This is a genomic window from Streptomyces sp. NPDC003284, from assembly GCF_053589675.1.
The window spans coordinates 159004-216006 of the sequence record NZ_JBSFSI010000001.1 but is presented as its reverse complement, the minus strand read 5'-3'; the positions used below and the strand labels follow the sequence as shown (position 1 = coordinate 216006).

46 protein-coding genes and 1 pseudogene (1 of these 47 only partly in view) are annotated in these 57003 nt (G+C 73.2%); 19 read left to right on the top strand and 28 right to left on the bottom strand.

The genetic code is table 11. The features are described from left to right. The 4 genes in view from ACWDYF_RS00910 to ACWDYF_RS00895 are tightly spaced (at most 21 nt apart) and all read right to left on the bottom strand, a layout consistent with a single transcriptional unit that may run on beyond the window. Positions 1-620: the 5' portion of a S66 peptidase family protein gene (locus ACWDYF_RS00910; RefSeq protein ID WP_381740102.1), read on the bottom strand. Its footprint begins 304 nt before the window's first position; only the first 620 of its 924 coding nucleotides appear in the window; its start codon is at positions 618-620; its stop codon lies beyond the left edge, outside the window. After that, positions 617-2569, bottom strand: coding sequence for an LpqB family beta-propeller domain-containing protein (locus ACWDYF_RS00905; RefSeq protein ID WP_389464490.1), 1953 nt, complete (start codon positions 2567-2569; stop codon positions 617-619). Before ACWDYF_RS00905 ends, ACWDYF_RS00910 begins: the two co-directional genes overlap by 4 nt. A gap of 21 nt (positions 2570-2590) precedes the next feature. Then, positions 2591-3913 (bottom strand): M20/M25/M40 family metallo-hydrolase, encoded by a 1323-nt coding sequence (locus ACWDYF_RS00900; protein ID WP_389464492.1) that lies wholly within the window; start codon positions 3911-3913, stop codon positions 2591-2593. Continuing rightward, the gene (locus tag ACWDYF_RS00895; protein WP_018571731.1) at positions 3906-4739 is read right to left on the bottom strand and encodes a M55 family metallopeptidase; all 834 of its coding nucleotides are present in this window, start codon (positions 4737-4739) and stop codon (positions 3906-3908) included. The genes ACWDYF_RS00900 and ACWDYF_RS00895 overlap by 8 nt, the downstream gene beginning before the upstream one ends. 152 nt (positions 4740-4891) lie before the next feature. Here ACWDYF_RS00895 and ACWDYF_RS00890 point away from each other — a divergent pair, with 152 nt between their 5' ends. Then, positions 4892-5926, top strand: a complete 1035-nt coding sequence (locus ACWDYF_RS00890) for a C40 family peptidase (RefSeq protein WP_381740098.1) — start codon at positions 4892-4894, stop codon at positions 5924-5926. Positions 5927-5999: 73 nt separating this feature from the next. Here ACWDYF_RS00890 and ACWDYF_RS00885 read toward each other — a convergent pair whose 3' ends face one another. From ACWDYF_RS00885 to ACWDYF_RS00860, 6 genes are all read right to left on the bottom strand, one after another. Further along, the gene (locus tag ACWDYF_RS00885) at positions 6000-6869 is read right to left on the bottom strand and encodes a class II glutamine amidotransferase (protein WP_389464494.1); all 870 of its coding nucleotides are present in this window, start codon (positions 6867-6869) and stop codon (positions 6000-6002) included. A 15-nt stretch (positions 6870-6884) separates the two neighbouring features. Next, on the bottom strand, positions 6885-8315 hold the full coding sequence (locus tag ACWDYF_RS00880) for a glutamate decarboxylase (RefSeq protein WP_381740094.1): 1431 nt from the start codon (positions 8313-8315) through the stop codon (positions 6885-6887). 65 nt (positions 8316-8380) lie between these two features. Continuing rightward, complete coding sequence (locus ACWDYF_RS00875; RefSeq protein WP_381740093.1) at positions 8381-9514, bottom strand: glycosyltransferase; 1134 nt, start codon at positions 9512-9514, stop codon at positions 8381-8383. Next, a complete protein-coding gene (locus ACWDYF_RS00870; protein ID WP_389464496.1) occupies positions 9511-12393 on the bottom strand; it encodes a bifunctional glycosyltransferase/CDP-glycerol:glycerophosphate glycerophosphotransferase in 2883 nt (960 codons plus the stop codon). The genes ACWDYF_RS00875 and ACWDYF_RS00870 overlap by 4 nt, the downstream gene beginning before the upstream one ends. 325 nt (positions 12394-12718) lie before the next feature. After that, a complete protein-coding gene (locus tag ACWDYF_RS00865; protein WP_389464497.1) occupies positions 12719-15163 on the bottom strand; it encodes an MFS transporter in 2445 nt (814 codons plus the stop codon). Between the two features lie 176 nt (positions 15164-15339). Beyond that, complete coding sequence (locus tag ACWDYF_RS00860) at positions 15340-15783, bottom strand: SRPBCC family protein (RefSeq protein ID WP_037889577.1); 444 nt, start codon at positions 15781-15783, stop codon at positions 15340-15342. Positions 15784-15987: 204 nt separating this feature from the next. Between ACWDYF_RS00860 and ACWDYF_RS00855 the strand changes: the two genes are divergently transcribed. The 3 genes from ACWDYF_RS00855 (at position 15988) to ACWDYF_RS00845 (ending at position 19329) form a co-directional block, all read left to right on the top strand. Beyond that, positions 15988-17109, top strand: a complete 1122-nt coding sequence (locus ACWDYF_RS00855; RefSeq protein WP_381740089.1) for an Rv2578c family radical SAM protein — start codon at positions 15988-15990, stop codon at positions 17107-17109. A gap of 147 nt (positions 17110-17256) precedes the next feature. Beyond that, complete coding sequence (locus tag ACWDYF_RS00850; protein ID WP_389464498.1) at positions 17257-18864, top strand: alpha/beta hydrolase; 1608 nt, start codon at positions 17257-17259, stop codon at positions 18862-18864. A gap of 66 nt (positions 18865-18930) precedes the next feature. Then, complete coding sequence (locus ACWDYF_RS00845) at positions 18931-19329, top strand: RidA family protein (RefSeq protein ID WP_389464499.1); 399 nt, start codon at positions 18931-18933, stop codon at positions 19327-19329. 182 nt (positions 19330-19511) lie between these two features. Here the strand turns inward: ACWDYF_RS00845 and ACWDYF_RS00840 are convergent, their stop codons facing one another. Continuing rightward, positions 19512-20087 (bottom strand): adenylosuccinate lyase, encoded by a 576-nt coding sequence (locus ACWDYF_RS00840; RefSeq protein WP_026253209.1) that lies wholly within the window; start codon positions 20085-20087, stop codon positions 19512-19514. Positions 20088-20539: 452 nt separating this feature from the next. Between ACWDYF_RS00840 and ACWDYF_RS00835 the strand changes: the two genes are divergently transcribed. The 9 genes from ACWDYF_RS00835 to pssA all read left to right on the top strand — a co-directional run bounded on the left by ACWDYF_RS00835 (position 20540) and on the right by pssA (position 31574). Continuing rightward, entirely contained in the window at positions 20540-22345 is a 1806-nt protein-coding gene (locus tag ACWDYF_RS00835) for a 3-hydroxyacyl-CoA dehydrogenase family protein (RefSeq protein WP_389464502.1), read from the top strand. Positions 22346-22544: 199 nt separating this feature from the next. Next, positions 22545-23393: a TetR family transcriptional regulator gene (locus ACWDYF_RS00830; protein WP_037891377.1), complete on the top strand. Its 849-nt coding sequence runs from the start codon at positions 22545-22547 to the stop codon at positions 23391-23393. 400 nt (positions 23394-23793) lie between these two features. Next, entirely contained in the window at positions 23794-25131 is a 1338-nt protein-coding gene (ccrA, locus tag ACWDYF_RS00825) for a crotonyl-CoA carboxylase/reductase (RefSeq protein WP_199785566.1), read from the top strand. Between the two features lie 7 nt (positions 25132-25138). Next, positions 25139-27211, top strand: coding sequence for a protein meaA (locus ACWDYF_RS00820; protein ID WP_381740082.1), 2073 nt, complete (start codon positions 25139-25141; stop codon positions 27209-27211). Then, entirely contained in the window at positions 27208-28182 is a 975-nt protein-coding gene (locus ACWDYF_RS00815; RefSeq protein WP_389464504.1) for an HpcH/HpaI aldolase/citrate lyase family protein, read from the top strand. The genes ACWDYF_RS00820 and ACWDYF_RS00815 overlap by 4 nt, the downstream gene beginning before the upstream one ends. 5 nt (positions 28183-28187) lie before the next feature. Continuing rightward, positions 28188-28700: a MaoC family dehydratase gene (locus ACWDYF_RS00810; RefSeq protein ID WP_389464506.1), complete on the top strand. Its 513-nt coding sequence runs from the start codon at positions 28188-28190 to the stop codon at positions 28698-28700. Continuing rightward, positions 28701-29906: an acyl-CoA dehydrogenase family protein gene (locus tag ACWDYF_RS00805; RefSeq protein ID WP_037889565.1), complete on the top strand. Its 1206-nt coding sequence runs from the start codon at positions 28701-28703 to the stop codon at positions 29904-29906. Between the two features lie 170 nt (positions 29907-30076). Further along, positions 30077-30733: a phosphatidylserine decarboxylase gene (locus ACWDYF_RS00800; RefSeq protein ID WP_026253206.1), complete on the top strand. Its 657-nt coding sequence runs from the start codon at positions 30077-30079 to the stop codon at positions 30731-30733. Positions 30734-30755: 22 nt separating this feature from the next. Then, positions 30756-31574 (top strand): CDP-diacylglycerol--serine O-phosphatidyltransferase, encoded by an 819-nt coding sequence (pssA, locus tag ACWDYF_RS00795; protein ID WP_018571711.1) that lies wholly within the window; start codon positions 30756-30758, stop codon positions 31572-31574. A gap of 76 nt (positions 31575-31650) precedes the next feature. Here pssA and ACWDYF_RS00790 read toward each other — a convergent pair whose 3' ends face one another. After that, positions 31651-32769 carry a glycerate kinase gene (locus ACWDYF_RS00790; RefSeq protein WP_381740362.1) on the bottom strand — a complete coding sequence of 373 codons (1119 nt, stop codon included), beginning with the start codon at positions 32767-32769 and terminating at the stop codon, positions 31651-31653. A gap of 217 nt (positions 32770-32986) precedes the next feature. On the opposite strand from ACWDYF_RS00790, the gene ACWDYF_RS00785 reads away from it, so the two are divergent. Together ACWDYF_RS00785 and ACWDYF_RS00780 are read left to right on the top strand one after the other, a co-directional pair. Beyond that, positions 32987-33487: an NUDIX domain-containing protein gene (locus ACWDYF_RS00785; protein WP_018571709.1), complete on the top strand. Its 501-nt coding sequence runs from the start codon at positions 32987-32989 to the stop codon at positions 33485-33487. 84 nt (positions 33488-33571) lie between these two features. Beyond that, positions 33572-34315, top strand: a complete 744-nt coding sequence (locus ACWDYF_RS00780; RefSeq protein ID WP_018571708.1) for an SIR2 family NAD-dependent protein deacylase — start codon at positions 33572-33574, stop codon at positions 34313-34315. A 29-nt stretch (positions 34316-34344) separates the two neighbouring features. On the opposite strand, the gene ACWDYF_RS00775 is transcribed toward ACWDYF_RS00780, so the two are convergent. Further along, positions 34345-34833: a methylated-DNA--[protein]-cysteine S-methyltransferase gene (locus ACWDYF_RS00775; RefSeq protein ID WP_381740075.1), complete on the bottom strand. Its 489-nt coding sequence runs from the start codon at positions 34831-34833 to the stop codon at positions 34345-34347. A 78-nt stretch (positions 34834-34911) separates the two neighbouring features. Continuing rightward, on the bottom strand, positions 34912-36408 hold the full coding sequence (locus ACWDYF_RS00770) for an AlkA N-terminal domain-containing protein (protein ID WP_389464509.1): 1497 nt from the start codon (positions 36406-36408) through the stop codon (positions 34912-34914). Between ACWDYF_RS00770 and ACWDYF_RS00765 the strand changes: the two genes are divergently transcribed. Together ACWDYF_RS00765 and ACWDYF_RS00760 are read left to right on the top strand one after the other, a co-directional pair. Then, positions 36407-36670: a hypothetical protein gene (locus tag ACWDYF_RS00765; protein ID WP_158679217.1), complete on the top strand. Its 264-nt coding sequence runs from the start codon at positions 36407-36409 to the stop codon at positions 36668-36670. The genes ACWDYF_RS00770 and ACWDYF_RS00765 overlap by 2 nt on opposite strands. After that, positions 36661-37722, top strand: coding sequence for an alpha/beta hydrolase (locus ACWDYF_RS00760; RefSeq protein WP_381740072.1), 1062 nt, complete (start codon positions 36661-36663; stop codon positions 37720-37722). The genes ACWDYF_RS00765 and ACWDYF_RS00760 overlap by 10 nt, the downstream gene beginning before the upstream one ends. A 223-nt stretch (positions 37723-37945) precedes the next feature. Here the strand turns inward: ACWDYF_RS00760 and ACWDYF_RS00755 are convergent, their stop codons facing one another. From ACWDYF_RS00755 to ACWDYF_RS00720, 8 genes are all read right to left on the bottom strand, one after another. Continuing rightward, the gene (locus ACWDYF_RS00755; RefSeq protein ID WP_389464512.1) at positions 37946-38488 is read right to left on the bottom strand and encodes an O-acetyl-ADP-ribose deacetylase; all 543 of its coding nucleotides are present in this window, start codon (positions 38486-38488) and stop codon (positions 37946-37948) included. Continuing rightward, positions 38485-39894: a phytoene desaturase family protein gene (locus tag ACWDYF_RS00750; protein WP_381740068.1), complete on the bottom strand. Its 1410-nt coding sequence runs from the start codon at positions 39892-39894 to the stop codon at positions 38485-38487. Before ACWDYF_RS00750 ends, ACWDYF_RS00755 begins: the two co-directional genes overlap by 4 nt. Before the next feature lie 233 nt (positions 39895-40127). After that, entirely contained in the window at positions 40128-40970 is an 843-nt protein-coding gene (locus tag ACWDYF_RS00745; protein WP_381740066.1) for an inositol monophosphatase family protein, read from the bottom strand. A 149-nt stretch (positions 40971-41119) separates the two neighbouring features. Then, positions 41120-42964 (bottom strand): gamma-glutamyltransferase family protein, encoded by a 1845-nt coding sequence (locus tag ACWDYF_RS00740; protein ID WP_389464515.1) that lies wholly within the window; start codon positions 42962-42964, stop codon positions 41120-41122. Between the two features lie 69 nt (positions 42965-43033). Further along, positions 43034-43585: a helix-turn-helix transcriptional regulator gene (locus tag ACWDYF_RS00735; RefSeq protein ID WP_389464517.1), complete on the bottom strand. Its 552-nt coding sequence runs from the start codon at positions 43583-43585 to the stop codon at positions 43034-43036. 28 nt (positions 43586-43613) lie between these two features. Further along, positions 43614-44024 (bottom strand): VOC family protein, encoded by a 411-nt coding sequence (locus tag ACWDYF_RS00730; protein ID WP_389464519.1) that lies wholly within the window; start codon positions 44022-44024, stop codon positions 43614-43616. Between the two features lie 234 nt (positions 44025-44258). Continuing rightward, positions 44259-46529, bottom strand: a complete 2271-nt coding sequence (locus ACWDYF_RS00725; protein WP_389464520.1) for an ATP-binding protein — start codon at positions 46527-46529, stop codon at positions 44259-44261. A 95-nt stretch (positions 46530-46624) separates the two neighbouring features. Beyond that, positions 46625-47590: a DUF2477 domain-containing protein gene (locus tag ACWDYF_RS00720; protein WP_389464522.1), complete on the bottom strand. Its 966-nt coding sequence runs from the start codon at positions 47588-47590 to the stop codon at positions 46625-46627. A gap of 138 nt (positions 47591-47728) precedes the next feature. Between ACWDYF_RS00720 and ACWDYF_RS00715 the strand changes: the two genes are divergently transcribed. Both ACWDYF_RS00715 and ACWDYF_RS00710 read left to right on the top strand, forming a co-directional pair. Next, positions 47729-48793, top strand: coding sequence for a lipoate--protein ligase family protein (locus ACWDYF_RS00715; protein ID WP_389464523.1), 1065 nt, complete (start codon positions 47729-47731; stop codon positions 48791-48793). 205 nt (positions 48794-48998) lie between these two features. Beyond that, positions 48999-49712, top strand: coding sequence for a hypothetical protein (locus tag ACWDYF_RS00710; protein ID WP_018571686.1), 714 nt, complete (start codon positions 48999-49001; stop codon positions 49710-49712). Between the two features lie 48 nt (positions 49713-49760). Here ACWDYF_RS00710 and ACWDYF_RS00705 read toward each other — a convergent pair whose 3' ends face one another. The 6 genes and pseudogenes from ACWDYF_RS00705 to ACWDYF_RS00680 form a co-directional block, all read right to left on the bottom strand. Next, positions 49761-51344 carry an NCS1 family nucleobase:cation symporter-1 gene (locus tag ACWDYF_RS00705; RefSeq protein WP_389464525.1) on the bottom strand — a complete coding sequence of 528 codons (1584 nt, stop codon included), beginning with the start codon at positions 51342-51344 and terminating at the stop codon, positions 49761-49763. Positions 51345-51373: 29 nt separating this feature from the next. After that, positions 51374-52396, bottom strand: a complete 1023-nt coding sequence (locus ACWDYF_RS00700; protein ID WP_037889553.1) for a TIGR03842 family LLM class F420-dependent oxidoreductase — start codon at positions 52394-52396, stop codon at positions 51374-51376. Between the two features lie 11 nt (positions 52397-52407). Further along, complete coding sequence (gene hydA, locus ACWDYF_RS00695; protein ID WP_381740040.1) at positions 52408-53808, bottom strand: dihydropyrimidinase; 1401 nt, start codon at positions 53806-53808, stop codon at positions 52408-52410. A 48-nt stretch (positions 53809-53856) separates the two neighbouring features. Beyond that, entirely contained in the window at positions 53857-54699 is an 843-nt protein-coding gene (locus ACWDYF_RS00690) for a nitrilase-related carbon-nitrogen hydrolase (RefSeq protein WP_026253201.1), read from the bottom strand. Positions 54700-54868: 169 nt separating this feature from the next. After that, positions 54869-56683, bottom strand: a complete 1815-nt coding sequence (locus ACWDYF_RS00685; RefSeq protein ID WP_389464528.1) for a PucR family transcriptional regulator — start codon at positions 56681-56683, stop codon at positions 54869-54871. Positions 56684-56761: 78 nt separating this feature from the next. Then, positions 56762-57003 (bottom strand): annotated as a pseudogene (locus ACWDYF_RS00680) (hypothetical protein); the annotation flags it as partial.

The following is a 57003-nucleotide window of genomic DNA, read 5'->3' as shown; positions in this document are numbered from 1 at the left end:
CCACCGGCGGCGGACGGCCGGGCGTGCGGCGTGCCGAGGTCGGCGGCGAGCAGGGCGAGGCAGCCGCCGAGCGTGACGCCCCGGGCCCGCCCGGGGACGAGCGCCGTCCCGTCCGAGGGGATCACCCGGACCGCTTCGGGCGTGCACAGGGTGGCCCGCAGATGCTCCTGCGCGCGGGCGTTCTTGAGGAAGTCGATCCCGGCGGCCATCGGCCCGTGCAGGGTGACCAGGCCCAGCCGGACGGCGAACGCCTCGTGCAGCGCGGTGATGTCGCTGAAGCCGACGAACACCTTGGGCCCCGCCGCGCGCATCGCCTCCCAGTCGAGCAGGTCGGCCATGCGCTGCGCCCCGTAGCCGCCCCGGGCGCACAGCACCGCGTCCACCGACGGGTCGCACCAGGCCCGCTGGAGGTCGGCGGCCCGGTCGGCGTCGGCCCCGGCGAGATAGGCGAACTCCTCGTGCCGGTCCAGCACATGGGGTGCCACCACCGGGTCAAGGTCCCAGCCGCGCAGGACGTCGAGCCCGGACTGGAGACGTTCCTCGGGTACGGGTCCGCTGGGGGCGACGACGGCGACGCGGGCGCCGGGGGCGAGCCGGGCGGGACGCAGCAGTTCCTTCACGTGCCCAGCTCCAGGGTGGGGATCCCGGCCGGGTCCAGGCCGAACACCTGGGCGTACAGGGAGAGTTCCGCCTCCAGGGCGCGCACCATCGTCTCGGCCCGGCGGAAGCCGTGCCCCTCCCCCTCGAAGGTGAGGTAGGCGTGCGGTACGTCGCGTCCGCGGAGCCGGGCGAGGAAGCGTTCGCACTGCACGGGCGGGCAGATCACGTCGTCCAGGCCCTGGAGCAGCAGGAACGGCGCGGTGATCCGGTCGGCGTGCTCGGCGGGCGAACGCTCGGCGTACCGGCCGGGCACCTCGGCGAGCGGTCCCACCAGGCTCTCCAGGTACTGCGACTCGAAGTCGTGGGTCTCCCCCGTGCCCCAGCCCGTCAGATCGAGGATCGGGTAGAGGACGGTGCCGCAGGCGTAGACGTCGGTGCCGGTCAGGGAGGCCGCGGTGGTCCAGCCGCCCGCGCTGCCGCCCCGGATCGCCAGCCGTCCGCGGTCGGCGGTGCCCTCGTCGGCGAGGGCGAGCGCGACGGCCGCGCAGTCCTCGACGTCGACGACACCCCACTGCTCCCGCAGCCGCTCGCGGTACTCGCGGCCGTATCCGGTGGAGCCGCCGTAGTTCACCTCGGCGACGCCGATGCCGCGTGAGGTGAAGTAGGCGATCTCCAGGTCGAGGACGAGCGGGGACCGGCTGGTGGGTCCGCCGTGCGCCCACACCACGTACGGCGGCAGCTCCCCGGCGGGCGCGGCGCAGCCGGGGTGGTGCGGCGGGTAGACATGGGCGTGCACCTCGCGGCCGCCCGGTCCGGTGAAGGTGCGCACCCGCGGCTCGGGGTAGTGGGCGGGGTCGACCGGGTCGCGGTGGGCGGCGCCGACGACGCGGGCCCGTCCGGTGCGGGTGTCCAGTTCGACGACCTCGTGGGAGCCGTGCGGTCCGGCGCCGACGCCGACCACCCGTGCGCCGTGCACCGCGAGGGTGGCGTCGAACTCGCCCCAGGGGCCCGCCGCGTCGACGACCTCGCCGCTCTCCGGGTCGAGTATGCCGAGGGCGGTGGCGCCGCGGCCGTGCACGACGGCGACGAGACCGCTGTCCAGCGGCGCGAACCAGCGCTGCCCGAGCTTCCACAGCGGCCCGGCGAACTCCTCCTCGCGCGGGCACAGCGGACGCCCGTCGCGGTAGAGGTTCCACCAGCCGCCGCGGTCGCTCGCGTACAGCAGGGAGCCGTCGGCGGCCCAGTCCGCCTGGGCGACGGACTCCTCGGGGCCGCCCGCGACGGTGCGGGGCGCGGTGAGGCGGCCGTCGTCGCTGACGTCGGCGACCAGGAGTTCGGTGCCGTCCCAGGGCATCCTCGGGTGGTCCCAGGCCAGCCAGGCGGCCCGCCGCCCGTCCGGCGACAGGCGCGGCCCGGTCACGAACCGGTGCCGTTCGGCGGTCAGTTCGCGCACCGCGTCCCGGTCCTCGGCGGCCGATCCGTCCAGCGGTACGGCGGCCGGGACGCGCCGTACGTCGGTGGGTCCCTCGCCGGTGAACTCCTCCAGCACGCACCAGACTTCGCCGCGGTCGACGAGCAACTGCGGCTCGGCCCAGCGCAGTCCGCCGCCCACCGCCGAGACGGGGGTGAGCGGGCGCGGGGTGCCGCCGGGCTCGTGGCGGTAGAGCCGCTGGTCGGCGAAGTTCACGAAGACGATCAGCGGGGTGCCGTCCACGACCGTCCCGTCCCAGGGCCGGCCGCCGTACTCGATGACCCTGCTGCGCACGTTCCACGGCGGCGGCAGGACCGGCTCCTCGGTGCCGTCGGCGCCCCGCCGCACCAGCGTCCGCCGACCGCCCTCGGCGGGCCGCGGCGCGGTCCACCACACCTCGTCGCCGACGAAACCCACGAACTCCGGCTTTCCGTCGTGCGCGGCGGCCAGCGCCGCGTCGATCGGCGAGGGCCAGGAACCGTACGGCAGGGTCTCCACTGTTTCCTTCTCCCAACTCGCTCAGGACGTCCGCAGGAAGCGGTCGAGCACATGGACACCGAAGTGCAGCGCCTCGACGGGGACACGTTCGTCGACGCCGTGGAACAGCGCGTCGTAGTCGAAGCCCTCGGGCAGTTTCAGCGGCGAGAAGCCGTAGCCGGTGATGCCGAGCCGCGAGAACTGCTTGGCGTCGGTGCCGCCCGCCATGCAGTACGGCACGACATGACCCTCGGGCGCGAACTCCTGGACGGCGGCGCGCATCGCGGCGAACGTCGGGGAGTCGACGGGTGCCTGGATCGCCACCTCGCGGTGGTGGAACTCCCAGTCCACGTCGGGCCCGGTGAGCCGGTCCAGGGTGGCGCGGAACTCGTCCTCGCCGCCGGGCAGATACCGTCCGTCGACATGGGCGACGGCCTCGCCCGGGATGACGTTCACCTTGTAACCGGCGTCCAGCATGGTCGGGTTGGCGCTGTTGCGCAGCGTCGCCTCCACCAGGCGGGCGGCGGGGCCGAGCTTGTCGAGCAGCACGTCCACACCGTCGGCGCTGTCCAGGCTGTCCGGGTCGGCCTCCAGGCCGTACAGCGCGGCCAGTTCGCCGAGGGCGGCGCGGACCGTGGGGGTGAGCCGCAGGGGCCACTGGTGGGCGCCGATCCGGGTGATCGCGGCGGCCAGCCGGGTCACCGCGTTCTCCGTGTTCACCCGGGAGCCGTGACCGGCCCGGCCGCGCGCGGTCAGCTTCAGCCAGGCGGTGCCGCGCTCCCCGGCGGCGATCGGGTAGATCTGCCGTCCGGCGCCGTCGTGGAAGGTGTACGCGCCGGACTCGCTGATGCCCTCGGTGCAGCCCTCGAACAGCTCGGGGTGCTCCTCGGCGAGGAATCCGGAGCCGTCCTCGGCGCTGGCCTCCTCGTCGGCGGTGAAGGCGACGACCAGGTCCCGGCGGGGCCGCACCCCCTGGCGGGCCCAGGAGCGGACCACCGCGAGGATCATCGCGTCCATGTTCTTCATGTCGACGGCGCCCCGGCCCCACACGACGCCGTCGCGGACCTCGCCGGAGAACGGGTGCACGCTCCAGTCCGCCGCCTGGGCCGGCACCACGTCAAGATGGCCGTGGACGAGCAGGGCGGGCGCGGACGGGTCGGTGCCCTCGATCCGGGCGACCACATTGGTCCGGCCCGGGGTCCGCTCCAGGAGCACCGGCCGCGTACCGGCCGCCGCGAGCTGCTCGGCGGCGTACTCGGCGGCCGGGCGCTCGCGGCAGTCGCCGCCGCCCCGGTTGGTGGTGTCGATGCGGATCAGGTCGGAGGTGAAGCGGACGACCTCGTCCAGTGCCTGCGCGTCAGCCATACTGCTCCTCGATGGCGGCCGAAGCGATCGTGGTGACCGCCTTGAACGTGCGGATTCCCTCGTACATGGTCGCGCTGGTGTAGGCCACCTTGCGCTCACCGGCCCGGGTGACGCCCGGCACCACGGTGGCGGCCATAGCCAGGTGCTCGGCGTCGAACTCGACCGCGACGGTGAAGGGGCCGCCCGCGACCGGCGGACGGCGCACCGCCAGGGCGGCCGCCTCACGGGCCGCCGCGCGGATGTCGGCGGCGGTGCGGGCCGGGGTCCGGCACACCGCCGCGTACCGCGACACATGGTCCTTGACGGCGACCTTCAGCGCCTCGGGCGCGTACCCGAGCGCGTCCTCGCAGGCCACGTCGTCGCCGGTGACCAGGACCACCGGCACACCGTACTCGGCGACCACATGAGCGTTGAGCAGTCCCTCGCTGGCCCGCACGTCGTCGATCCACACCCCGGTGATGGAGTTGGCCAGATAGGTGTGGGCGAGGACACCCTCCATACCGGCGCCCGCGTGGTAGCCGACGAAGGCGATGCCGTCCACGTCGCCGTGCTGCACGCCCTCCACCATGGACAGCGACTTGTGCCGTCCGGTGAGCATCTGCGCCCGGTCGTCCAGCTCTTCGAGCAGCAGATTGCGCATCGACCAGTGGGCCTCGTTGATGAGGACCTCGTCGGCGCCGCCGTCGAGGAAGCCGAGCACCGCGGCGTTGACGTCCGAGGTGAACATCGACCGGCACCGCTCCCACTGCGGCGTCCCCGGCAGCACATCGGCCGGCCAGGTCACACCGGTGGCACCCTCCATGTCCGCGCTGATGAGGATCTTCATGGGGCGCCACGTTACGCGCCGGGGCTGCAACTTCCTACCAGGTGGAGCGCGGGAAACGGAACGCCCCGAGCCTGGCGCCGAGGAGCCCGGATCACTAGGTTTAAACTCGAACTCCCGAGCGGGAGTTCACCCAGCAGAAGGAGTTCGCTTCCGTGGCGTCCCACCGTCGACCCAAAAAGCCCAGCCGCACCCGCGTCACCGTGCTGACCACGGCGGCGGCCGCCGCCGTCGCCATCAGCGCGCAGGCGGCCAACGCGGCCCCCGGCGAGAAGCCGAGCAAGGACGAGGTCAAGTCCAAGGTCGACGCGCTCTACGAGCAGGCGGAGCAGGCCACCGAGAAGTACAACGGCGCCAAGGAGAAGCAGGAGAAGCTCCAGAAGGAGATCTCCACCATCCAGGACAACGTCGCCCGCGGCCAGCAGGAGCTCAACAAGCTGCGCGACGCGCTCGGTTCGATGGCCGCGGGCCAGTACCGCAGCGGCGGCATCGACCCCTCCCTCCAGCTCTTCCTGTCCTCGCACCCGGACGAGTACCTGGACAAGGCGGCCACCCTCAGCCAGGTCAGCGGGCAGCAGGCCGACTCCCTGAAGAAGATCCAGGACAAGCAGCGCCGGCTCGCCCAGCAGCGCGCCGAGGCCACCGGCAAGCTCAGGGACCTCGCCGCCACCCGCACCGAACTGGGCCGCCAGAAGCAGCAGGTCCAGGGCAAGCTGGCCGAGGCGCGGCAGTTGCTGAACACCCTCACCGCGCAGGAGAAGCAGCAGCTCGCCCAGGCCGAGCAGACCCGGGCCACCCGCGGCACCGAGCGGGTCGACCTGGGCAACATCACCCCGGGCAGCGGCCACGCGGGCGCCGCCTTCGCCGCCGCCCAGTCGAAGATCGGCAGCCCGTACCAGTACGCCCACAACGGGCCCTCGACGTTCGACTGCTCGGGCCTGACCTCCTGGGCCTACGCCCAGGCGAACATCACCATCCCGCGCCAGTCCGAGGCCCAGGCCAACGCCGGCCAGCGCATCTACTCGCAGAGCCAGCTCCAGATCGGCGACCTGGTCTTCTTCTACGGCGACCTGCACCACGTCGGCCTGTACGCGGGCAAGGGCATGGTCCTGCACGCCCCGCACACCGGCGCCGTCGTGCGGTACGAGTCGATGAGCAACATGCCGTACCAGTTCGGCGTCCGTATCTGACACGGCGTCGGCCCGGCCGTCCTCGACCGGGCCGTACTGTGCCGCGCCGTGCCGCGCGCTGCTCGCCGGACGGTCAGGCGGCCTTCTGGGACGCGGCGGCCTCGGGGCGCAGATCGGCCAGGGTGAGCCGGTGCGCCGGCGGGTCGGGCAGGACGGTGCGCGCGGTGGTGGCGAGGTCCGGGCCGACGTGCAGGAGTTCACCCGGTGCCATGAGGCGCCAGCCGGGATTGTCGTCCATGCGTTCGCTGGCGACGACCACGGCGGGCAGCCCGGCGAGATCGTCCGAGTGCACCCGCATCCGGCCCCGGGTGCCGCTGTGGTCGAGATGGCGTCCCCCGTGCGGGCCGCCCACCGGGCGCTCCAGCACATACAGCTCGTGGGTGTCGGGGTAGCGCAGCGCCCACAGTTCGTCCGGGGTGACGAGGATCAGATTGAGGGCGTAGACGGGCAGGTTCGCGGCGATCCAGCCGGCCGCCCGCCGGACACCGGCGCCCACGTCGCCGCCGTGCTCGCGGATCTCGCGGGTGATGAGCGCGAAGAACCGCTCGGAGTCGGTGTCACCGGCCACCAGCGACCGGTCGGCGCCCAGGTGCGCGTCGAGCCGGTCCAGGCCCTCGATCACGCCGTTGTGCGCGAACAGCCGCCCGTCCTGCGCGAACGGATGGGTGTTGCGCGCGTCCAGGCCCCCGGTCGAGGCGTAGCGGATGTGCGCGAGGAAGGTGGCGGACTCCGCCTGCCGGGCGTCCTCGGCGAACGCCCGGTCCTCGAAGGCGGCGATCGGGGCCTTGTCGATCCGCGGGGTGCCGTCCGGGGCGAAGTAGCCGAGGCCGGTGCCGTCCGGGTCCCGGTGGCTCTGCTTGCTGAGGCTGTCGGGGGCGTCCAGGAGCCAGAAGGTGGCGCGGGTGCGGCGTGGGGCACTGCTGAGGCCGAACAGACGGCACATCGGGTACCTCCTCGGTCAGTCGCGGCCGGGGCTGCGTGGGTTCTTGGTCTCCGCGCCGTGCGCGAACCCGCCGGCGTCGTCGGCGGTGCGGTGCGGCTCGTTCTGCTTGTCCAGCCGGGGCAGGACGCGGCGCAGATCGGCCAGGAGCAGATCGGCGAGGTCGTGGCTGAAGCCGTTGCGGACCACGATCCGCAGCACGGCCAGATCGGTGCGGTTCTTCGGGAAGGTGTACGCGGGCACCAGCCAGCCGCTCTCGCGCAGCGCGGCGGAGACGTCGAAGACGCTGAAGTGGTCGGTGCCCTCGCTCATCCGGAACGCGAAGACCGGGATCTCGCTGCCGTCCGTGATCAGCTCGAACGGGCCGAGCCGCGCGATCTCGGCGGCGAGCCGGGTGGCGACGTCCCGGCAGGTCTGCTGGACGCGCCGGTAGCCCTCGAAGCCCAGCCGCAGGAAGTTGTAGTACTGCGCGACGACCTGGGCGCCGGGCCGGGAGAAGTTCAGCGCGAAGGTCGGCATGTCGCCGCCGAGGTAGTTGACGTGGAAGACGAGGTCGTCGGGGAGGGCCTTCTTGTCCCGCCACAGGGCCCAGCCGACGCCGGGCATGACGAGCCCGTACTTGTGCCCGGAGGTGTTGATGGAGGCGACCCGCGGCAGCCGGAAGTCCCACTCCAGGTCCGGGTCGAGGAAGGGCGCGATCATCCCGCCGGAGGCGCCGTCGACATGGACCGGGATGTCCAGGCCGGTGCGTTCCTGGAGGTCGTCGAGCGCGGCGGCGATGGCGGCGACGGGCTCGTAGCTGCCGTCGAAGGTGGAGCCGAGGACCGCGACCACCCCGATGGTGTTCTCGTCGCACAGCTCGACGGCCTGCTCGGGGGTGAGGTGGTAACGGTCCCCCTCCATCGGCACGTAGCGCGGCTCGACCTCGAAGTAGTCGGCGAACTTCTCCCAGCAGATCTGGACGTTGATGCCCATGACCAGATTGGGCCGGTCGGCGGGCTTGCCCTCGGCGCGGCGCCGGTGCTGCCAGCGGCGCTTGAGCGCGAGCCCGCCCAGCATGGCCGCCTCGCTGGAACCGGTGGTGGAGCAGCCGACCGCCTGGCGCGGGTCCTCGGCGTGCCAGAGCCGGGCGAGCATGTGGACGCACCGCGTCTCGACCTCGGCGGTCTGCGGGTACTCGTCCTTGTCGATCATGTTCTTCGCGGCGCACTGGTCCATCAGCCGCCGCGCCTGCGGCTCGGCCCAGGTGGAGACGAACGTCGCCAGGTTCTGCCGGGCGTTGCCGTCGAGCATCAGCTCGTCGTGCACGATCTGGTACGCCGTGTCCGGGTCCATCTCCGCCCGGGGCAGCGCGTACCGCGGGACCTGAAGGGGCTCGCGGCTGAAGACCGGGTTGATCGCCAGGTCGCGGCTGTCGCCCTGGTCGTCACGAGAATGCCTCACCGTCATGCGCGCTCCGTCCTCCGCCTGTCGTCGGTGTACCTGGGGCCGGTCCCGGTCGAGGGTGCTCGCCGCTACCGCTCCAGGAAGTCGAAGAGCCGCTCCCAGCGGTCGGTGATCGCGTCCGGGTCGAAGCGACGCACACTCCGCAGGGCCTGCTCGCCCATCCGGTCGCGCAGCTCCTCGTCGGACATCAGCCGCACGAGGTGGCGGGCGAGTTCGGAGGTGTTGCCGGGCCGGGCCAGCAGCCCGTCCTCCTCGTGGCCGACGATCTCACGGACGCCGGGCGCGCAGTCGAACGCGACACAGGGCACGCCGCTCGCCATCGCCTCCAGCAGCACCAGCGGGAAGCCCTCGCCGCGGGAGGACTGCACGAAGACGGAGGAGGCGCGCAGCGCGCCGGGCACGTCGTCGGTCTGCCCGGCGAAGTCCACCGAGTCCTCGACGCCCAGTTCGGCGCACCGGCGGCGCAGCTCGGCCTCGGACTCGCCGCGGCCGTAGATGCGCAGGGTCCAGCCGGGCTGCCGGGGCGCGGCCTCGGCCCAGGCGTCCAGGAGCAGGTCGACGCCCTTCTCGTGGGAGAGACGGCCGATGCTCGCCACGACCTTCTCGGTGCGCGGGGACGGCTCGCCGGGCGCCAGGGGCAGCGGGTTCGGCATGAAGCCGAGGTTGTTCATGCCCTCGCCGACCCAGCGGTCGGCGTCCTCCTGGGTGAGGGCCAGCAGCCGGTCGACGGTGCCGTAGTACTTCTTCACCCGGCCGAAGCGGGACGACTTGCGGGCCGTCTCGAAGGACTCGTGGGTCATGCCGATCACGGTGTGCCCGGCGGTGTCCGCGAGGGCCACCCACTCCATCGCCCACACCTGCGTGACGATGACGACCGCGCCGGGCGCTGCGGCCCGGAAGAGGCCGGTGAGGCGGCTCGCGGCGGCGCGCATGTGGGCGTCGTGGCGGCGCACGGCCGGGTCGGCGGAGCCGAGCAGCCGACGGGGGCGCGGGCGGCCCGGCGGGCGGCGGGCGTACAGCGTGACGGTGCGGAACGGCGGGTTCTCGCCGAGGTCCATCGGGTGCCCGGCCGGGGCGATGCCGACGATGGTGACCCGGTGGCCGCGGCCCGCGAGCAGTGTCGCGAGCTGGGCCTGCCAGCGGCCCACGCCGCCGAGTTCGTCGACCTCGTTGGCCACGAAGAAGATGTCGCGCTGGGTCATCGGGCCTCTCCCGCGGGGCCGAAGAAACGGTCCACGATCTGCGCCGCGGCGTCCCCGCGGTCGTACTCGCCGTACTTGTCCACGAACTCCTTCAGCCGCGCCTCGTACGTGGCGTGCACGGCGTCCAGGTCGCCGATGGCGGCGAACAGCTCCTCCGGTGTGCGCGGCGCCGGGCCCGGCGCCTCCGCGAGCAGGTCGAAGTAGGTGCCGCGGGTGTCCTCGGCGTACTCCTCCCAGTCGTGGACGTAGAACACCAGGGGGCGCTGGAGCAGGGCGTAGTCGAACATCACCGAGGAGTAGTCGGTGATCAGGGCGCCGGCGAGCAGCAGCAGCGGGGTGATGTCCGGCTCCGCGCTGACGTCGATGACGCGCCCGGCCACCGAGGGGGGCAGGGTGAGCCGGTTGAGGTAGTGGGCGCGCACCAGCAGGACGTGGTCGTCGCCGAACCGGTCGGCGAACTCCTCGACGTCGAAGGGGAACGCGAAGTCCCGTACCCGGCCGTCGCGATGGGCGCGGAAGGTGGGCGCGTACAGCAGCACCTTCTTGGCCGGGTCGATGCCGAGGCGCTCGGCGAGCCGCCGGGCCCGGGGGTCCGGCGCGGTGGACTCGCGGGCCCGGACCAGGGCGTCGTTGCGCGGGTAACCGGTGCGCAGAAGTTTGTGCTCGGGGATGCGGTAGGCGCGGGCGAGGGTGCGCACATCGTGCTCGCTGCGGACCACGAAGTGGTCGAAGCGGTCCAGGGCCTGCTGGTAGGAGCGCTGCTCCTGCTCGGACTGCATGCGCTGGGAGGGCTCGTCGAAGCCCATCCGCTTGAGCGCGGAGCCGTGCCAGGTCTGGATGTACGTCGTGCCGGGGCGCTTGGCCAGGCGCAGCGGGAAGCCCTGGTTGTCGATCCAGAACTCGGCCTGGGCGAGCGCCTTGAGGTACCGCCACGACCAGCGGCGCACCAGCTCGGCGTCCTCGGGGAAGCCCTTGGGACGCTCGCCCGCGTAGGACCAGATGGCGGTGACGGGCACCTCGCGGCGGCGCAGTTCCTCGTAGACGGCGCGGGGGCTGTCGCTGTACTGCTTGCCGAGGTGGCTCTCCAGGACGACGGTGCCCTTGCGGATGGGCAGCCTGGTCAGCATGCGCTCGTAGACCTGGAGCTTGCGGGCGCCGGAGTTCAGGTCGCGGCGCACGGCGCGCAGCTTGCGGTAGGCGCCCTTGGCGGCGCGCGCGGGGCGGCCGTGCAGGTTGCGGCGGACCGCGGCGTGTCCGGCGCGGGCGGCCTGGCCGTGCTGGGCGAGCCGGAAGGCGAGGTGGCCCTTGGCGGACACCTGGGCCTCGATGCGGTCGGCCAGCAGCCGGGTCAGCCGCGGCCGGACGGGCAGGGCCTCGGTGTTCTCCAGGTCGACCGTGCCGACGGTGAGCCGGCTGGTGGTCCTGGTGCCGTCCGCGGTGAGGTGCAGCCGGACGTCCCAGACGTCGTCGATGATCCCGAGGGGACGCAGGCGGCGGCTCAGGGGCACCTCGGCCCGCCAGGCGATGGTGTCGCCCTCGTGGCTGAGGGCGGTGACCGGGAAGCTGAACGTCTGGAGGCTGCGCCGTCTGGCCCGGAACTCCAGCTCGGCCGAGAGCTTCGCCCCGGGGGCGATGACGCGCAGCGGGTTGACGATCTCCCCGGCGAGCCGGACGTCCCCGTCGTGCGCGGTGTAGTCGGTGAGCCGGTTGCGCAGGGACATCTGGTTCAGGCGCTTGGCGTGGTAGCCGAGGGTGGTGACGTCCAGGAGGGAGCGCATCTCGGGGTCGTCGAGGTAGCGGTCGGTCCAGTAGATCCGGCCGTCCCGCTCGGCCAGCGGGGTGGCGATCTTGTGCCGGTTGATCAGGGTGTCGATGGCCGGCATCAGGTCGGCCCAGTCCTCGCGCAGCAGCAGTTGGGCGCAGATGGCGTGGACGCGGTCGAGTTCGGCGTAGGCGGCCTCGGGGAAGTCCTGGACGTAGCCGCGGGCCAGTTCGGCGAAGCCGTGCCGGTAGTCGTCGTCGAGGAAGGGCAGTTCCCGCAGATAGAGCACGAGGTCGTGCTTGAGGAACTTGATGTCCTTCCACAGCTTCAGCCGGTCCTGGCCCTGGCGGTCCAGGAGGGCGTCGATACGGCGGTGGATCTCGACCCGGTCGGCGAAGTTCCTGATCTCGCCGCGCCGGTTGCTGATCGACTTGGCGGCGGTCTTCTCCACCACGTTCCAGTGGTAGACCGTGTTCGGGATGAGGGTGATGCGCCGCGCGGCCAGATACGCCTGGGCGGAGAACAGCAGGTCCTCGTAGTGGATGCCGCGCGGGAAGGCCAGGTCGTTGTCGAGGAGGAAGCGGCGCCGGTAGCACTTGTTGGTCGACAGGGTGTCGAAGACGAACAGGTCCGGCAGCTCGGCGACCGATTCGAGGGTGCGGGTGGTGCGGTACAGCCACGGGTACCAGGCGACGCGCTTGCCGTGCCGGTTGTCGGTGTACACCCGCACGCACAGGCCGGAGACGAGGTCGGCCTCGGTGCGGTCGGCGGCCTCGACCATGTTGCGGCAGGCGTTGCGCTCCAGCGTGTCGTCGCTGTCCAGGAACATCACGTACCGGCCGCGGGCGGCCTTGACGCCCTGGTTGCGGGGCTCGCCGCAGCCGCCGCTGTTCTCGGGGAGCCGGATGGCCCGCACCTTGCCGGGGTGGGCCGCGGCGAGCGCCTGCGCGACGGCGAAGGAGCCGTCCGTCGAGCAGTCGTCGGCGATGACCACCTCGACATTGCGCAGACTTTGCTCAAGAACGGAACCGACGGCCGCCGGAAGTCGCTCCTCGTCGTTGTAGACGATGACGACAACACTCACGTCCGGCTCGGGCGCGACGCTCGACACGGCCACCTCTCGTCTCTGTACCGTGGGGGGTTTGCGATGGGGCGGACGCCACCCTACAGCCCGTAGGGTCCGCACCGGCCCCCACCCCCTTCAAACTACGTCAATGCGACAATACGCCGCTCCGCTGACACGCTGCGTCGTGGGCCGCCCGGCCGTCCGCCGCCCGGCATGCCCGACTCGGCGGCTCCGCGCACACGAGCCGTCCGGGCCGCGCGGGGGTGCGAACTGCCGCCCGCCGGGCGGTACTTCACCGCACGCCGGGGCCGCGGCCCGAGGCTCGACGGTACCGTGCCGCCACGGCACCGGCCCGCGGGGCCCCGGGCGGCTCGGGTCAGTCCTCGTGACCGAGCTGGAGATCGCGTTCGGTGCGTCCGCCGCCCGCGACCTGGAGCACCGTGGCGACCGGCGGATACCCGGCCGCGATCACGGTGTACTCGCCGGAGGACAGGTCCACGAACCGGAACGTTCCGTCGGGTCCGGTGGTGAGTGTGTCGACGACGTTGCCCGCCGCGTCGAGCAGCGTCACGCGCGCGTCCTCGACGGCCCGGCCGCCGCTCGCCCGTACGGTGCCGCGCAGCACGGCGCCGCCCGCCAGCTCGACGTCCTGGCGGGTCTCGCGGGCGGCCTGCACGCTGACCGGCAGGGCGGCCGGGCGGAAGGCGGGCGCACTGGCGGCGAGGGTGTACTCCCCCGCGACCAGCTCCGTGATGACGTAGCCGCCCTCGCGTCCGCTGCGGGTGCTGGCGACGACCTCGCCGTGCACATTGGTGAGGGTGACGGTGGCCTCGCGCACCGGGCTGCCGTCCGCGGTGCACACGGTGCCCGCCAGGCGCCCGGCGCCGCCGAGGACCACGTCGAGTTCCACGGGGCGCTCGCCGACGGTCACCGAGACGGCCTGCGGCTGGTGGCCCCCGGCCGAGGCGATCAGGACGTACGAGCCGCTGCCCGGTGTGGACAGCGCGTAGCGGCCGTCCTCGCCGCTCGCGCCCCGCCCCACCTGGAGGCCGCCGACGTCGATCAGCGTGAGGGCCGCGCGCGGCACGACGGTCCCGTCCGCGTGCTGCACCGTGCCGCACACGGGGACTCCGGCCGGGTGGGGCACCCGGGCCGGCGGCACGTCGGCGGGGACGTACGCCACCGGCTCGGTCTCGAAGGCGGCGGGGGCGTGGGTGTGGTGGGACACCAGCGGTTTCTCCTTGAGGAAGAAGGCGATGATCAGGCCGAGGACGAGCACCGGGACCAGATAGAGGAAGATGCGCGGCATGGCGTCGGCGTACGCCCGGATGTAGGCGTCGCGCAGGGCCGGCGGCAGCGCCCGGACCGTCTGGGGGGTGATCGACTCGGGGTCGGGGAGGGCGGCGCCCGCGCGGGCGGGCAGGCGCTCGCGCAGGGCGTCGGTGAGACGGCCGGCGAAGAGGGTGCCGAAGACGGCGGCGCCGACGCTGCCGCCGATCTGCCGGAAGTAGTTGTTGGCGCTGGTGGCGGTGCCGAGGTCGGCGGGGCGCACGGAGTTCTGCACGGCCAGCACCAGGACCGGCATCACCAGGCCGATCCCGGCGCCCAGGACGGCCATCCACAGGCTGTACGCCGCCCGGGAGGTGTCGACCTCCAGACGGGACAGCAGCCACATGCCGACGGCGGACAGGGCGCTGCCGAGCAGCGGGTACATCCGGTAGCGGCCGGTGTGGCTGATGAGCTGCCCGGAGACGATCGACGCCACCACGATGCCGCCCATCATGGGCAGCATCAGCAGTCCGGACTCGGTGGCCGAGGCGCCGTCGACCATCTGGAGGAAGGTCGGCAGATAGCTGGCCGCGCCGAACAGGGCGACGCCGATGACCAGGCCGACCAGACCGCTGATGTTGAAGACGGAGTCGCGGAAGAGCCGCAGCGGGATCAGGGGCTCGGCGGCGAAGCGCTCGGCGACGACGAAGAGGACGGTGGCCGCGGCGGCGCCCGCGCCCAGGCCGAGGATGACCCGGGACCCCCAGGCGTACTCCGTGCCGCCCCAGCTGGTCAGCAGGACCGCGCAGGTGGAGGCGGCGCCGAGCAGCAGGGTGCCGAGGTAGTCGAAGCGTGCCCTGGTGCGCGGCCGGGGCAGCTTCAGCACCAGGGTGACGACGAGCAGCGTGACCAGGCCGAAGGGCACGTTGACGTAGAAGCACCAGCGCCAGGAGAGATGGTCGGTGAAGTAGCCGCCGAGCAGGGGTCCGGCGACGGAGGCCAGTCCGAAGGCGGCGCCGATGAGCCCCATGAACCGGCCGCGCTGCCGGGGCGGCACGATGTCCGCGATGATCGCCTGGACGCCGATCATCAGACCGCCGGCGCCGAGCCCCTGCACGGCGCGGTAGGCGATCAGCTGGTCCATGGTCTGCGCCCGGCCGGCCAGCGCGGAGCCGATGACGAAGACCGCGATGGCGAACTGGAAGACGCCCTTGCGGCCGACCAGGTCGCCGAGCTTGCCGTAGACGGGCAGTCCCACGGTGGCCGTGAGCAGATAGGCGGTGATCGCCCACGACATCCTGTCCAGGCCGTGCAGTTCCCCGACGACCTTGGGGAGCGCGGTGGCGACGATCATCTGGTCCAGGGCGGCCAGCAGCAGCGCGAGCATCAGACCGACGAAGACCAGCCGGATCCGGCGCGGGCCGAGGGCGTCGGCGCCGGCCGGGGGCGCGGCGGGGTCCGGGCCGGCCGCGACGGGATGCGGACCGGCCGCGGCGCGGGTCTCGGCCCGCGCCACGACCGGTTCGTCCTGCGCCAGAGTGATCCCGCCCACGTGTCCTTCTCCCTCGTCGCACCGTCGCGCTCGTCGCACTCGCGCGGATTGCGCGCGTAAAGCGACAACTACGGACAGCGCGCCGGGTTACGGCGCCGGGCGGGCCGGTGCGGAGATCACCCGAACCGGTGAAGGGGCCAACACGGGCCCGGAAGGGGCGAGTTGCCCCGGTGGTGCTACTTCTCCACCTCGGTGGCGAGGTTGGCGAGCAGGGCTTCGTAGATCCGGCCGAGGCCCTTGGGGGCGAACGTCTTCTCGAAGAAGCCGCCGATGCCGCCGGCGCCCTGCCAGGTGGTGGTGACGACGACCCGCGAGCTGCCCTCGCCGGCCGGGGTGACCCGCCAGGTGGTCACCATGGACGAGTTGCGGTCCTTCTCGACCAGTTCGCCGTCGGTGGGCTCGCTGACCTCCAGGAGGCAGTCGCGGATCCGCTTGCTGGTGGCCTGGAGCTTCCAGTGGACGAGGGTGCCCTCGCCGTCGCCGCCCTCGCGCACCTCGTACTCGCTGAAGTGCTGGGGCAGCAGCCGCCCGCGGGTGCCGCTGTAGTCGGCGAGGGCGTCGAACACCTTCTCCGCGTCCGCCGCGACGACCCGCTCCGTAGTGGCCTCGACCTGCGCCATGGGGTTCCTCCAGGACATCCGTTCTCAGGGTGGGGGGCCAGCCAACCACCCCGCTCACCGGGCCCCCAAATCGGGGGGCGGCAAGTGATCGGACCCGGCGCGCGGAGCGATCGCGAACGGTGCCGGAACGGCCCGGCCGCGGTCGTCCGCACGATCAAGGGAACAAGTGTTCTATTCTGTGGGCAGTGCTACCGAGGAGGCGTCATGCGCTGGGACAACCTCACAGCGGGCCCCGTGAACCCCGAAGACCCGGCGGACCCGGCGGAACAGGCCGGCTCCCGGGACCCCGGCGAGCCCGCCGTCGAACACGGCCGGGCGGACGCGGCGCTGTTCGGCGCCGACGCGGTCACGACCCGCACGTTCGACACCCCGGAATTCGCGGGGATCACCTTTCACGAGGTCCGGGCCCGTTCGATCCTCAACCGGGTGCCCGGCGCCTCCCGGATGCCGTTCGAATGGACGGTCAACCCCTACCGTGGCTGCACGCACGCGTGCGTCTACTGCTTCGCCCGCAAGACCCACAGCTATCTGGACCTGGACACGGGCCTCGGCTTCGACACCCAGATCGTGGTCAAGGTGAACGCACCCGAGCTGCTGCGCCGCCAGCTCTCCGCCCGCCGCTGGCAGGGCGAGCACATCGCGATGGGCACCAACGTGGACTGCTACCAGCGCGCCGAGGGCCGCTACCGGCTGATGCCGGGCATCATCTCCGCGCTGCGCGACCACGCGAACCCGTTCTCGATCCTGACCAAGGGCACGCTGATCCTGCGCGACCTCGAACTGCTGAAGCAGGCCAACGAGGTCACCGACGTGGGCATCTCGGTCTCCGTGGGCTTCACCGACCCCGGGCTGTGGCGCACCGTGGAGCCGGGCACGCCCGCGCCGGAACGCCGTCTGGACGTCGTGCGCACCCTCGGCGAGCACGGCATCGGCTGCGGGGTGCTGATGGCGCCGGTGATCCCCTTCCTCGGCGACGACCCGGCCCAGCTGCGGGCCACGGTGCGGGCGATCGCGGCGGCGGGCGCCACCTCCGTCACACCGCTGACGCTGCACCTGCGGCCCGGCGCCCGCGAATGGTTCATGGCCTGGCTCGCCGCGCACCACCCGCACCTGGTGCGCCGCTACGAGCGCCTGTACGCCGACGGCTCCTACGCCCCCAGGTGGTACCAGCGCCGCATCACCCGCCAGGTGCACGAACTGGCCCAGGAGTACGGCATCGGTCCCGCGCGCGCGGGAGCGGCCCGCCGCATCCGCCCGGACCGGCCGCTCCCGCACCCGGCGGACACGGCCGGGCCGAGCGAACCCGTGCAGCTCTCGCTCCTCTGAGACGGTGCCGGTGACCGTTCGAGGGCACCGGCCGGACCAATCGGGTCAATAAGGTTCATAATGCGGCGCACCGGGGGCGCTTTCCGGGACGATGCGGCGAGGATCGCGGGACGCGCGGTCCGCAGCCTCTCCGTCCTGGGAGGACGCATGAGAAGACGCGCCGCCGTACTGTGCGGTGCCGCGCTCGTCGTGGCCGGCTCCGTCACCGCCGCCCCCGCCGACGCGCGCACCGCGCGGCCCGCAGCCACCGCCCCGGCCGCCGGGATCGCCTGGAAGAAGTGCGGCACCACCGACCGACCGACCCTCCAGTGCGGCACCGTGCGGGTGCCGCTGGACCGCCGCGACCCGTCCGGGCGCCAGATCTCGCTGGCCCTGACCCGCGTCCCGCACACCGCGCGGACCTCTCAGGGCCCGCTGCTGGTCAACCCCGGCGGCCCCGGGGGCAGCGGGCTCTCGCTCGCCGGCTTCGTCGCCTCGGCGCTGCCCGAGGCGGTCGCGGCCCAGTACGACGTCATCGGCTTCGACCCGCGCGGGGTGGGCGAGAGCGGCCCGGCACTGGACTGCGCGCCGGGCCACTTCAAGGCGGTGCGCCCGGACTCGGTGCCCGCCACCCCGGCCCTCGAACAGGCCGGTCTCGCACGGGTGCGCTCCTTCGCCGACGCCTGCGCGCGCAAGTACGCGAGCGTGCTGCCCCACATCGACACCGTGGACGCGGCCCGGGACATGGACGCCGTCCGCGAGGCCCTCGGGGCGCCGCGGCTCAGCTACTTCGGCTACTCCTACGGCACCTACCTCGGCGCGGTGTACGCCAAGCTGTACCCGCACCGGGTGCGCCGCCTCGTGCTCGACTCGATCGTCGACCCGGCCGGGATCTGGTACGAGGACAACCTCCGGCAGGACGTGGCGTTCGACGCCCGCCACCGGGCGTTCCTGGCCTGGGTCGCCCGCAACGACGCCGCCTACGGGCTGGGCACCGATCCGGCGGCGGTCGAGGCGAAGTGGTACGCGATGCGGGCGGCGCTCGCGCGCGAGCCCGCGGGCGGGAAGGTGGGCGCCTCCGAACTGGAGGACACCTTCATGCCCGGCGGCTACTACAACGGCTACTGGCCGCTGCTCGCCCAGGCGTTCGCCGCGTACGCGAAGGACGGGAAGAGCGACGCGCTGGTCGCGGCCTACGACGACCTCGGCGCCGTGGACGCCTCCGGGGACAACGGCTACAGCGTCTACACGGCGGTGCAGTGCCGCGACGCCGCCTGGCCGCGCGACTGGCGGCAGTGGCGCGCGGACACCTGGGCGGTGCACGACAAGGCGCCGTTCATGGCCTGGAACAACGCCTGGTACAACGCACCGTGCGCGTTCTGGCCGGTCCCCGCCGAGCGTCCGGTGGACATCGCCAACGACGCGCTGCCGCCGGTGCTGCTGTTCCAGGCGACCGACGACGCCGCCACGCCGTACGAGGGCGGGGTGCGGGTGCACCGGATGCTGGCCGGGTCCCGGCTGGTCGTCGAGGAGGGCGGCGGCAACCACGGCATCACCCTGAGCGGGAACGCCTGCCTGGACGGGCAGTTGGCGGCGTATCTGCGCGACGGCACCGTGCCGCGCGCCCGGGGCGGCGCGGTGGCCGACGCCGTGTGCCCGAGGACGCCCGACCCGAAGCCGCTGAGCGGCAAGGCCGCGGCGGCGGTGCCCGCGCACGGCACGGGCGGGGCGCGCGGGGCCGCGGCCCTGCACGACCTGGTGCGCTTCCGCGGCTGACCGCCTGACGCGCCCTCGGGGCGGGGGCGGGGCCCGGCTGTCACACCCATGGTCCACCATGGGGACATGAGCGAGCCGACCAGGATCCCCGCGCCCGAGGGCGTCGCCCCCGCGCCCCCGTACTCCCATGTCGTCATGGCCACCGGCCGCCTCGTCGCCGTCTCGGGCCAGTTGCCCCTGGACGAGGACGGCCGGCTGGTCGGCGAGGGCGACCCGGCGGCCCAGGCCCGCCAGGTCTTCGAGAACCTGCGCCGCTGCCTGGCCGCCGCGGGCGCCGGCTTCGACGACGTCGTCAAACTCACCTACTTCGTCACGGACATCGCCCACCTCCCCGCCGTCCGCACGGCCCGCGCCGCCCACATACCCGACGACCGCCTCCCCGCCTCCTCCGCCGTCCTGGTCGCCGCCCTGGTGCGCCCCGAATTCCTGATGGAGATCGAGGCGTTCGCGGTGGTGAGCGGGTGAGCGGAGCCCGGCTGCGCGAGGCCGCACCGCGATGCGCGCTCCCCACACGGCGGGGCGGCTGGACGGTCGGCCCCGCTGCTGCGGGACGGTGAAGTCACCACCGGAGACACCGGGTCGCGCACCCGCGCCCGAGGTGCGGTGCAGCCGGGGGCCGAGCGGCTGAGACGGCGGCTGAGCTGGAGTCAGCCGCGTCTCGGGAGGCGGGCCAGGGCGTGGACCGCCGCTTCGGCCAGCGGCGGGTGGGCCAGGGCCTCGTCGAGGACCGGGCGGGCGCGGGCGTCGCCCAGGGCGCCGAGGCCCTCCACACAGGCCAGCGCCACCCGGCGGTAGGGGTCGTGCGGGCGCAGCCGGCGGCGCAGGGTGGTGATCAGCGCGGGCACGGACTCGGGGGCGCGCAGGGTGACGAGCAGCCGCACGGGGTGCAGGGCGTAGGCGACGCGGAGTTCGTTGGTGGCGAGGGCCGCCGCCGCGCGGGCCGTGCGGGGGTCGCCGAGGCGGGCCAGGGCGTACGCGGCGCTCGCGCAGCGCGGCGGGTCGCGGTGGTTGAGCAGCAGGACGAGGGACTCGAAGGCGCGCCGGTCACCCGCGAGTCCCAGCCGGAACGCGGCCAGTTCCCTGGCCCACAGCGGCCGTCCCGCGGCGGTCAGGACGGCGGCCAGGTCGTCCGGGTCCTCGGTCCGCGCCAGTTGCCGGTACTCGGCCGTCCCTCCGGACTCCTGCCGTAAGCGTTCCGTGAGTGATCGCAACTCTTCGTCCACGAAGGCCACGATAGAGGCGTGCCGGGCCGCACGGGACACCCCGCGCGCAGCAAACTCAGGGGGCTAGGGCCTGTCGTCACATTCCCGCCTGCCCCGCGACGACAGGCCCTAGCGCGCTCGTTACCCACGGGTTAAGCTCAGACGAGCGAGTTACCCACTCGTATCGACTCGCGGCGGCCTGGTGACGCAGCCACCGCGAGCGCTGTCGGTCCGGTGCCTCTGGTTCCGGCGCGTGTTCCGCTGTACGACCCGGCTCCGGGACAGAGCCGGCCGGCCTCGTGCCGCACGGACGTGTGCGCGTCCGCGGCGCGGGCTCCCGGGCGTGTGCGCCAGGACCTGACGGTCCCCGGCAGCCCGGCAACACCCGCACCCTCTCCCTCCGCACCCGGTGCGCCCGCGCGGCGCACCGGGTCGCGCTCCCAGTCGTCACCCCTCATTCCTGGAGTCCCGCGATGGCCGCTCCCCGCCCCGACACCCCTCTGTCCCCGTTCAAGACCGTGGCCGTCGTCGGCCTCGGCACCATGGGCACCGGCATCACCGAGGTCCTGGCCCGCGCCGGCCGCGAGGTCGTCGGCATCGACATCGACGAGGCCGCGGCCGCCCGGTCCGTCGCCGCCCTGGAGTCCTCCACCGCCCGCGCCGTGGCGCGCGGACGGCTGACCGAGCAGGAGCGCGCGGACGTCCTCGCCCGCGTGCGCACCTCGGCCGACCTGTCCGCCGCCGCCGACGCCGACCTGGTCATCGAGGTCGCGCCGGAGTCGTACGAGGTCAAGCAGCAGATCTTCCGTGAGCTGGACCGCTTCGTGCGGCCCGGGACCATCCTGGCGACCGGCACCAACGCGCTGTCGGTGACCCGGCTCGCCGCCGACTCGGCCCGCCCCGAGCGCGTGCTCGGCCTGCACTTCTTCAACCCGGCCCCGGCGATGCGGCTGGTGGAGGTGGTCTCCTCGGTGCTGACCGCGCCGCAGGCCGTCGCCGCCGTCACCGACCTCGCCGCCGAACTGGGCAAGGAACCGGTCGCGGTCGGCGACCGGCCCGGATTCGTCGCCGACGGGCTGCTGTTCGGCTACCTCAACCAGGCCGCCGCGATGTACGAGGCCAAGTACGCCTCCCGCGAGGACATCGACGCCGCGATGCGGCTCGGCTGCGGCCTGCCGATGGGCCCGCTCGCCCTGCTCGACCTGATCGGCGTGGACACCGCGCGCACCGTCCTGGAGGCCATGTACGCCGCCTCGCACGACCGGCTGCACGCGCCCGCGCCCATCCTCAGGCAGCTCAGCGAGGCGGGCCTGACCGGCCGCAAGGCGGGCCGCGGCTTCTACACCTACGAGTCGCCGGGCAGCGGCACCCTCGTGCGGGACGCCCTCACCCCGCCGGAGGGCGACGCGCCCGCCCCCGGCCGGCCCGTGCGCGTGATCGGGGTGGCCGGCTCGGGCACCATGGCGTCGGGCATCGCCGAGGTGTTCGCGAAGGCGGGCTACGAGGTCGTGCTCGCCGCGCGCACCGCCGGGAAGGCGGAGGCGGCCAGGGCCCGCGTCGGCGGGTCGCTGGCGCGCTCGGTGGACCGGGGCCGGATGAGCGCCGAGACCGCCGCGCAGGCCCTCGACCGGATCACGGCCACCGGCACGTACGACGACTTCGCGGACGTCGATCTGGCGGTGGAGGCCGTCGCCGAGGACCTGGCCGTCAAGCAGCAGGTGTTCGCGACGCTGGACAAGGTCTGCAAGCCGGGCGCGGTGCTCGCCACCACCACCTCCTCGCTGCCGGTGATCGCCTGTGCCCGTGCGACCTCGCGCCCGCAGGACGTGGTCGGCATGCACTTCTTCAACCCGGCACCGGCCATGAAGCTGGTCGAGGTGGTGCGCACGGTGCTGACGGCGGACGACGCCCACGCCACGGTCCGCAGGGTGTGCGCCGAGGTCCGCAAGCACCCGGTGGACTGCGGCGACCGGGCCGGATTCATCGTCAACGCGCTGCTGTTCCCGTACCTCAACAACGCGATCAAGATGGTCCAAGAGCACTACGCCAGCCTCGACGACATCGACGCGGCGATGAAGCTGGGCGGCGGCTATCCGATGGGGCCCTTCGAGCTGCTGGACGTGGTCGGTCTGGACGTCTCGCTGGCCATCGAGAAGGTGCTGCACCGCGAGTTCCGCGATCCGGGCCTGGCCCCGGCGCCCCTGCTGGAGCATCTGGTGGCCGCGGGCTGCCTCGGCCGCAAGACGGGCCGCGGCTTCCGCGAACATGCCCGGCGCTGACCGCTCCGGCGGCCGGTCCCGGCCCGCGGACGGACGGCCGCGGCCGGGAGAGGAGCGGTGCGGGCCGGGCGGCGAGCGGTTCCGTGCCGCGAGGGAGTGGGGCGGGCTGCTGGACCCGGCCGCCCCGCCCCCGCCCGCCGGGGGCGGTGAAGGCCGGGGACCTGCGCATCGGGCCGCGCCCATGCAGTACGTTCAGGTCATGCCCCAGCCCGCCAAGTCCTCACGCACCCCCGCCACGTCCGACGCGCCGGAGAGCGCCGCGGGCTCCCGCGCCGCCGCGCAACGGCTCAAGATGCGCCGGGAGCTGGCCGCCGCCGCGATGGAGCTGTTCGCGACGAAGGGGTACGAGGCGACCACGGTCGACGAGATCGCCGCGGCGGCCGGGGTCGCCCGCCGTACCTTCTTCCGCCACTTCCGCTCCAAGGAAGAGGCGATCTTCCCCGACCACGACGACACCCTGATCCGGGCCGAGGCGGTGCTGAACGCCGCCCCCGCGCACGAGCATCCGCTCGACACGGTGTGCCGCGGCATCAAGGAGGTCATGAAGATGTACGCGGCGCGGCCGGAGATCTCGGTCGCCCGCTACAAGCTGACCCGCGAGGTGCCCACGCTGCGCGAGGCGGAGATCGCCTCGGTGGCCCGCTACGAGCGGCTGTTCACCCGCTATCTGCTGGGGCACTTCGACGAGCGGGCGCACGCCGACGACGCCAACGACGATCCGCTGCTGGCCGAGGTCGCCGCCTCGGCGGTGGTCACGGCGCACAACCACGTGCTGCGGCGCTGGCTGCGGGCGGACGGCCAGGGCGACGTGGAGACCCAGCTCGACCACGCGTTCGCGATCGTCCGCAGGACCTTCGGGACCGGGATCGGGGCCGGCCGTACGACCACGGCGACTGCCGCCTCCGCCCCCTCGGCCGGGGCACCCGGAGCGCCCGTGCCGCCCGCGGCCGTCTCCCGGCAGGGCGAGGTGCTGGTGACGGTCGCCCGGACCGACGCCCCGCTGGACGAGGTCATGCGCGCCATCGAGGAGGCGCTGAAGGAGCGCTGAGCCAGACCGCTGTGACAACGGCCACCCCGACGGGGTGGCCGTTTTGGTGTGTCCGGGCCTGTTTTCGAGCGGTCCTCCACCCGCACACGATCGATCATCGCTCATCTGTCGGGTAAAGATTTCACCTGAGCGCAATATCTGGCACTCAGTGCCTTGTCAGCTGACACGCGGTGTCATACGTTGATGGTGTCCGGGCTGTCCCGGCAGGCCCACCGCCTGCGCGCCCGGACGCCTGCGTCACAGGCACCCTCCCGCGCCACAAAGCGCCGCCACGCACCAGCCGCCGCACCCGCGGCACCCGCCGGACCGACGGCACCCCCTCTGCACCCCTCAGCAGCACCGACGTACCCCTCAGCGCCCCTCCCTCAGGGCGCTCACCGCCGGAGGCAACACCGTGACCGTGAAGGACATCCTGGACGCGATCCAGTCCCCGGACGCCACGTCCGCCGACTTCGCCGCCCTGCCGCTCCCCGAGTCGTACCGCGCCATCACCGTGCACAAGGACGAGACGGAGATGTTCGCCGGGCTGGAGACCCGCGACAAGGACCCGCGCAAGTCGCTGCACCTGGACGAGGTGCCCCTGCCCGAACTCGGGCCGGGCGAGGCCCTGGTGGCCGTCATGGCCTCCTCGGTCAACTACAACTCGGTGTGGACCTCGATCTTCGAGCCGCTGTCCACGTTCGGCTTCCTGGAGCGCTACGGCAAGGTCAGCGAGCTGACCCGCCGTCACGACCTGCCGTACCACATCATCGGTTCCGACCTGGCGGGCGTGGTCCTGCGCACCGGGCCCGGCGTCAACGCCTGGCACCCCGGCGACGAGGTCGTCGCGCACTGCCTGTCCGTCGAACTGGAGTCGTCCGACGGCCACAACGACACCATGCTCGACCCCGAGCAGCGCATCTGGGGCTTCGAGACCAACTTCGGCGGCCTGGCGGAGCTCGCACTGGTGAAGTCCAACCAGCTGATGCCCAAGCCGGACCACCTCAGCTGGGAGGAGGCCGCCGCCCCCGGCCTGGTCAACTCCACCGCCTACCGCCAGCTCGTCTCCCGCAACGGCGCCGGCATGAAGCAGGGCGACAACGTGCTCATCTGGGGCGCGAGCGGCGGACTCGGCTCGTACGCCACGCAGTTCGCGCTGGCCGGCGGCGCCACCCCGATCTGTGTCGTCTCCTCGCCGCAGAAGGCCGAGCTGTGCCGGGCGATGGGCGCCGAGGCGATCATCGACCGCACCGCCGAGGACTTCCGGTTCTGGAGGAACGAGCACGAGCAGGACCCGCGCGAGTGGAAGCGCTTCGGCAAGCGCATCCGCGAACTCACCGGCGGCGAGGACGTCGACATCGTCTTCGAGCACCCAGGCCGCGAGACCTTCGGCGCCTCCGTCTACGTCACCCGCAAGGGCGGCACCATCGTCACCTGCGCCTCCACCTCGGGCTACCACCACGAGTACGACAACCGCTACCTGTGGATGTCGCTGAAGCGCATCATCGGCTCGCACTTCGCCAACTACCGCGAGGCGTGGGAGGCCAACCGCCTGATCGCCAAGGGGAAGATCCACCCGACGCTCTCCAAGGTCTACTCCCTGGAGGACACCGGGCAGGCCGCCCACGACGTGCACCGCAACGCCCACCAGGGCAAGGTCGGCGTGCTCTGCATGGCCCCCGAGGAGGGCCTCGGGGTGCGCGACACGGAGCTGCGCGCCCGGCACGCCGACGCCATCAACCGCTTCCGGAACGTCTGAGGGACCCATGACTGAGCGTCAGACCGCGCAGCCGCCGAAGGAGCGCGACCGGCCCTGGCTCATGCGCACCTACGCCGGCCACTCCACGGCCGAGGCGTCCAACGAGCTGTACCGGCGCAACCTCGCCAAGGGCCAGACCGGTCTGTCGGTCGCGTTCGACCTGCCGACGCAGACCGGCTACGACCCCGACCACATCCTCGCGCGCGGCGAGGTCGGCCGGGTCGGCGTGCCGGTCGCGCACCTCGGTGACATGCGCCGGCTGTTCCGGGACATCCCCCTGGAGCAGATGAACACCTCGATGACCATCAACGCCACCGCGATGTGGCTGCTGGCGCTCTACCAGGTCGTCGCCGAGGAGCAGGGCGCGGACATCACCCGGCTCCAGGGCACGACGCAGAACGACATCGTCAAGGAGTACCTGTCCCGGGGCACCCATGTGTTCCCGCCGGGTCCCTCGCTGCGCCTGACGACGGACATGATCGCGTACACGGTCTCCCACATCCCCCGGTGGAACCCCATCAACATCTGCAGCTACCACCTCCAGGAGGCCGGGGCCACACCGGTGCAGGAGATCGCGTACGCGATGTCCACGGCGATCGCCGTCCTGGACGCGGTGCGCGACAGCGGCCAGGTGCCGCCGGAGCGCATGGGCGAGGTGGTGGGCCGGATCTCCTTCTTCGTCAACGCGGGGGTCCGCTTCATCGAGGAGATGTGCAAGATGCGCGCCTTCGGCCGCATCTGGGACCAGGTCACCCGGGAGCGCTACGGCATCGAGAACCCCAGGCACCGCCGCTTCCGCTACGGCGTCCAGGTCAACTCGCTCGGCCTGACCGAGGCGCAGCCGGAGAACAACGTCCAGCGGATCGTGCTGGAGATGCTGGCCGTCACCCTCTCCAAGGACGCCCGCGCCCGCGCCGTGCAGCTGCCGGCCTGGAACGAGGCCCTGGGCCTGCCCCGCCCCTGGGACCAGCAGTGGTCCCTGCGCATCCAGCAGGTGCTCGCCTACGAGTCCGACCTGCTGGAGTACGACGACATCTTCGAGGGCTCGAAGGTGATCGAGACGAAGGTGGACGAGCTGGTCCGCACGGTGCTCGGCGAGATGGACCACATCCAGCGCCTCGGCGGCGCGCTGGCCGCCGTGGAGTCCGGCTATCTGAAGTCGCAGCTGGTCGCCTCGCACGCCGAGCGCCGGGGCCGGATCGAGTCCGGCCAGGAGAAGATCATCGGCGTCAACATCTTCGAGGGCACCGAGCCGAACCCGCTCACCGCCGATCTCGGCACCGCGATCCAGACGGTGGACCCGGCGGTCGAGGACCGGGTGGTCGAGGCGGTCGAGGAGTGGCGCACCACGCGCCAGGAGTCCTCCGACCGGCAGGGCATGGGCGATCCGTTCCACTTCCCGACCGTGCGGCAGGCGCTCGACCGGCTCAAGGAGGCGGCCGCGGGCACGGAGAACCTGATGGAGGCCACCCTGGAGTGCGCCCGCGCCGGGGTGACGACCGGCGAATGGGCCGGGGCGCTGCGCGAGGTGTTCGGCGAGTTCCGGGCGCCGACCGGGGTGTCGTCCGCGCCGGTGGCCGTCACCGCCGAGGAGGGCTCGGCCCTGTCCGGGGTGCGCCGCAAGGTGGACCTGACGGCGCGCGAGCTGGGCGTGGGCAAGCTGCGCTTCCTGGTCGGCAAGCCGGGTCTGGACGGCCACTCCAACGGCGCCGAGCAGATCGCCGTGCGGGCCCGCGACGCCGGGTTCGAGGTGGTCTACCAGGGCATCCGGCTCACCCCCGAGCAGATCGTGGACGCGGCGCTCGCCGAGGACGTGCACGCGGTGGGCCTGTCCATCCTGTCCGGCTCGCACGCGCGGCTGGTGCCGGACGTGCTGGAGCGGCTGCGTGTGGCCGGTGCCACAGACATCCCGGTGATCGCCGGTGGCATCATCCCAGGCGGTGACGCCGAACAGCTGAGGGCCGCCGGAGTGGCCGCCGTCTTCACCCCGAAGGACTTCGACATCACCGGCATCATCGGTCGCATCGTCGACGAGATCCGGAAAGCGAACAAGCTCGACCCCCTGGAGGTTCCCGTATGACCAGCCCCGCTCCCCAGGCCGACCGTCTGCGTCCGCGGCGCTCGTGCCTGGCCGTCCCGGGCAGCAACCCGCGCTTCCTGGAGAAGGCGCAGGGACTCCCCGCCGACCAGGTCTTCCTGGACCTGGAGGACGCGTGCGCACCGCTGGCCAAGCCCGAGGCGCGGCACACCATCGTCAAGTTCCTCAACGAGGGCGACTGGACGGGCAAGACGCGGGTGGTCCGGGTCAACGACTGGACGACCGAGTGGACGTACCGGGACGTCGTCACCGTGGTGGAGGGCGCCGGCCAGAACCTGGACTGCGTCATGCTGCCCAAGGTGCAGAGCGCCCAGCAGGTGGTGGCGCTCGACCTGCTGCTGACGCAGATCGAGAAGACCATGGGCTTCGAGGTGGGCCGTATCGGCATCGAGGCGCAGATCGAGAACGCGCAGGGCCTCAACCACGTCAACGAGATCGCCGCGGCCTCCCCGCGCCTGGAGACGATCGTCTTCGGCCCGGCCGACTTCATGGCCTCCATCAACATGAAGACACTGGTCGTGGGCGAGCAGCCGCCGGGCTACCCGGCGGACGCCTACCACTACATCCTGATGAAGATCCTGATGGCCGCCCGCGCCCACGACCTCCAGGCGATCGACGGCCCCTACCTCCAGATCCGCGACGTCGACGGCTTCCGCACGGTCGCGGGGCGCGCCGCCGCGCTCGGCTTCGACGGCAAGTGGGTGCTGCACCCCGGCCAGGTCGAGGCCGCCAACGAGGTCTTCTCGCCGTCGCAGGAGGACTACGACCACGCCGAGCTGATCCTGGACGCGTACGAGTACTGCACGTCCGAGGCGGGCGGCAAGAAGGGCTCGGCGATGCTCGGCGACGAGATGATCGACGAGGCCAGCCGCAAGATGGCCCTGGTCGTGGCGGGCAAGGGACGGACGGCCGGGATGCGGCGCACGTCGAAGTTCGAGATCCCGGAGGGCTGAGCGCGATGCGGTTCGGACGCACCTACGAGGAGTTCGAGGTCGGCGCGGTCTACAAGCACTGGCCCGGCAAGACGGTCACCGAGTACGACGACCATCTGTTCTGTCTGCTCACCATGAACCACCACCCGCTCCACCTGGACGCGCACTACGCCGAGTCGACGACGGACTTCGGCAGGAACGTCGTCGTGGGCAACTACATCTACTCGCTGCTGCTCGGCATGTCCGTGCCGGACGTCTCCGGCAAGGCGATCGCCAACCTGGAGATCGAGTCGCTCAGGCACGTGGCACCGACCTTCCACGGCGACACGCTCTACGGCGAGACGACGGTGCTGGACAAGTGGCCGTCGAAGTCGAAGGACGACCGCGGCATCGTGCACGTCGAGACCAGGGGCCACAAGCAGGACGGCACCCTCGTGTGCGTCTTCCGCCGCAAGGTGATGGTGCCGACCGAGACGTACATCAAGGAGCGCGGCGGCGAGCAGCCCGGCCGGCCCGAGCTGAAGGAACAGGGGAAGTAGATGAGCCGTCTCGCCCAGACCCACGGGCTCACCGACGTCCAGCAGGAGATCGTCTCCACCGTGCGGGACTTCGTCGACAAGGAGATCATCCCGGTCGCGACCGAGCTGGAGCACCGCGACGAGTACCCGCAGCAGATCGTGGACGGCCTCAAGGAGCTGGGGCTGTTCGGTCTGATGATCCCCGAGGAGTACGGGGGCCTGGGCGAGTCGCTGCTGACGTACGCGCTGTGCGTGGAGGAGATCGCGCGCGGCTGGATGTCGGTGTCCGGCATCATCAACACCCACTTCATCGTCGCGTACATGCTCAAGCAGCACGGCACGCGGGAGCAGAAGGACCACTTCCTGCCGAGGATGGCCCTCGGGGACGTCCGGGGCGCCTTCTCGATGTCGGAGCCGGCGCTCGGCTCGGACGTGTCGGCCATCACGTCCAAGGCGGTGCGCGACGGCGACGAGTACGTCCTGACCGGGCAGAAGATGTGGCTGACCAACGGCGGCACGTCCTCGCTGGTCGCGGTGCTGGTGCGCAGTGACGAGGGTCACCCCGAGGGGACGGCCCCGCACAAGTCGATGACGACCTTCCTGGTGGAGAAGGAGCCCGGCTTCGGCGAGGTCCGGCCCGGTCTGACCATCCCCGGGAAGATCGACAAGATGGGGTACAAGGGCGTCGACACCACCGAGCTGATCATGGACGGGCTGCGGGTCCCGGCCGACCGGGTGCTCGGCGGCGCCACCGGCCGGGGCTTCTACCAGATGATGGACGGGGTAGAGGTCGGCCGGGTGAACGTGGCGGCCCGCGGCTGCGGGGTCGCCCGGCGCGCCTTCGAGCTGGGCGTGGGCTACGCGCAGCAGCGGCACACCTTCGGCAAGCCGATCGCCCGGCACCAGGCCATCCAGTTCAAGCTGGCGGAGATGGCCACCAAGGTCGAGGCGGCCCATGCGATGATGGTGAACGCGGCCCGGAAGAAGGATTCCGGACAGCGCAACGACCTGGAGGCGGGCATGGCGAAATACCTGGCCTCCGAGTACTGCAAGGAGGTCGTCGAGGACGCCTTCCGGATCCACGGCGGCTACGGCTTCTCCAAGGAGTACGAGATCGAGCGCCTGTACCGCGAGGCGCCGATGCTGCTCATCGGTGAAGGTACCGCCGAGATCCAGAAAATGATCATCGGTCGGCGACTGCTCGAAGAGTATCGAATCCAGGGCTGAATGTCCGCATATGGGGTGTTTTCACCGAGAAGAAGATCACACCCCGTCAGCGGTCTTCGGCCGCCGACTCGGCTTCCCGGCTTACCCAGTTGTGGCCCTTAACCGCTACGATCGCGGAAAGCCGCCGTCCCCCGTCGAGAGCGCGGCATCATCCGCTACGAAGGTCATCCATGCCCCACAGCCAAACCTCTGCACCTCGCGACAGCCTCGCCGGCGTACGCCTCGCGCGCGGAGCATCGCCGTGGCTTCTGCCGACCGTCGCCACCGCAGCCGTCAGCCTGGTCCGCGCCCGCCGCTCGGGCGTGGCCAAGGCCGTGGCCGTCCCCGCCACCGCGCTCGCGGCGGGGATGCTGTGGTTCTTCCGCGACCCCGAGCGCGAGATCGCCCAGGGCCGGGTCATCTCGCCCGCCGACGGTGTGGTGCAGAGCATCATGCCGTGGAAGGACGGCCGTACCCGCGTCGCCATCTTCATGAGCCCGCTGAACGTCCATGTGAACCGCGCCCCGCTCTCCGGCACGGTCACCTCGGTCGAACACGTCCCCGGCGGGTTCGTTCCGGCGTTCAACAAGGAGAGCGAGAACAACGAGCGGGTCGTCTGGCACTTCGACACCGAGCTCGGCGACATCGAGATGATCCAGATCGCCGGCGCGGTGGCCCGCCGCATCGTCCCCTACATCCCGTCCGGCACCAAGGTCGAGCAGGGCGAGCGGATCGGTCTGATCCGCTTCGGCTCCCGCGTCGACCTGTATCTGCCCGAGGGTGTGGAGGTCGCGGTCGAGGTCGGCCAGAAGACCGTGGCTGGGGTGACTCGCATTGACCGTGATTGATCCAGAGACCCAGGCCGGCTGGGTGCCCGAGGCCGATGAGCTGGACGACGAGGAGGAGATGCCTCTCTCGCTCCGCCTCTCGATAGCGGACACCCTCACCCTGGGCAACGCCACGTGCGGCTTCATGGCCGTCTACTTCACCACCACCGGCATCCTGATCCCGCACCTCACCGGGAGCCAGGAGAACGGCATGGCCCGGCACAGCGCCGCCACGGCGGTCATCCTGATGCTGTGCGCGGCGGTCTTCGACCTGTTCGACGGCCTGGTGGCCCGCAAGCTGCGCTCCTCCCCCATGGGAGCGGAGCTGGACAACCTCTCCGACCTGATCAGCTTCGGCCTGGCCCCGGCGTACTTCGTCCTGGTCTACGGCATGGTCGCCGACGACGCCCACCAGCGGATGGCGGCGCTCGGCGCGATCGTGGTGCTTCTCGCGGTCGTCCTGCGCCTGGCCAGATTCTCCTGCGTGACCATGAAGGACGGCGTCTTCCAGGGCATGCCCTCGCCGTTCGGCGCGCTGACGGTGGTCTCCGTCGTCCTGCTGGAGCTGCCCTTCGTGGCGACGCTGCTGGCGATCGTGGGCACCGCGTGGCTGATGGTGAGCCGCGTGGAGTACCCGAAGCCGCGGGGCCGCCTCGCCGTGGCGATGCTCTCCTGGATCGTGCTGTCCATGGGCCTGCTGGCCGCCTGGGCCTTCGACGCCCCGAGCGGTCAGCTGCTGCTCCAGACCGGCTGCGCGCTCCAGCTGGTGATGGGCGCGGTCATCCCGCTGTTCGCCACGGCCCGCCGGGTGAACAACTTCCGCGACAACCGGCGCGAGGCACGCGCGGCCCAGCTGCCGTAGCCGCCGCGACACGCAGGGGAAGGGCCCCGGAACCGCACGGTTCCGGGGCCCTTCCCTCTGTCCGCGGCCGGTCAGGTCAGTTCAGGAAGTCCGCGCCGACGCGTTCGGCGACCCGCTCCAGGATCGGACCGGCCTCCGCGATGCACCGGGCCACGTCCGGCTCGACGTCCGTCAGCGCGTACGCCCGGCGGATCCCCGCCCGGCCCAGCGCCTCCGGTGCCAGCGCCAGCCGCCCGCACACCGCGACGACCTCCTTGCCGGCCGCGCGCGCGGCCGCGGCGACCCCGGCCGGCGCCTTGCCGTGCAGGGTCTGCTCGTCCAGCGAACCCTCGCCGGTGATCACCAGGGACGCCCGCTCCAGCGCGGGCGCGAAGCCGAGCACGTCGAGCATGACCTCGATCCCGGCGCGGAACCGGGCGCCGACGATCAGCGCGCCGTAGCCGATGCCTCCGGCCGCCCCGGCGCCGGGCGAGGCCGCGTACGCGGCGGCCCGGGGCCCGATCGCCTCCTCCAGCACCTTCGCGTAGTGCGCGAGGGCCGCGTCCAGGGCCGCCACGTCCTCGGGCGAGGCGCCCTTCTGCGGCCCGTAGACCGCCGGGGCACCCTTCGGGCCGGTCAGCGGATTGTCGACGTCGCTGGCGAGCACGAACTCGGTCTCGGCGAGCCGCGGGTCCAGGTCCGACAGATCCGCGTGCGCGAGGTCGGCGAGACCGCCGCCGCCGGGCGCGAGCGGCGAACCGTCGGCGCGCCGGAACCGGGCGCCCAGCGCGGACAGCATGCCCGCGCCGCCGTCCGTGGTCGCGCTGCCGCCGACGCCGAAGACGAGGGTGCGCGCCCCCGCGTCGAGCGCGGCCCGCAGCAGTTCGCCCGAGCCGTACGTGGACGCGGTCAGCGGCGCGAACACTCCCTCCGGGAGCCGCTGCAACCCGCTGGCCTCGGCCATCTCCACGACGGCGGTGTCGCCGCGCAGCGCGAACGCCGCCGTCACCTCGTCGCCGAGGGGACCGGTGACCCGTACCTCACGGCGCTCGAAACCGGCCGCGACCGCCGCGTCCACGGTGCCGTCCCCGCCGTCGGCCACGGGCAGCGCCTCGACCTCCAGGTCCGGCACGACCCTGCGCAACCCGGCCGTCACCCGCTCGGCGACCTGTACGGCCGTCAGCGAGCCCTTGAACTTGTCCGCGGCAACCAGCACCCTGCGGGTGCCGTGCACTGGAGCGTCCGCCACCTTGCATTCCCCTTGCTCTCCGGGCCCCGCACGTCAGGGGGCCAGTCGCGCCGCTGCGACCATAACCGGCGACGCCCCCCGCCGTCATGCCCCGCCCGCCGACTGAGAAGGGGCGGCGGTCAGGAGCGGACCCGCCCGTGACCTCGGCGGCCCCGGCGGTGCCGCCCCCGCTACCCTTCGTCGGATGACGACTCCTGACCTCCCCGACTACGCCACCTACATCGCCGGTCTCCCCCGCGTCCTGGCCGGTGCCGCCACCCTCTTCCGCGACGAGCGGGGCCGGGTGCTGCTCGTCGAGCCCAACTACCGCGACGGGTGGACGCTGCCGGGCGGCACCATCGAGTCGGACACCGGCGAGAGCCCCCGCCAGGGAGCCCGCCGCGAGACGCTGGAGGAGATCGGCCTGGACCGCGAACCGGGCCGGCTCCTCGCGGTCGACTGGGTGCCCGGCACCGCCCGCCCGCCGCTGGTCGCCTACGTCTACGACGGCGGGGTCCTGGCCGCGGAGGACCTGAAGGCGATCCGGCTCCAGGAGGAGGAACTGCTCTCCTGGCGCCTGGTGGCACGCGACGACCTCGCCGCCCATCTGCCGGGCTCCCTGGGCCGCCGTGTCCTGACCGCCCTCGACGTGCTCACCCGCGGCGGCGACACGGCGGAACTGGAGAACGGCCACCGCGTCGGCTGACCCGGCCCCGGCCACCCGGCCGCCACCGGACCTCCCCCGGATATCCGTTCGCCCGGCCGCCCGGCCCGCCCTACCCTCGGTCGCATGACCAAGCCGCTCGTCGCCCTGCTCAGCGGGGCCGGGATCTCCACCGACTCCGGCATCCCGGACTACCGCGGCCCGAACGGCGTCTGGCGCAAGGATCCCGAGGCCGAGAAGCTCGTGACGTACGCGTACTACATGGGCGATCCCGAGATACGGCGGCGGTCCTGGCGGCTGCGGCGCAAGAACCGCGCGCTGACGGCCGAGCCGAACGCCGCGCACCGGGCCGTGGCCGAGCTGGAGCGGGCCGGGGTGCCGGTCCGGGTGATCACGCAGAACGTGGACGGGCTGCACCAGCTCGCCGGGATGCCCGCGCGCAAGGTGCTGGAACTGCACGGCAGCGTGCGCTCCGTCGTGTGCACGCGGTGTCATGCGCGCGGCTCCATGGCGGACGCCCTCGCCCGGGTCGAGGCCGGCGAGGACGACCCGCCGTGCCGGGAGTGCGGGGGGATCCTGAAGTCGGCCACGGTGATGTTCGGCGAACGGCTCGATCCCCTCGTGCTGGGCGAGGCCGTCGCGATCACCAAGGCGTGCCAGGTGTTCATCGCCGTCGGCACCAGCCTCCAGGTGCAGCCGGCCGCCGGGCTGGCCGCGCTCGCCGCCGAGCACGGCGCCCGGCTCGTCATCGTCAACGCCGAGCCGACGCCGTACGACGGCATCGCCGACGAGGTGATCCGCGAGCCCATCGGGACGGCCCTGCCCGCGCTGCTGGCCGCGCTGCGCGACGGCGGCGCTCAAGGCGCCTGAGGGCGGGGCGGGGGCCGGGGCGGCGGCCCTCAGAAGAGACCGGCGCCCTGTTCGAAGTCGAGCAGGCGGCGCTTGCGGGCGAGGCCGCCGCCGTAGCCGGTGAGGCTGCCGTTGGCACCGATGACGCGGTGGCAGGGGACGATGATGCCGACGGGGTTCTTGCCGTTGGCGAGGCCGACCGCGCGGGAGGCCCCGGGGGCGCCGAGGGCGTGGGCGAGTTCGCCGTACGTGCGGGTCTCGCCGTACGGGATCCGGCACAGCTGCTCCCAGACCCGGCGCTGGAAGGGCGTCCCGGCCAGCCGCAGGGGGAGGGTGAACTCCCGCAGGCGGCCGGAGAAGTAGGCGTCGAGCTGGTCCGCCGCCGCGCCGAAGGGGCCGGTGCCGTCGCCCGCTTCGCCGAAGGTCTCCTGGGGCGGGCGGTGCCGCTGGTCGGTCATGTACAGCCCGCACAGGACCCCGTCGTCGGCGACGAGGGTGAGCGGGCCGTAGGGGCTGTCGATGACGGTGTGCTGCTTCATGGCGGTGCGTCCTCGCACGGGCGGGTCGGGCGGACGGGCGGGTCGGACGGGCAGGTTCGTACCGGTGGGGCGGGCGGGTCAGACGGGCAGGAAGTTGATCGGGTGGTTGTCGGTGGCCCACAGGTACTGCACGGCGTAGGCCCGCCAGGGGCGCCATGCGGCGGCGCGCGCGGTGAGGGCGGCCGGGGTGGAGGGCAGGCCCAGCTCGCGGGCGGCGCGGCGGATGCCGAGGTCGGTGGGGAGGAAGGCGTCCGGGTCGCCGAGGGCGCGCATGGCGATGACGTCGGCCGTCCAGGGGCCGAAGCCGGGCAGGGCCAGGAGCTGGGCGCGGGTCTCGGGCCAGTCGCTCTCCACGCCCAGGCGCAGGGTGCCGTCCGCGAGCCGGCCGACCAGGGTGGTGAAGGTGGTGCGCCGGGTGCGGGGCATGGCCAGTGACTCCGGGTCGAGGGCGGCCAGTGCCCGGGGGGCGGGGAAGAGATGGGTGAGGCCGCCCTCGGGGTCGTCGACGGGCTCGCCGTGCGCGGTGACCAGGCGGGCCGCGTGGGTGCGGGCGGCGGCCGTGGAGACCTGCTGGCCGAGCACGGCCCGGACGGCGAACTCGGCCTCGTCGACCGTGCGCGGCACGCGGCGGCCGGGAGCCTTGTCGACCAGGGGCGCGAGCACGGGGTCGGCACGCAGTTGGTCGTCGACGGCGACCGGGTCGGCGTCGAGGTCGAGCATCCGGCGGCAGCGGCTGATGGCGACGGGCAGGTCCCTCAGATCGCTGAGGGTGAGCCGGCAGGCGATGTGGTCCGGGCGCGGGGTGAGCGCGGCGATGCCGTGGCCGTAGGGCAGGCGCAGCGTCCGGCGGAAGGCGCCGTCGCGCCACTCCTCGACACCGGGGACGGCGGTGGCCGCGAGATGGCCGAAGAGGTTGTCCGGGTTGAGCGGGGCGCGGAAGGGGAGGCGCAGGGTGAGCGCGCCCGGAGCGGCGGGCTGCGCCGCCCGGTCGGCGGATGCCTTCGGCGCGCGGGTGCGCAGGTCGCTCGGGGTGAGCGCGAAGACCTCCCGCACGGTGTCGTTGAAGGAGCGGATCGAGGAGAAACCGGCGGCGAAGGCGATGTCCGCCATCGGCAGCGCGGTGGTCTCGATCAGCAGCCGGGCCGTCTGGGCGCGCTGGGCGCGGGCGAGCGCGAGCGGTCCCGCGCCGAGTTCGGCCAGGAGCTGGCGTTCGATCTGGCGGGTGCTGTAGCCGAGGCGGGTGGCGAGGCCCGGTACGCCGTCGCGGTCCACGACGCCGTCGGCGATGAGCCGCATGGCGCGCGCCACCAGGTCCGCGCGCCGGTTCCACTCCGGTGAGCCGGGGCTCGTGTCGGGGCGGCAGCGTTTGCAGGCGCGGAACCCGGCCTGCTGGCAGGAGGCCGCGCTCGGCAGGAAGGTCATGTTCTCCGGCTTGGGCGGCACGGCGGGACAGCTGGGCCGGCAGTAGATGCGGGTGGTCAGGACGGCGGTGAAGAACCAGCCGTCGAAGCGTGCGTCCTTGGACTGGACGGCGCGTACACAGCGCGTCCGGTCGGTGTGCATCCCCTTCTGCATGGCTCCAGGAAACAGCATCGGCACCTCGGGAGGCTGGCGAGAATCCGACATGGACCTTGCGTGCCCAGGACGGCTCCGGATCGCCTTGGTGAATCTTTCACCTTATTTCGGTGTGCGCATCAGCAACCCGCCTGTCCCTTTTTACATCCTGGTTGATGCCGGGTGTTCGCAGGGCCTGCCCGCCGACACACCGGCTCCTTGGTTTTCGGACGGCGGCCGCGACGCGGCACGCCGCTACGGGAAGGTGGCCGCGTGGCGCTGACTGGTGCGACGTTCTTCTTCGTTCTCGCCGTCGCGACGGTCCTCGCGATGATCGGCACGGTCGCGATATGGGCCAAAGTACGCGGGCCGAGACCGGTGCGCTGGCTGGTGCACGGCGCGATGATCGCCGTGTGCCAGCTCACCGCGATCTCGGTGGTGGCGACCTGGATAAACAACAGCTACGGCCTGTACGCCTCGTGGGCGGACCTGCTGGGCACGACCAGCACCGCGAACGCCGACGCGATGCCCGGCCCGCCGGCGAACCGTGCCAAGTTCAACCACGGGACACGTGACGGCGTGCTCGACACGTACTTCCGCGGCAGCCGTTCCACGCTGTCGGGCCAGGTGCTGGTGTGGACGCCGCCGCAGTACAAGGAGCCCGCCTACAGCAAGAAGCGGTTTCCGGTGCTGATCATGATGCACGGCGTCCCCGGCTCGCCGCAGTCCTGGCTGGAGCACGGCGGGATGCCCGGTGATTTCGAGAAGCTGATGAAACAGCGCAAGACGCATCCGTTCATCCTGGTGATGCCCGTGATCGACCCGGGCAGCGTGGACACCGACTGCAGCGACCTGCCCGACCGCAAGGTCGCGTCCTGGCTGGCGTACGACGTCCCCGAGCTGGTCCGGCACAAGTTCCGCACGATCAAGGGGCGCTCCGGCTGGGGTGTCATGGGGTACTCGACCGGCGGCTACTGCGCCGCGAAGCTGCCGCTCCAGTATCCGAAGATCTTCGGGGCGGGCGCCGCGATCGACCCCGATCCGCTGACCGGCGACACCTCGGTCATCCCGGACGCCGCCCTGCGCCGCGCCAACACCCCGACCGACCTCGTCGTGGGGTCCACGGCCCGGGTCAGCCTGTTCCTCGCCACCTCCCGCCAGGACCGGGTCAGCCCGCCCGCCTCCATCGAGAAGTTCCTCGCGGCGTCGGCGGCCTCCTCGGTGCAGGTGCGCACGCAGTTGGTGGACACCGGCGGGCACAACTATCACACCTTCGCGGCGTCGTACCCGCTCGCCTTCCACTGGCTGAGCGCCTGGCTCTCCGCGCCCAAGTAGCGCGGCGCGGAGCGGCCTTCGGCCACCGGAGCCGCCGTCCGGACTCCGGTGGACACCTGGCCGCTGTCCTTCGGCTCGGTGCGGCGGGCGGGCGGGCGGCCCGGCGGCTGCCCCTGCCGCGCGCCCGGGTGGGTTCGGAAGGGTCCGGACGGGTGTGAAGGGGGCCGGAAGGTAAGGGAGTCCGAGGAGTCGGGGCCCGGGTCCGCGTGCCCGGCCGGGCCGCTCAGTCGAGCTGGGCCGCGAACGCCTGGTACGCCGGTTCGTCGAAGAGGACGAACCTGACCTCCGCCACCGCGGTCCGCGCTCCGCGCACCGCCTCGACGGCGACGCGGGCGGCGTCGTCGAGCGGCCAGCGGTAGACGCCGGTGGAGATCGCGGGGAAGGCGACCGTAAGGGCGCCCAGTTCGTCGGCGACGCGCAGGGACTCGCGGTAGCAGGAGGCGAGGAGCGCCGGATCGGTGCCCGGCCCCTGGTACACCGGGCCGACGGTGTGGATCACCCAGCGGGCGTCCAGCGCGCCCGCCGTGGTGGCGACGGCCTGTCCGGTGGGCAGCCCCCGGCCGTACCGGGAGGCGCGCAGGGCGCGGCACTCCTCCAGGACGGCGGGCCCGCCGCGGCGGTGGATGGCGCCGTCGACCCCGCCGCCGCCGAGCAGGGAGGAGTTGGCGGCGTTGACGAGGGCGTCGGCGCTCTGCCGGGTGATGTCGCCGCGGACGAGGACGAGGGCGGGAGCGGACGGGGGCACGGACGTGGGGCCGGAGGTCATGTCTGGCGCAGCCTCCTCCACACGGCCTTGGCCGCGTTGTGCCCGGACATGCCGTGCACACCCGGTCCCGGCGGGGTGGCCGAGGAGCAGATGAAGACGGCCGGGTGCGGGGTGTGGTACGGGAACAGGGTGAGCTTGGGCCGCAGCAGGATCTGGAGCCCGGAGACCGCGCCGGTCGCGATGTCGCCGCCGACGTAGTTGGCGTTGCGGACGGCGAGCTGGGCCGGGCCCGCGGTGGCGCGGGCGAGGACGCGGTCGCGGAAACCGGGGGCGAAGCGCTCCAGTTGGCGTTCGATGGCGTCGGTGAGGTCGCCGTCCCAGCCGGCCGGCACATGTCCGTACGCCCAGAAGACGTGTTTGCCCTCGGGGGCGCGGGTGGGGTCCACGACCGTGGGCTGGACGGTGATGAGGAAGGGTCTCTCGGGTGCGCGGCCCTCGCGCGAGGCGGCGCGCAGGGCGTTGCCGATCTCCTTGGTGTCCGCCCCGATCTGCACGGTCCCGGCGGTGCGGGCCTCCTCGGCGGTCCACGGGACGGGCCCGTCCAGCGCGTAGTCGATCTTGAAGACGCCGGGTCCGTACCGGTAGGAGTCGTAGTAGCGGCCGAGTCCGGCGATCCGGGCCAGCGCGGTGGGCGAGGTGTCGAAGACGTACGCGCGGGCGGGCGGCAGGTCGTCCAGGCGCTTGACCTCGTAGTCGGTGTGCACGGCGCCGCCGAGGTCCTTGAGGTAGGCGGCGAGGGCGTCGGAGATCGACTGGGAGCCGCCGCGGGCCAGCGGCCAGCCTCGGGCGTGCGCGGCCAGGCAGAAGACCAGGCCGACGGCGCCGGTGGCGAACCCGCCGAGGGGGGCCATGACATGGGCGACGAGTCCGGCGAAGAGGGTCCTGGCCCGCTCGTCGCGGAAGCGGCGGCTCAGCCAGGTCGAGGGGGGCAGTCCGGCGAGTCCGAAGCGGGCGAGGGTGACCGGGTCGCGGGGCAGCGCGGTCAGCGGCAGGGACATGAAGTCCCGGGCCAGGGTGTCCCAGTGCGGCAGGAACGGCTGGACGAGCCTGCGGTACGCGCCCGCGTCGCGCGCGCCGAAGGAGGCCGCGGTCTCGGCGACGGAGCGGGCCAGGACGGCCGCGGTGCCGTCCGGGAAGGGGTGGGCCATGGGCAGCTCGGGGTGGAGCCACTCCAGGCCGTACCGCTCCAGGGGCAGAGCGCGGAACGCCGGTGAGTTGACGGCGAGCGGGTGGGCGGCCGAGCACGGGTCGTGCCGGAAGCCGGGAAGGGTCAGCTCCTCGGTGCGGGCGCCGCCGCCGACCGTGCCGCGGGCCTCGAACACAGCTGTGGAGAAGCCGCGGCGGGCCAGCTCCACGGCGGCGGTCAGGCCGTTCGGCCCCGCGCCCACCACCACGACATCGAGCATCGACGGCACCTTCGGACCCCTTCGTCAGCCGATGGCCACGCGGACCTGTCGTCGGGGCCAGGATATGCCGCCGCACCGACACACCCGACCTCAGGGCGCGGCCCCGGCCGGGGCGGCGGACCCGGGCGAGGCGGCGCTCGGGCGGAACCGGCCGATCCGCCCCGTCACGCGGCGGTGCGCGCCCGCCTCACCCACCGATCCGCATCCTGCTCGGCCACCGGCCCGCGCCTGGCTCACCCGGCGGCCAGCGCCTCGATCACCCGGCGGGCGGTGGCGGCGTCCCGCGCGGCGGTGAACGGCAGGGCATTGCCCCCGGTGAGGCGGAACGGCTCGCCGGTGCGGGTCAGCTGGGTGCCGCCCGCCTCCTCGACCAGCAGCAGACCGGCCGCGTGGTCCCAGGCCGCCTCCCAGGTGAACGCGGTGGCGTCCAACGCGCCGCTCGCGACGGCGAGATACTCCAGCCCGGCCGAGCCGCAGGGACGCGGCGCCAGGCCGTCGGTGCGCAGGCCGCGCAGGGCGCGCTTCTGCTCGTCGGTGGTGTAGTCCGGGTGGGAGTGCGCCACTTCGAGGGCACGGCCGGGCTCGGGGCTGCCGGAGCGCAGCGGCCGGCCGTCGAGGCGGGCGCCCCGCCCGCGGACGGCGGTCGCGAGCCGGTCCTGGGCCGGGGCATAGGTCCAGGAGGCCAGGACCGCGCCGCGCAGGGTGAGGGCGACCAGCGTGCAGAAGCCGGGGTCGCCGTGCACGAACTGCCGGGTGCCGTCGACCGGGTCCACGATCCAGACCGGGACGTCGGCGCCTATCGCGTCGTAGACCGCCGGGTCGGCGTGCACCGCTTCCTCGCCGACGACCAGGGAGCCGGGCAGCAGGTCGGCGAGTGTGTCGGTGAGATAGCGCTCGGCGAGCCGGTCGGCGTCCGTGACCAGGTCGTGCGGTCCGGACTTCTGGTCGACCTCGTGCTCGGCGAGCCGTCGGAAGCGGGGCATGATCTCGGCCGCGGCGGCCTTGCGGACCGCCTCCTCGACGTCGGACGAGCGCTCCGCGAGAAACTCTTCGATGGTTTCCGTCTCTTCGATCATGCCTCCATGAGAGCACAGCCCACTGACAACGCCCCCCGCACCGGTGTATTGCAGGTGGAATCACCGTGAACTCCCGGCGCCGGCCGCCCGAGGCCTAATGCCTGAACTATCCCGTCTCACCCGATTACGCCCACTGCGTGTGGCCCTCCTCAGCGGCCGACCGCGTAACCCTGCATCCCGCGCGGGTTGGCCGCCGCCGACAGGATGCCGGTGCGCGGGTCCCGGGCGACCGCGCACAGCCGCCCCTCCGACCAGGCGCCGCCGACCGTGACGTCGTGGCCGCGGCGGCGCAGCCCGGCGACGACCTCCGGGTCCGTACGGGACTCCACGGTGACGGAGCCGGGGCGCATGCCGCGCGGGTAGAAGGATCCGGGGAAGGAGTCGTTGTGCCAGTTCGGGGCGTCGACGGCGCCTTGCAGGTCGAGGCCGCCGCGGACGGCGGGGCGCAGCGCGAGGGACAGGAAGAAGTGCAGCTGCCACTGGTCCTGCTGGTCGCCGCCGGGGGTGCCGAAGGCCAGGACGGGTTCGCCGTCGCGCAGGGCGAGCGAGGGCGTGAGGGTGGTGCGCGGCCGGCGGCCGGGTGTCAGCGTGTTCGGCAGGCCCTCCTCCAGCCAGGTCATCTGGAGCCGGGTGCCGAGCGGGAAGCCGAGTTCGGGGACGACGGGGTTCGACTGGAGCCAGCCGCCGCTGGGCGTGGCGGCGACCATGTTGCCCCAGCGGTCGACGACGTCGAGGTGGCAGGTGTCGCCGCGGGTCGCGCCGTCCGCGCCGACCTCGGGTTCCCCGACCTCGGGTTCCCCGGGCACGGGCGAGGTGGAGGGCTTGGCGACGGTGGGCTCGCCCACCCCCAGGGCGTCGAACTCGCCGGGGTCGGCGGCGGCCCGGCAGGCGTGCGCGCTCAGCCGCGGCTCGCGCCCGTCCGGGCTGCCGGGGCGCAGCTCGTAGGAGGCCCGCTCCCCGACCAGGGCGCGCCGTCCGGCGTTGTACGCGGCGCCGAGCAGCGTGCCCAGCGGCACGTCGGCGGCGTCTCCGTACCAGGCCTCCCGGTCGGCCATCGCGAGTTTGCAGTTCTCGATGAGCAGATGGACGTAGTCGGCCGAACCGTGCACCGGCGGTTCGGGCGGCAGCAGGGCGAGCTGCTGGAGGAAGGCGGGCCCCTGGCTCCAGGGTCCCGCCTTGCACAGGGTCCAGCCGTTCCAGTCGTACGTCACCGGGTCCTCGTACGTCGCGGACCAGCCCGCGAGGTCGGCGGCCGTCAGGGTGCCGGTGTGGTGGGCGCCGCTGGTGTCCAGCGTGGGGCGGCGGGCCTGGCGGACCAGCGCCTCGGCGATGAAGCCGGAGCGCCACACCTCGCGCGCGGCGTCGATCCGCGCCTCCCGGTCCCCGGCTCCCGCCGTCTCGGCCAGCAGCCGCTTCCAGGTGGCGGCGAGGGCGGGGTTGCGCAGCGGTTCGCCGGGGCGGGGCACCCGGCCGCCGGGCAGATAGACCTCGGCCGAGGACGTCCACTCGGTCTCGAACAGCTCCCGCACGGTCTCGACGGTCTCCCCCACGCGCTCCACCGGCGGGTGCCCGTGCTCGGCGTATCCGATGGCGTACGCCAGGACGTCGTCGAGCGGCTTGGTGCCGTGGTCGCGCAGGAGCAGCAGCCAGGCGTCGAAGGCGCCCGGGACGGCGGCGGCGAGCGGCCCCGTGCCCGGCACCAGGTCGAGTCCGAGCCCCCGGTAGTGCGCGGCGCTCGCCCCCGCCGGGGCGACCCCCTGCCCGCACAGCACCCGCACCGCACCGCCCGCCGGGGCGAGCAGGATCGGCACCTCCCCGGCCGGCCCGTTGAGATGCGGCTCCACCACATGCAGCACGAACGCCCCGGCCACGGCCGCGTCGAACGCGTTCCCACCGCCCTCCAGCACGGCCATCGCCGACTGCGAGGCCAGCCAGTGCGTGGAGGACACCATGCCGAAGGTGCCCTGGAGGGTGGGACGGGTGGTGAAGCGCACGCGGTTCGCCGCCTTCCGGCTGTGGGTGGGCCTGCTGCGGGGGGGGTCAGCTCATGCCGCTGTGTCAGCTCATGCCGGTGGCCGACCCGGAACCCTGGTCGGAGCCGTGGTCGGGACCGTGCTCGGGGCCGTCGTCGGGGTCTCGCGGTTGCGGAGCGGGCGCGTGACCTGTTTGGCGACGCAGGCCGGCATGCCCTCCACGGTGAGGGCGGGACGCGGTCCGGTGGACGCGGGGTCGGCCGGTGGGTGGGCCGCCGCCAGGCGGCGGAAGGCGCCGGGCGGCATGCCGACCAGCTCGGTGAAGCGGGTGGTGAAGGTGCCGAGCGAAGCGCAGCCGACGGTGAAGCACACCTCGGTGACGCTGAGTTCGCCGCGGCGCAGCAGGGCCGCCGCGCGCTCGATGCGGCGCGTCATCAGGTACGCGTACGGCGACTCGCCGTAGGCCGCCCGGAACTGCCGGCTGAGGTGTCCGGCCGAGATGTTCTCGCCGCGGGCGAGCGCCTCCACGTTCAGCGGCTGGGCGTACTCGCGGTCGATCCGGTCGCGGATACGGCGCAGCCGGGCGAGGTCGGTCAGACGCTGCGCCTCGACACGGGCGCCGCGCCAGTCGGGCCGGCACATGGGCAACTCCCCTCTCGCCTGGGACGGTTCAGCGCAGTTCCTGGATGCGGATCAGATTGCCCGCGGGGTCGCGGAAGGCGCAGTCACGGATGCCGTACGGCTGCTCGGTCGGCTCCTGGACGACCTCGGTGTCACCCGCCTGCACCCTCTCGAAGGTACCGTCGAGGTCGGGGGTGGCCAGCAGGATCCAGCCGTAGGTGCCCTTGGCCATCATCTCGGCGATGGTGCGCCGTTCGTCCTCGGTGATGCCGGGGTCGGCGGCGGGCGGCGCCAGGAGGAGGGACGTACCGGGCTGACCGGCCGGGCCGACCGTGATCCAGCGCATCCGGCCCTGCCCGACATCGCTGCGCACCTCGAAGCCGAGGACGTCACGGTAGAAGGCGAGCGACGCGTCCGGATCGTCGTGCGGCAGAACGGTCGTGTGAATGGTGATGTCCATGACGGCAGGCTAGGACCTGTCCGGCCGATCATCGCGAAGACGCGGGGTGGGGCACGCACATCCGCCGCGTTGTCGTCGGTTGCCGACGCTCCGCGTCGACGCCCTCCTCCGCCTTGCGGCCGCACGCACCCCACCCCGCTCACCCGCGCCCACGAGGCACTGTTGCTTCCCTCCACCATGATCGGCCGGACAGGCCCTGGGCGGCCCTTCCGCCCCGCGCTTCTCGATTCCTGATCACCGGCGGCCGTCAGCGGTCGCCTCGGTGCCGCGCAGCGGCAGTGTCTCGGCCTTGGCCCGCATCTCGGCGGCGCGGCGCACCCGCAGGGCGTCGAGGAGGTCCGCCGCCAGGGACCAGTTGGCCCGCGCCTGCTCGCCCCTGCCCTGCTCCAGCTGGGCGGAGGCGAGGTGGTCCAGGACGTCGGCGCGGTTGTAGTCGTCGTGCAGTTCCTCCCACAGGCGCAGCGACCTCTCGTAACCGGCGATCGCGGCGTCGAGGTCTCCCAGGCCCTGCTGGGCGTAGCCGATGGCGTCCCAGGCCCCGGCCTGGAACTGGAGGTCGCCCACCGCCCGCAGCAGGGGCAGCGCCTCCTCGCAGGTGGCGATGGCCTCCTCGTAGGCGCCGGTGTGGGCGAGGACCCAGCCGATGTTGCTGAGGGTGGACGCCACCCCTTCGCGGCTGCGCGCCATGCGGTACAGCTCCAGGGCCCGGCGCGGATGCTCCAGCGCCTCGGTGAAGCGGCCCTGGCGGATGCGGAAGAAGCCGATCTCGCAGACGATGCGGGCGCGCAGCTCCAGCGGCACCCGGGGCAGTTCCCCGAGGATCACCTCGATCTGTTCGTCGACCTCGTCGGTGTGCCCGGTCTCCAGGAGCGCACGGGTCAGGTTGGAGCGGCTGCGCACGGTGGCGACCGGGTCGCCGAGCGCGAGTGCGGCCTCCAGGCCGATCCGTGCGGCCGGCACCTCCTCGGCCCAGCGGCCCACGATCACGTTGTAGGCGATCCACTCGCGCGCGCAGGCGCCGCGCACGCGCAGCAGCCGCGGGTCCCCCAGCGACTGGAGGACGGGCCCCACGGCCGGCTCCTCCTGGCGGAACCAGTCCAGTGCCTCCTCGCGGCTGTCGATCGCGACGTGGACGATGCCCTCCAGAGGTTCCTCGGCGGGCTCGGGTCCCAGCCGGGAGGAGTGGCGGTTGGCCAGGTGCGCGTTGTGCCGCAGATAGTCCAGCAGGCGTGCCTGGGCGCCGACGCGGTCGTCCTGCTCCTCGGCCGCGAGTTCGCCGCCGTAGTCCCGTACGAGGTCGTGCAGGACGTAGCGGCCGTCGGCGTCGCGGGCGAGCAGGCTCGCCGAGGTCAGCTCCCGCAGGCAGCGGCGGGCCGCCGGCATCTCCCTGCCCGCGAGCGAGGCGGCGGCCTCGGCGGTGGCGCTGGGGCCGGGGTGCAGGCACAGGTGGCGGAAGAAGCGGGCCGTCTCGTCGGTGAGCGCCCGGTAGGACCAGGAGAAGACCGCGCGGACGTCGGCGCGCTGGTCGTCGGCGGCGAAGGCGTCCAGCCGGGGCCTGGACTCCTTCAGCTCGCGCGCCGCCAGCCTGAGCCGCATCCGGGGCGCGGCGCTGAGCTGGGCGCCGACCACGGCGACCGCGAGCGGCAGGAACCCGCACAGCTCGACCAGCTCGGCCGCCGCGTCGGGTTCCGCACGGCAGCGCTCCTCGCCGATCCGGGCCGCGAGCGCCTCCAGCGCCTCCTGCGGCGTCCAGACGTCGAGGCTGATGACGAAGGCGCCCTCGGCGGCGACCAGGCCGGCCAGCCGGTTGCGCGAGGTGACGATGGTCAGGCAGCCCGCGGAGGCGGGCAGCAGCGGCCTCACCTGCTCGGCGTCGGCCGCGTTGTCCAGGACGGCGATCAGCTGCCGGGAGGCGGTCTTCTCCTTGAAGAGGTCGCTGCGCCGCTCGGTGCTCGCGGGGATGTCGCCGCTGGGCACGCCGAGGGCGCGCAGGAACCCGCCGAGGGCCTCGCCGGGGTCGAGGGGGCGTTCGGAGGCCTCGAAGCCGCGCAGGTTCACGTACAGCTGGCCGTCCGGGAAGCGGTCGGCGACCTGGTGCGCCCAGTGCACCGCGAGGGCCGTCTTGCCGACCCCGGCCATGCCGCCGATGGCGGAGACGACGAGGTGCCTGCCGTGGGGTGTGGCGGCGCCGGTGATGCCGCGGGCGGCCGCGACGGCGGACTCGCGGCTGCGGAACACCGCGAGGTCGGGCGGCAGTTGCCGGGGCACCGTGGCGTGGGCGGCGGGGCGGGTGACGGACTGGAGCAGTCGGCGCCGCTCGTCCTCGTCCAGTTCGAGGGCGTCCATCAGTTCGGTCAGCGTCGACTGACGGGGCAGGCTGTGGCCGCGTTCGATGTCGCTGATGGCCCGCACGCTCACGCCGGACGCCTCGGCGAGGCCCTCCAGGGTCAGCAGGGAACGCCGCCGCGCCTCGCGCAGCAGCCCGCCGAACGCCTTCTTGTCCATCCTCACCCCACCGGATACCGCGCCGACGGACCGGCCGGGGCCGTGCCGGAGCTACAGGGAAGAGGAGGAACCTAACACAGTTGTGGATTGAACGTTCAGGGTGTTCCGCCGGCCAGGACGCGCCCGGCGGTGCGGACGGCGGCCCGCTCACGGGCGTGGTGCCGGTCCAGTTCGGCGCGGTGGCCGGTGATCAGGCGTTCCTGGGCGCGTGCGTCCAGGGCGCGCACCGTGCGGAGGTAGCCGGTGCGCTGTTTGCAGCGGGCGTCGGCGACGGCCGTGCGCTTCTCCGCCCCGGTGGGCAGGTCCGGGTCGCCGCGCTCGCCGGAGAGCCGCAGCCGCAGTTCCTCCTCCCGGCGGTCGTCGCCGCGCTGGGCGTCGGCGGGGGTGGCGTAGTGGTACCCGGCGCCGCGCATACAGGCCGACCAGGTCCGGTCGGCCCGCTGCCAGGCCGGGTCCTGCTCGGCGCGGCGGCGGCTCTCGCCCCGCAGGGCCGACACCGGGTCGGGTCCGGTGCGGGAGCCGGTGCCGCGGATCCGCCGCTCGGCCTCGCCCAGGCAGCCCCCGTCCGGGACCGGCCGGCCGTGCGCGCGGGCGGGTCCGCCGTCCGCCGAACTGCCGGTGAGGGCCACGTACTCGGGCATCGTCCAGGTCTTCTCGCGGGCGTGGGCGCGGTACGCGGCGAGGGCGCCCCGGTAGCCGTGGGCGGCGGCGTCGGCGGGGTCCTGGACGCCGTAGCGGTGGGCGTCGTCGCTGACGGCCACCACGGTGAGGACCGTCCGGAAGGCGTCGGCGGGGCGCTGCGGCGGGCCGGGCGGGTGGCGCGGGTCCACGTCGGCGAGGCTGTCGAAGCCGAGGCGGCGCATGCACTGCGCGGCGAGCGTCCAGCGGGCGGCGGTGACCGTGTCCTGCTCGGCGTCCGTCAGCTCGAAGGCGTCCAGCGGCTGGGCGTCCCGGCCGCCTGCCGCGGAGCCGCCCGGGGACCAGGTCCCGGCCCGGTCGCCGCACAGGGTGAGGCCGAGGCCCGCGGCGAGGAGCAGGACGAGAGGGAGGGCTCTGCGCATCCGCCCAGCCGATCAGGGCGGCACGGCAGGGTGCTGTGACGGAAGCCATAGTTCCGGGTCACAGGGGCATCACAGCGGGCGGGAACACCGCGGCCGTGCCGGGCGTTGCTCCCTGCGGCAGCAAGGGAGGCCCGGGAAGTGCACGGTGAGTACAAGGTGCCCGGCGGCAAGCTCGTCGTCGTGGACGTGGAGTCCGAGGACGGCGTGCTGCGGCGGGTGCGCGTGGCGGGAGATTTCTTCCTGGAGCCGGACGAGGCGCTCGACGCGGTGAACGGCGCGCTGGAGGGCGCACCGGCCGACACCGACGCGGCGGGTCTGGCCGCCCGGATCGACGCCGCGCTGCCCCCGGGCACGGTCATGTACGGACTGACCTCGGAGGGCGTCGGCGTCGCGGTGCGCCGGGCGCTGGCCCACGCCACCGACTGGACCGACTACGACTGGCAGCTGATCCACGAGGGCCCGCAGGCACCCGCGCTGCACATGGCGCTGGACGAGGTGCTGACCGCCGAGGTCGCGGCCGGGCGGCGACCCCCGACGCTGCGGGTGTGGGAGTGGGGCGCCCCCGCGGTGATCATCGGCAGCTTCCAGTCGCTGCGCAACGAGGTGGACGCCGAGGGCGCCGCACGGCACGGCATCGAGGTGGTGCGGCGGATCTCCGGCGGCGGCGCGATGTTCGTCGAGCCCGGCAACACCATCACCTACTCCCTCTCGGTGCCCGAGGCGCTGGTGCAGGGGCTGTCCTTCCAGGACAGCTATGCCTACCTGGACGACTGGGTGCTCGGCGCCCTCGGTGACATGGGCATCCGCGCCTGGTACCAGCCGTTGAACGACATCGCCACCGACCAGGGCAAGATCGCGGGGGCGGCGCAGAAGCGGGTCGTCGGGCCGGGCGGCGGCCCCGGTGCCGTGCTGCACCACGTGACCATGTCGTACGACATCGACGCCGACAAGATGCTCGAAGTGCTGCGCATCGGGCGGGAGAAGCTGTCCGACAAGGGCACGCGGAGCGCGAAGAAGCGGGTGGATCCGCTGCGTCGGCAGACCGGTCTGGCGCGCGAGGCCGTCATCCAGCGGATGATCGAGTCCTTCGACGGCCGGTACGGCCTGACGGCGGGCAAGGTGACCGGCGAGGAACTTGCCCGCGCCCAGGAGTTGGCGCGCGCGAAGTTCGGCGGGCCCGAGTGGACGGCGCGCGTGCCGTGACACGCACGGCGCGTGTGCCGTGACGCGCTGACCGGAGGGCCTGTCCCGGTTGCCCTCCGGGAGGCCCCCGGTGCCGGGCTCCGTGACCGGGCGGGCACGGAGCGAGTTGGCACTTCCGCCGCACAGGCGGGCGTGTGACACTGTCGTCCCGTCCACCATCCGGACGGCCCCCGCATCGTCCGTCCCCCCACACGAGAAGTGTGCCGTGCGTGAACTCCCCCTGCCGCTCGCGCTGTCCGCGCGACTGGCCCCGGTCGTCGTCCTCGCCTGTGCCGGCTGGGCGCTGACGTCCGGCCCGCTGGCTTCCCCGTCCGACGACGGGCCCGAGGCGGGCGGAGCGGGGGCCGGCGCGACCGGCACCCGGTCGGCCTCCTCCTCCGGTGCGCCCGGACCCTCCTCCGCGCCGTCCTCGTCCGCCGGTGCCGCCGTCTACACGACGGCTCCCGCGCCGTGCACCGCGGTCTCGGCGAAGACCGTCGGGGCCCTGGTGCCGGGGGCGAAGACGGCGGGCAAGGAGATCGCCTCGACGGACAGGAACGTCCGCCGCACCTGCTCCTGGAACGCGCTCAAGGGCTACGACTACCGCTGGCTGGACGTGTCCTTCGAGGTGATGCGGTCCCAGGAGGCGGCGACCACCGCCTATCAGCAGCGGACCGGTGAGAAGAGCGGCGGCGGCGCGGTGCCCGGTCTCGGCGACGCCGCGTACTCCGTCGTGAACCTCACCACCGAGGACAAGCAGCAGACCCGGGAGGGCGTGGTCCTGGTGCGGGCCGCCAACGCGCTGGTGGTCGTGACGTACAACGGCAGCGACTTCGAGTCGAAGAAGGCCCCCGACACCGACGTGATCAACAAGGGCGCCATCAAGGCGGCCAAGGAGGCGGTGGCCGCGCTGCTGGGCAGCCGGTCCCAGGGGAACTGAGGACCGACCGCCCGGCCGCGCGCCGACCGCCCGGCGGCGCGCCGACTCTCACCCGGCCTCCCGCGCCTCCTGCACCTCCTGCGCCTTTCGCGCCTCCCGCGCCTCCTGTCCCGCGGTCCGGCCGCGCAGTCCGGGCAGGGTCAGCAGCAGGTACAGCGCGGCCGAGGTGCCCAGGCCCACCGCCCAGCCGTAGTCGGCCAGCGGCCGCAGCGCCGGGACGGGGCGGCCGTCGACGAGCGGATGGAAGTCCGCGCCGCCGACGGCCAGCACGCCGCCCACCGCGAAGGCGGTGACCGCCCGCCAGTTCCAGCCGCCCGCGTACCAGTAGCGCCCGCCCGCGCGGTACAGGTCGGCCAGCGCCAGGCGGCAGCGGCGCACCACCCAGTAGTCGGCGACGAGGATGCCCGCCACCGTGCCGAGCAGCCCGCCGACCAGGCCCAGCCAGGTGAAGATGTAGCCCTGCGGGTCGGCGTACAGCTTCCACGGGCAGATCACCACCGCGAGCACCGCCGTGATCAGGGCGCCGGTACGGAAACTCACCTTGCGCGGCGCCACGTTGGAGAAGTCGAACGCCGGGGAGACCAGGTTGGCGGCGATGTTCACCGAGAGCGTCGCCACCAGCACGGTCACCAGCGCGTACAGCAGTCCGGCCACGTTGTCCGTCTTCGCCGCCAACTGCACCGGGTCCCAGACCGGTTCGCCGTACACCGCCTGGGAACCGGAGGTGACCAGCACCGACAGGAACGCGAACAGCGTCATGGTGGTGGGCAGTCCGAGGGCCTGTCCCCAGGTCTGCGCCCGCTGGCTCCTGCCGTAGCGGGTGAAGTCCGGGATGTTCAGGGACAGCGTCGACCAGAAGCCGATCATGCCCATCAGGGAGGGGGCGAACAGCTTCCAGAAGTCCGCGCCCCAGCCCAGCTTCGAGGGCTGGTCGAAGAGCGGGCCGAAGCCGCCGGCCTCGACGCTCATCCACCACAGCATCACGAACGCGCCGACCAGGACGAACGGCGCCGCCCAGTTCTCGAACCGGCGGATGGTGTCCATGCCCCGGTGGATGATCGCCACCTGGATCGCCCAGAACACCGCGAACGACAGCCACATCGTCCAGGCGTACCCGCCGACGCGGGAGGCGTCCGTCCAGCCGTCGCCGATCAGCTTCCCGGCCAGCAGATAGATCGCCTCGCCGCCGATCCAGGTCTGGATGCCGAACCAGCCGCACGCCACCAACGCCCGTACCACGGCGGGCAGGTTGGCGCCGCGTACGCCGAAGGAGGCACGCGCGAACACCGGGAACGGGATGCCGTAGCGCGGTCCGGCGTGGCCGGTGAGCAGCATCGGCACCAGCACGATCAGATTGGCCGCGGCGATGGTGAACACCGCCTGCTTCCAGTCCATGCCGACGGCGATCAGCCCGGAGGCGAGGGTCCAGGAGGCCGTGTTGTGGGCCATGCCGACCCACAGGGCGGAGAAGTTGTAGGTGGTCCAGGTACGCCCGGCCACCGGGACCGGGAGCAGGTCGGCGTTGGCGTAGGGGCCGGTGGGCGGCGCGGTGCCGGGGGCGAGTTCCACCCGCCCGTCGGGCAGGGTGACCTGGGTGGACGGCGGTATGCCCGGGGATGCGGTGTCGGTCATGGGGTGCTCCCGGTCGGCAGGAGTGCGGGCTATCTGGGGTCGACGGCGGGGATGACCTCGCGGCCGTACGCGTCGATCACGGCTTCGCGCGCGTCGTGCATGGCGTACAGGGCGAACTGGTCGACGCCCAGGTCGCGCAGCGCGTTCAGCTTCTCGATGTGCCGTTCGGCTGGCCCGATGACGCAGAACCGGTCGACGATCTCGTCGGGCACGAACTCGGTGTCCGGGTTGCCGCTGCGCCCGTGGTGGGCGTAGTCGTAGCCCTGGCGGGCCTTGATGTAGTCGGTGAGCGCCCCGGGCACGGCGGCGGAGTGCTCGCCGTAGCGGGAGACCAGGTCGGCGACGTGGTTGCCGACCATCCCGCCGAACCACCGGCACTGGTCGCGGGCGTGGGCGAGCGCGGCGGGCGAGTCGTCGTCGGTGACGTAGGCGGGGGCGGCCACGCAGATCCGCACCTCGGCCGGGTCGCGTCCGGCGGCGGCCGCGGCGTCCTTGACCGCCTTGACCATGTACTCGGTGAGATAGAGGTCGGAGAGCTGGAGGATGAAGCCGTCGGCCTCCTCACCGGTCATCTTCAGGGCCTTGGGCCCGTACGCGGCCATCCAGACGGGCACCTCGGCGCCCGGACGGATCCAGGGGAACCGGACGACCGTGCCACCCAGGTCGGCCTCCTCTCCCCTGCCGAGCGCCCGGATGACCTTCATGGCCTCGCTGATGCGGGCCAGGGTGTTGGGCTTGCGCCCGGCCACGCGCATCGCGGAGTCGCCGCGTCCGATGCCGCAGACCGTGCGGTTGCCGAACATGTCGTTGAGGGTGGCGAAGGTGGAGGCGGTCACCTCCCAGGTGCGGGTGGAGGGGTTGGTGACCATCGGGCCGACGGTCAGGTGCCGGGTCCGCGCCAGGATCTGGCTGTAGATGACGAACGGTTCCTGCCAGAGCACGGCGGAGTCGAAGGTCCAGCCGTAGCGGAAGCCGTTCTCCTCGGCGCGCCGCATCAGGTCGATGACACGGGAGGCCGGCGGGTCGGTCTGGAGGACGAGTCCGAAGTCCATGGGCACCGCTCCTAGTCGAGGTACTGGCAGGTGGAGCGCGGGGTGTAGACGCCGTGTCCGGCGTGTCCGGTGTACGCGCGCTCGGTGATGACGGGCTCGCCCCGCGACAGGACGGTCTCCACCCGGCCGGTGACGCGCCGGCCCTCGTACGCCGAGTAGTCGACGTTCATGTGGTGGGTGCGCGCGGAGATGACCTGTTCGGCGTGCGGGTCGTAGATGACGACGTCGGCGTCGGCGCCGGGCGCGAGGGTGCCCTTCTTCGGGTACAGGCCGAACATCCGGGCCGGGGCGGCGCAGGCGATGTCGATCCAGCGGCGGCGTGTGAGATGTCCGTCGACGACGGCCTGGTGGAGCAGGTCCATGCGGTTCTCCACGCCCGGCAGCCCGTTGGGGATCCTGGAGAAGTCGCCGCGGCCCAGCTCCTTCTGGCCGCTGAAGCAGAACGGGCAGTGGTCGGTGGAGACCACCTGGAGGTCGTCGGAGCGCAGCCCGCGCCACAGGGCGGCCTGGTGGTCCCGGGGCCGCAGCGGGGTGCTGCACACGTACTTGGCGCCCTCGAAGTCCGGCTCGGCGAGGTTGTCGGTGGACAGGAACAGGTACTGCGGGCAGGTCTCGCCGAAGACGGGCAGTCCCTCGTCGCGGGCCCGGGTCAGCTCGGCGACCGCCTCGCGCGCCGAGACGTGCACGACGTACAGCGGCGCGCCCGCCACCTGCGCCAGCCGGATCGCGCGATGGGTGGCCTCGGCCTCCAGCAGGGCCTTGCGGACCTCGCCGTGGAAGCGCGGGTCGCTCTCGCCGCGGGCGAGGGCCTGTTCGACCAGGACGTCGATGGCGATGCCGTTCTCGGCGTGCATCATGATCAGCCCGCCGTTGTCGGCGGCCCGCTGCATGGCGCGCAGGATCTGCCCGTCGTCGCTGTAGAAGACGCCGGGGTAGGCCATGAACTGCTTGAAGGAGGTCACCCCCTCCTCCACCAGCAGGTCCATCTCCTTGAGCGTCTCCTCGCGCACATCGGAGACGATCATGTGGAAGCCGTAGTCGATGGCGCAGTTGCCCTCGGCCTTGGCGTGCCAGGCGTCCAGTCCCTCGCGCAGGGTGCCGCCCCTGGTCTGGATCGCGAAGTCCACGACGGTGGTCGTGCCGCCCCAGGCGGCGGCGCGGGTGCCGGTCTCGAAGGTGTCGGAGGCGTAGGTGCCGCCGAAGGGCATCTCCATGTGGGTGTGGCCGTCGACGCCGCCCGGGATGACGTACTTGCCGGTGGCGTCGAGGGTCCGTTCGGCGGTGAACGCCTCGGCGGCCGGGGTGCCGGTGGCGGCGAGCGCGGCGATGCGGCCGTCCTCGATCAGGACGTCGGCGTGGATCTCGTCGGCGGCGGTGACGACGAGGCCGCCGCGGATGACGGTACGGCTCATGCTCCCTCTCCTTCCGGTCGTGCGGGCACGGCGGGTCCCAGGCGCCGGTCAGGGCGCGGTCAGCGGCGTGTACGCGCCCGGCGCCCGGTCGCGGTAGAACTGCCAGCGGTCGCGGACCTCGCGCAGCTTGGCCAGGTCCAGGTCGCGCACGAGGAGTTCGGACTCCTTGTCGCTCGCCACCTCGCCGACGAACTGGGCCTCGGGGTCGACGAAGTAGGAGGTGCCGTAGAAGTCGTCGTCGCCCAGTTCCTCGATGCCGACCCGGTTGATCGCGCCGACGAAGTACTCGTTGGCGACGGCCGCGGCGGGCTGCTCCAGCTGCCACAGGTAGCCGGACAGGCCGCGGGAGGTGGCCGAGGGGTTGAAGACGATCTCGGCGCCGGACAGGCCCAGCGCCCGCCAGCCCTCGGGGAAGTGCCGGTCGTAGCAGATGTAGACGCCGACCTTGCCGACGGCGGTGTCGAAGACGGGCCAGCCGCTGTTGCCGGGGCGGAAGTAGAACTTCTCCCAGAAGCCGTGCACCTGCGGGATGTGGGTCTTGCGGTACTTGCCGAGGTAGCTGCCGTCGGCGTCGAGCACGGCCGCGGTGTTGTAGAGGACGCCGGGCTGCTCCTCCTCGTACATCGGCAGGACGAGGACCAGGTTCAGTTCGCGGGCGAGTTCCTGGAAGCGCCGGACGGTGGGGCCGTCGGGGATCCGCTCGGCGTACTCGTAGAACGCGGGATCCTGCACCTGGCAGAAGTACGGGCCGTAGAACAGCTCCTGGAAGCACAGGATCTGGGCGCCCTGGGCGGCCGCGTCGCGGGCCGCCTGTTCGTGCGCCCTGATCATGGACTCCTTGTCGCCGGTCCAGGCGGCCTGGAAGAGGGCGGCACGGATCACTCGGCTCATCGGGACCTCCGCTGCTCGGTCGGTGTGGGGTGAGCGTAGGGAGGCGGCGGGCCCGGTTTTGAGGTGCACGGTGTCACGTCCGCGCGGGCGGGGCGTGCCACGGTGTCACCCTGGCGCCGTCCCATGTCCCACCGCCGTTTCCCCTGGTCGTCACGGGATGCGCTGCCGTTCAGCGCTGCTGCGCATCATGCGCGAGAAGCGCGATGTGCACGGACGCGGCCTGCTCGAAGTCGTCGAGGTCCACCCCGAGGCGGGCCTGTATGGCTTCCAGACGGCGGTACAGGGCGGGCCGCGAGACGTGGTGCAGGCGGGCGGTGCGGGACTTGTTGCGGCCGGTGGCGAGGTAGGTGCGCAGGACGTCCAGCAGGTCGTGGGCGGTGCCCGTGGCGGTGGCCGCGCACAGGAGTCCGTCCAGTTCCCGTTCGGCGAAGGACTGGACCCGCGGGTCGTCGCGCAGCAGCCGCATCAGGCCGCGCAGATGGACGTCGGCGAGCCGGACGACGGCCGGCAGGTCACGTGCGGTGGCGGAGTCCGCCACGGCGTCCGCCACGTGCCGGGCCTCGCGCAGTCCGGCGGGCACCTCGTCCCAGTCGGTCCGGGCGTCCGCCGCGGCGACCACGGCCCGCACCCGGCCGGACGCCCCGCCCGCCCGCGGCGCCCGCGCCGCGCCGGGGTCCGGCGCGTGGCCCGGCGGCAGCGGTGCGCCGCCGTCCGGTCCGGCCACCGGTCCCGGCCCGGCCGCCTCCCGGTGCAGACGGGCCGCGAAGTGGGCGGTGAGGGCGTCGGCGTCCTGGTCGCGGGGCAGGCTGAGGAGGATCGCGGTGAGGCCGTCGGACAGCTCGGCGACGAGTCCGGGCAGACCCAGCAGGCGCAGCAGCCGGTCGAGGCCGGCCGGTTCGGCGCCGCGCGCCACCAGGGGCACGAAGGTGCGCCGGTTGACGGGCAGTCCGGCCGCCCGCGCCCGGGGCAGCAGCTGCCGTGCCGGTACGGCCTCGCCGACCAGGTCGGTCAGCAGGCTCTGCGCGGACTGCTCCTCCCAGGTGCCGCCGCCGTGGCCGCCGAGCATGCGGTGCAGGACCAGGGCCTCGGCGGCACGGTCGGCCAGCAGCCGCCCGGTGGCGGCGTCGCCGCGGTGGCCGCAGAGCACCAGCCGGCCCCAGATCTCCCCGCGCCCGCCGAGCCCGGCGCGGATCCAGCCGTCGCCCTCGCGGCCGCCGGCCTGCCGGGCGATCCGCTCCCAGTCGCGCAGCACGTCGTCGACCGCGGAGCGCTCCCCGGCCGTGGCGAGCACCCGGTGGGCGAGGTTGGTGACGACGACGGGGCAGGCGCTGTGCTGGGCGATCTCGTCGAGCAGCGCCTGGAGCGGGGCGCCCGCGGTGATCAGCGCGGTGAGCGCGGTGCGCACCGCCTCCGAGAGGCTGACCGAGGCGAACTTCTGCCGCACCAGCCGGGACTGCACCTCCTCGGTCAGCTCGGCGAACGGGAAGGGCCGGTGCAGGACGACCAGCGGCAGCCCGCACCGCTCGGCGGCGCGGCGCATCACGTCGGGCGGCGCGGGGAAGGCCCGGCCGAGGCCGAGGACCACGGCGGCGGCGTCCGCCCGGTGCAGCGAGCGGATGTACTCGGCCTGCTTCTCCTCGTCCCCGGCGAGCAGCACCCCGGTGGTGAGGACCATCTCGCCGCCGCTGAGCATCACGCCGACGTCCGCCGCCTCGGCGACGTGCACCCAGCGCACCGGCCGGTCGAGCCGGTCCGCGCCCGCCACCACCTCCGGCTCCCCGGCGAGGACCCGTTCCAGGGTGAGCACCTGGCGCACGGACAGGGCGGCCTCCGGCGCCGTCCGGGGGGCCGGGCCGGGGTGATCGGGGGCGGTCGGGGAACGATCGTGGGCGGTCGGGGATCGGCCGGGGGCGGCCAAGGATCCGCCGGAAGCGGCCAAGGATCCGCCGGGGGCGGTCAGGGGTCCGTCGGGGGCGGTGGTCATGGGCGACACTCCCCTCCTTCTCGTCCTTCCCGCGGCGCTCCTCCCCCGGCCGGGTCCCGGCCGGGGCCGCGGGCGCGTTCAGTACGCCGCGCGCAGCGCGTCCTCCAGCAGGGCGGCGCCCTCCTCGGCCTCCGCGACGGTCAGCGACAGCGGCGGGGCGACGCGCAGGGCGCTGGTGGCGTGGCCGCCGCCCTTGCCGATGAGCAGGCCGCGTTCACGGGCCGCCTCCAGCAGGGCGGCGCCCTCCTCGGCCTCCGCGACGGTCAGCGACAGCGGCGGGGCGACGCGCAGGGCGCTGGTGGCGTGGCCGCCGCCCTTGC

What these genes read in the sequence shown, in the direction of transcription:
- ACWDYF_RS00705 (WP_389464525.1), bottom strand. Translation starts at nt 51,344, where the DNA reads ATGACCGACACCGCATCCCCGGGCATACCGCCGTCCACCCAGGTCACC.
- ACWDYF_RS00855 (WP_381740089.1), top strand. Translation starts at nt 15,988, where the DNA reads ATGCGCTGGGACAACCTCACAGCGGGCCCCGTGAACCCCGAAGACCCG.
- ACWDYF_RS00685 (WP_389464528.1), bottom strand. Translation starts at nt 56,683, where the DNA reads ATGACCACCGCCCCCGACGGACCCCTGACCGCCCCCGGCGGATCCTTG.
- ACWDYF_RS00875 (WP_381740093.1), bottom strand. Translation starts at nt 9,514, where the DNA reads ATGACCCAGCGCGACATCTTCTTCGTGGCCAACGAGGTCGACGAACTC.
- ACWDYF_RS00780 (WP_018571708.1), top strand. Translation starts at nt 33,572, where the DNA reads ATGACCAAGCCGCTCGTCGCCCTGCTCAGCGGGGCCGGGATCTCCACC.
- ACWDYF_RS00770 (WP_389464509.1), bottom strand. Translation starts at nt 36,408, where the DNA reads ATGCAGAAGGGGATGCACACCGACCGGACGCGCTGTGTACGCGCCGTC.
- ACWDYF_RS00775 (WP_381740075.1), bottom strand. Translation starts at nt 34,833, where the DNA reads ATGAAGCAGCACACCGTCATCGACAGCCCCTACGGCCCGCTCACCCTC.
- ACWDYF_RS00765 (WP_158679217.1), top strand. Translation starts at nt 36,407, where the DNA reads ATGGCTCCAGGAAACAGCATCGGCACCTCGGGAGGCTGGCGAGAATCC.
- ACWDYF_RS00785 (WP_018571709.1), top strand. Translation starts at nt 32,987, where the DNA reads ATGACGACTCCTGACCTCCCCGACTACGCCACCTACATCGCCGGTCTC.
- ACWDYF_RS00725 (WP_389464520.1), bottom strand. Translation starts at nt 46,529, where the DNA reads ATGGACAAGAAGGCGTTCGGCGGGCTGCTGCGCGAGGCGCGGCGGCGT.
- ACWDYF_RS00835 (WP_389464502.1), top strand. Translation starts at nt 20,540, where the DNA reads ATGGCCGCTCCCCGCCCCGACACCCCTCTGTCCCCGTTCAAGACCGTG.
- ACWDYF_RS00815 (WP_389464504.1), top strand. Translation starts at nt 27,208, where the DNA reads ATGACCAGCCCCGCTCCCCAGGCCGACCGTCTGCGTCCGCGGCGCTCG.
- ACWDYF_RS00735 (WP_389464517.1), bottom strand. Translation starts at nt 43,585, where the DNA reads ATGTGCCGGCCCGACTGGCGCGGCGCCCGTGTCGAGGCGCAGCGTCTG.
- ACWDYF_RS00850 (WP_389464498.1), top strand. Translation starts at nt 17,257, where the DNA reads ATGAGAAGACGCGCCGCCGTACTGTGCGGTGCCGCGCTCGTCGTGGCC.
- ACWDYF_RS00690 (WP_026253201.1), bottom strand. Translation starts at nt 54,699, where the DNA reads ATGAGCCGAGTGATCCGTGCCGCCCTCTTCCAGGCCGCCTGGACCGGC.
- ACWDYF_RS00805 (WP_037889565.1), top strand. Translation starts at nt 28,701, where the DNA reads ATGAGCCGTCTCGCCCAGACCCACGGGCTCACCGACGTCCAGCAGGAG.
- ACWDYF_RS00800 (WP_026253206.1), top strand. Translation starts at nt 30,077, where the DNA reads ATGCCCCACAGCCAAACCTCTGCACCTCGCGACAGCCTCGCCGGCGTA.
- ACWDYF_RS00885 (WP_389464494.1), bottom strand. Translation starts at nt 6,869, where the DNA reads ATGTGCCGTCTGTTCGGCCTCAGCAGTGCCCCACGCCGCACCCGCGCC.
- ACWDYF_RS00730 (WP_389464519.1), bottom strand. Translation starts at nt 44,024, where the DNA reads ATGGACATCACCATTCACACGACCGTTCTGCCGCACGACGATCCGGAC.
- ACWDYF_RS00750 (WP_381740068.1), bottom strand. Translation starts at nt 39,894, where the DNA reads ATGCTCGATGTCGTGGTGGTGGGCGCGGGGCCGAACGGCCTGACCGCC.
- ACWDYF_RS00820 (WP_381740082.1), top strand. Translation starts at nt 25,139, where the DNA reads ATGACTGAGCGTCAGACCGCGCAGCCGCCGAAGGAGCGCGACCGGCCC.
- ACWDYF_RS00720 (WP_389464522.1), bottom strand. Translation starts at nt 47,590, where the DNA reads ATGCGCAGAGCCCTCCCTCTCGTCCTGCTCCTCGCCGCGGGCCTCGGC.
- ACWDYF_RS00900 (WP_389464492.1), bottom strand. Translation starts at nt 3,913, where the DNA reads ATGGCTGACGCGCAGGCACTGGACGAGGTCGTCCGCTTCACCTCCGAC.
- ACWDYF_RS00860 (WP_037889577.1), bottom strand. Translation starts at nt 15,783, where the DNA reads ATGGCGCAGGTCGAGGCCACTACGGAGCGGGTCGTCGCGGCGGACGCG.
- ACWDYF_RS00895 (WP_018571731.1), bottom strand. Translation starts at nt 4,739, where the DNA reads ATGAAGATCCTCATCAGCGCGGACATGGAGGGTGCCACCGGTGTGACC.
- ACWDYF_RS00830 (WP_037891377.1), top strand. Translation starts at nt 22,545, where the DNA reads ATGCCCCAGCCCGCCAAGTCCTCACGCACCCCCGCCACGTCCGACGCG.
- hydA (WP_381740040.1), bottom strand. Translation starts at nt 53,808, where the DNA reads ATGAGCCGTACCGTCATCCGCGGCGGCCTCGTCGTCACCGCCGCCGAC.
- ACWDYF_RS00745 (WP_381740066.1), bottom strand. Translation starts at nt 40,970, where the DNA reads ATGATCGAAGAGACGGAAACCATCGAAGAGTTTCTCGCGGAGCGCTCG.
- ACWDYF_RS00880 (WP_381740094.1), bottom strand. Translation starts at nt 8,315, where the DNA reads ATGACGGTGAGGCATTCTCGTGACGACCAGGGCGACAGCCGCGACCTG.
- ACWDYF_RS00810 (WP_389464506.1), top strand. Translation starts at nt 28,188, where the DNA reads ATGCGGTTCGGACGCACCTACGAGGAGTTCGAGGTCGGCGCGGTCTAC.
- ACWDYF_RS00755 (WP_389464512.1), bottom strand. Translation starts at nt 38,488, where the DNA reads ATGACCTCCGGCCCCACGTCCGTGCCCCCGTCCGCTCCCGCCCTCGTC.
- ACWDYF_RS00845 (WP_389464499.1), top strand. Translation starts at nt 18,931, where the DNA reads ATGAGCGAGCCGACCAGGATCCCCGCGCCCGAGGGCGTCGCCCCCGCG.
- ACWDYF_RS00700 (WP_037889553.1), bottom strand. Translation starts at nt 52,396, where the DNA reads ATGGACTTCGGACTCGTCCTCCAGACCGACCCGCCGGCCTCCCGTGTC.